The sequence below is a fragment of the Micromonospora sp. DT62 genome, from assembly GCF_049847285.1.
GTDB lineage: Bacteria > Actinomycetota > Actinomycetes > Mycobacteriales > Micromonosporaceae > Micromonospora > Micromonospora reichwaldensis.
The window spans coordinates 1-56,577 of sequence record NZ_JBNCOB010000004.1; the positions used below are offsets into that span (position 1 = coordinate 1).

The following is a 56,577-nucleotide window of genomic DNA, read 5'->3' on the forward strand; positions in this document are numbered from 1 at the left end:
CCGGGAGCCTCCTCCTATGTCGACAGACCCTTCCCCGCACCCACCGTGACCAGGCCCATCACGATGAAAAGGGCTCACTGTAAAGGAGTCTGAAGATGGACCCGATCAGCCTGGCGATCGCCACCGGCATCGCGTCGAAAGGCAGCGAGCTGGCCATCGACCATGGATCGCGCGCCTGGCGGCGTCTGACGCAGATCGTCAAGGAACGCCTCCGCCGCGATCACGACGGCTCGGAGTTGCTCCAGGGATCAGCACTGACCGAACTGGGCGCGAACCAGATCAACCACCTCAGCGAGATCCTCACTGCGCTGCGGCAGCGCGACCGAGGCTTCGACGAGCAGCTGCGGGGCGCATGGCAGGAGGTCATCGATCTCCGCCGTACCGATGGACAGGTCAACAACATGATGACCGGCACCGCGGGCGGCCACGTGATCCAGGCGGGTCACATCTCAGGCGGAGTCACGTTGGGCAAGGTTCATCCGCTCTCCTGAGCATGGCCCGGGTCTGACGTGGCGCACCATCTGCGAGTCCAGGACCACCGCTGACGGGCTCGCGTTGCTACCCCGGGCCGTGCGAACCCGTTCCCGCAGCAGATCGTGGATCCGCTGCGTGGTCCCGTCTGCTTCCCACTTCGCGTAGTAGGTCTGCCCCTCCTCGCCGGAAACGCGCACGCTGCGTTGCACGCGAAACTCATCGCCGCCGACAGCAGGGTCGCGCTGATCAGCAGCGCCAACCTCACCGACCGGGCACTGTCTCACAACATCGAGGTCGGCGTGGTGCTCCACGATCCGGAGGTGGCGCGAAAACTCGTCGCGCACTTCCAGGCCCTTACCGATTCCCGTACTGGCGTGTTGCAGCAGCTAAATAAGTAGCGAACACCCAGCGAAACACATCGGTCTACCGGAGCTGGCGAAGGCCGGCGGCGTCGGGTACGTGCCACGAGCCTGGACGCGCTACCGGATGAACGGTTGGGTGGGCCTGACCCGGGACACCTACACCAGCGTGTCTCCCGGCTCGCAGGCGCGGAGGCCGTAACGGGTCGCCCATGGCATCCCTCGCGCCGTCCAGGTGATACCGGAGGCGGCGACCGGGACGCTCGGTTCCCCTTAGGCCGAAACGAAGCTGCGCGCCCTTCCCTCAGGGAAGAACGCGCAGCTTGATGCTGGTGCGCCGCCAGGGACTCGAACCCCGAACCCGCGGATTAAGAGCATGATCTTGGCCGAGTCACCCGGTCCAACCGGGTCGCGTGAGTCCATCTGTTCGCTGTGATGGCCCAGTTCGATCGAGTCGGCATCCAGTCAGTCCACCCAACCATGGACCCGTCCACGGCGCCCGAGCACCCGCCGAGCACCCGGGTGAGACGGCGAACCAATCTTGCAGATTGGTAGGAACAATCAACCCTGCCTCATCACAGTCGGGAGCCGGTTAGACGCAAGACTCGGTTACGGAGGATAGCGCTTTCGAGTCGTCACATCAGATGATTGCGGTTCCAACGCAGCAGATCCGTGCACGCCGCGATGGCGGCGTACAGATCCTCGCGTAATCCAGCCATGGTGACTAGTCGGGATTCACGGGTTCGGCGGTCCACTAGTTGCCACTCAACTCGTCGGGTCTTACCTGGTCCGTCAGGGCGCGGATAAGCATCACCAATGACACGTATGATGCTTCCGTGTGCTAACTCGTTTCGACGCCTCACAGCAGCCCACAGCGACTCGCGCGGGAAGCTGCTGTTTGCTTCCAAGTAGCCACCACTCGACAGAAGCGACTCAACATGATTTAGTCGTTTGCCGATCATCCACCGGTCTATCTCACGTTGACGCCTTTCGGGATCACCCGGCCTCTCTAGCTGCAGGATAACGTCTCCGAGAAGATTTTCTAAGACGGTGCTCTGAGTTATAACGAGACCTCGCCGTTCATCAAGTGCGCTGCGTTCAGCAACCTCTTCCCAGTCAACGTCGGACGCATCGTGGAATGAGAGGAGAAGGTCGTAGTCGGAGAAGACGCTCAAAGGTTCGTGCGAGCCGTCGTCGAACGACACCTCCACGACCTCAACCGACATCTCCTCAAGGGCTCGGATGCTGTTCTCGTCCAGCATCCCGGAATAAACCCAGTCAACGGCGTACGAACAAGTAAGGTCGGGATAATCTGGCGTTCGAAAGTGGCAGCGCCAGCCATCAGCGCTGGGAACTAACTCCGAACTCCCGCGCTGCACGTCACCGTGCCGTGGGCACCGCATGTGTGCGACGGATGGAACCGCTTGCCAGCGACGAAGTAGCGCGACTTGCTCAGGAGCAAAGGGTCCGTGCACCTTTGGCGTGTGGGTCGGAAGTCCCAGAACGATTCGAAGGGCCACGAAATATCTCCACCATCTCGTACCGAAAGGCCAGCTCGGTGTGAATCTGCCGCTACTCCTACACTGCCGTAGCACCACCATCGTGTGTAGCTGGCTATGCCACTTGGACCTCGTTGATCTCGCAATATACCAGCTTGTCGAGGGCGTTCCGGGAGCCAGGAAAGTCAGGGATCGGTTCGGTGGGCTCGTCGTCAAGGGTGAAGTCGGGGCGTGCGCTGCGGATCTAGCTCCTCATATCCTCGGAGTCGATCGAATTGTCGAGCCGGGTCTCGATGGTCCTCGAGCAGTAGGAGGGCGGCATCGCGGCCTGCCCAGGTGGGGCGATCAAGCAAGAAGGAGCGCTTGAGCCACATGATCTTCGCGCTGGTTTTCTCAGCGGTGGCCTCCCGCAGTACGCCGCTGAATCTGCCGCGGTTCCTCAGAAGAGGAGACGGAAGTTGGCGTCCATGGTCTCCGTCGCTTGGCCCGAGGGCGTCCTTACAGCGAACGACGTCGAATACACTCCGGGCTAAGCCAACCTTGTCGAGGTGGAAGCCCTCGACCAGTCTTGCTGCCGCGCGTTCGAGCGCGCCGTGGGTGTCTGAGTAGTCGCCGAGTTGATGTCGGGCATGCGTCGGCGGCCGAGTTGAGCCTCCAGCGACTGCACCGGGCTTATCGTTGCTCATTTCGCAAGCCGCCTGATAGCGGCGATGGCTGCGCGACCGTGCTGGCGGTCATCGACAAGCGGATGTAGCAGGTCAGCGGATGCTGCCGTGCCGACCTCGCCCAGGACTTGAATGATGAAGTCTGTCCGGTCAAAGAAGGCGTGGGGGTGGGGGAGAAGCGAGATGAGCTGGTCATCATGCTGGAGGCTCCACTCGCAGATGAGCCGAACGTCGGTGCGACCTGTCTCGATCATCCTCTTTATGAGTGGCAGCTCTTCTGGCTCGCGATAGTGGTCCGATCCAGTGATCCAGAAAAGCGCATCTGCGGCTGCAGGTAGAGCTTCCGTGCGGAGCTTCGCCCAGCTCGCCGCGTAGTTTTTGGTCGGGTCGACTCGATGGGTCTCAGCGCGGTAGGTCCAGAACAGGATTTCGCCGAGAATCTCCCATGCGCGAGAGGCGTCATTCTTGGGTTCGGCAAGTTGCGGCGGCTCCGCTACGTGCTGAGCCCAGCCTTTGATGCCAACTCGATAGTTCGCGGCGGTCTCTTGCACCCCCGGCCCTACTATCAAGCGTGTCGCCCAACGCTCGAACGCCGGCAACGTCGAGGGGTCTTCAAGTTGGATCAGGTCTCTCAGTAGTGTGTCCATGAAGAATGTCGAAGTCTCGTCGGCGAATGCGGCAATCGTTAGCAGTTGCGCTTTGGCGGCGCTCTCCAGCTCCTCGATCGCCGCCCAATACGGGGCGGCGATTGGATCCTCGAACTGACTGCTGTAAATACCGTAAGCCGCATTGCTGCTTACTTTCGTTCTCGGCGATTGAATGATGGCTTGGATGGCTTCACTTACGAAACCGTGATCATTTTGGTCCTCTATAAGCCCAAAGGCGTACATCGTTTCCACTAGCTGACTGGAGATGAAGATGTGCTTGGGCTCAAATTCCAAAAGCTGACCGATGATGTCATCGCGTATCGGATCGCCCTCGACCGTCTGCGAGTACCGTCGGACGGTGTCGAGGCCGTCAAGTTGTATGTGGTAAGCCTCACTCGCCAGGCAAAGTCGGAGGAACTCTGGTAGGAGGGCACTGGCTGCTGGGTCGTTCGTTGACCGCAGGAGATGGCACAACAGGAGTAGGCGTCCGTAGGTCCGATCTGTAGTCGCAGCGAGGATCTCCGCTAGACTCTCTACCGCAACTTGGTCCTCGCCGCTCTCATGCCGGTACCAGTTATCCATGCCAGCTCGGTTGACGGCGTCGAGTACTACTGCCGCTGGCACTTTGGTGTGATTTCCGAATCCCCGCAGGGTACAACTCACGACTATGCTCGGCGGCGGTCGAGTTCCTTCACGCTGCTGCTGGACGGCGACGGACCGCCGACATGCGCGGTCGGTCGCGTCGATGACTTCAACGACGAGGCCCAACGAAAGGCCGCGCGGAGCGAGTGTGCCAAGCGCTCCGAGCACGGCAATGTCAGCTGGCGACAGCTCTGTGCCGTTGACTACCTCCAACTGGAGGCCCTCACCGAAGAATCTGTATTCAGTTCGGTCTAGGTCGTTGACGACCGTCCGAGTAACGCGTCGCGCCGCTGCCGCGCTAACCCTTGATGCCAGCTCGCCTGCGGCACCCATGAGCGCGGCTGCATAAAGACGCCGGTCATGCATCGCGTCCAGTAGCTGGGTCAGTCGAGGCAGATCGTCTTCCAGTTCGATCGCAAGCGCCGCCAGGTCGTGATTCCGTGGCAAGGTGAGCTGCGCGGCAAGCTCGGTTGCCGCCGCGGACGCGATTGACAATTCCTCGGCCACGAGGTACCGGCCGAGTAGTTCATGGCCGAATGCGACGCGGCCGTCACTGAGTTCCAGAACGGAACACCGCATCACATCGTCTAGGACGCCGATCGGTGCCCCAATGTCGTTCAAATAGCGCTCGATAACTCGTATGGCATCGTTGACGGGCAGTGAAACCACAAGGCGATGACCCATCGTGCTTGCGATGCGCCGAAGTGCCTGGCGGCAAATGGCAGGTGCGGAACGATCTTGCAGGCGGCGCCGCAGGAATGCGGCGAATAGTTTCGCCCGGGTCGGCGCGCCGTCGATTTCGAGGGCGCATTCTGCGGCGATAGCCAGTTCGTACGCGGTTGAAAATGGCTCGCATTTATCTTCGATGGCCGGCGCGCCGTATGAGGTGAGCAGAGCGACGCGCTGGTCTGATGACAAGACTGTCGTTTGCACCGTGATTGCCCCAGTTCTAAGCGGAGGTGACGGCACAGACTGGCTGGTTACCAACACGAGGGGATCGAGGCGAAGATCTAACGCCCTAACGTCTCCCACGAACTGTTCACGCATTGCTTCTGGGCATTCGTTCAGTCCATCCAAGACGATCAGAAGTCGGCGCCCAGTACGTCTGATGGCCTCCTCTAGCTGCGTGAACGTCTTCGTGCTGAATCGGGCTACGCTCCTGTTCAGCAAGGTCGACAGTCGGCCGTCGTAGCTTCTGACGGCCACCCAAACAGGTACCAGTTCGTCGGACATAGCCAGCGTGGAATGCCGGGCGAGGTGACTCTTCCCGCTGCCAGACTGCCCGACGAGCAGCACCATGCCCGCGTCGCGGGCGAGCCTCACAACCTCATCGTGCAGGATGTCGTTGCCGTCACCGACGAGCGACAACGGAACTAGCGGCGGCAGGCCGGCGCTATAGAACTCGCGGTATCGCCGGAGATAGTCCTCGACCTCCAATGCTCGATCCTCGGATGAGAGGCCGGCGTCGCCGATCGAGGATCTGGCGTTCGTCAACGATCGCGCCCTTATGAACTCGTCCCAGTGTCTCCGCGTCCACGGCGCTGGGTCGCCAGCGGACAGCAGCAGCTGCACGAAGGCCGGGTAGCCCATCGTGCTGACCCTGTAGTCAGATGGCACCTGCGATTTCGGGTCGAGCGTCGGGAAGACAACCACGACAGTGTCGATGTGCTTGTAGAACTTGTCTCGCACTGGTCCGGGAAGGCCTGCTGCCACGAGGTCGTGCATATCGTCACTGATCGCAAACGTGCAGGTAGCGGCCTGCGAATAGGGATTCTGCCGCTCGATCACACGCAGCGAGCCATCCTCGTCCTGAGTACTCCACGGCCCGTTCGTGCCGCCAACGAGGATCCCCCGGTAGCCCTTCAACTCAACGTGGCAGACACGAGCATCCGTCACGATGAGAAAGTCCACCTGCCGTGTCCCACGCCCGGTATAGAAGTTCGCCAGCACGAGCGCAGAGACACCTGCCCGGTCAAGATCTGCCTGCAGCGCTGCCAGAAATTGCAGCTCGGACCGTTCGAGAGGCTCGCCTCCCCAGAAGATGTCGATGCTCGCGGCCATCAGCTTCCACCATGCGTGAAAAGGACACGACGACAAGACGTCAGGGTGACTGAGAGTACGCTGCATCTATGACAGCCACCACTGCTGATGCGACTGTCCAGCATCAGCAGGGCAGACCGAGCTGCCCAGTCCGTCATGCTGGAGGCCCAAACGTCAACCGAATCAGCGCCAACGAAGGCGTGCCGCCGCTCGGCCAGGCTCAGCGCGACGGCGACACCTCCTCGGCGCCTGCGCCACGTGCCTTGCCTGAGCCTGACGGGTGGGCGCCTGAAGGGCTACGACTTGCGGGCCATGAGGGTTCCGGTATCGCGTGAGCCCCGGCGTTCGGGCATTCTGTGCTCATGCTCGTGGTTGTGGCCCCGCTATCGGGTTCCTCGGACTCTGGCTGGTTCCGGTGGATGCCCGTGGCGTCAGCCGTCGTCGCAGTGTTCGCGCTGCTGGTTGCGCTGTCAAACCGCAACACTTCACGGCGCGCGTTGGCCCTTTCCTTGCAGCAGGAAGAGCGGCGAGCGGCCCGGTTGAACGTCACCCTTGATGACTCCGCATCATGGCGTCGTAGGGACGCGCCACGGTGGGTCGGCATGAAGATCCTCGCGGTCAACCCCACTGACCGTGATGCCGCCATTGTCAGCGCTGATCTACACATCGCCTACATCCTGCAGTCCGGTCACGCGATGACGGTCAAGGTTCGCCACGAGACCACCGGCGATGCGTTTCCGACTGAGGTGGAGGCTCTGGACCTGCCTGCGCGGCTGCAGGCCAACGGCGCGGTCGCCGGTTGGCTGACGTTCCGGCTACCTGCCGACTTGTTCCCTGCGGGTTCGGGGATTCATCGTTATGACGCTGTTCTGCAGGACAGCCGGGGTATCGCCGCGACGGTCAGCGCGTCTGTTCTACGAGAGGCGGGTCATGATCAGAGGACGGAAGACCAAGAAACGTCCGACGAGACGGAGCGTTGATCCTGCCGACATCGTGCCCGTCGTCGCGGACGGATCGATTGCTGGCCCGATCGCTGACGGCCGACTGGTGCCGTTGGTCATCATCGATACCACCACCCGGCCTGACCTCGATGAACTGGTCCGGCTACACGATCACCTGTCACCTGGTGATGTCACATACAGGTGGGGCCAGGTAGAGCGTGACGACGATCAGGTGGCCCTCTCGCTACAGTTCATCCGTCCGATCGAGGTCCGCGCGACCCTGTTGTTCAGCATCGAGCGCGAGGGCATCATCGTCGACGCCGCTCTCAGTAGCCGGGCTATCTACCTTCAGCCGGGTCGGCCGGGCGACCGCCTGAAGCAGGACATGCACCGACCGAAGATCCTCATCGAGACGCCCGACGACGATTTCCGGGACCGATGGGAACGTGTCGTGACGCAGCGCTTGGCCAAGGTAATACGCCGCCGGGAGCGGATGCCGCGTGCAGAAGCGCGTCAACTGGCCACAGAGTGGCTTGACCAGTCGCGCAGCCTGAGCCGTTTTCGAATGCCAACGTAAGGCACTACCGCGTCAACGGGCGGGCGGCCAGGCCTCCTGGCCACAGGGCCTCCGCATCCCTCGGCGACGGCTCGAGTGATCCGCGGCTTCTCTTTATCGAGGTCAAGGTGCTGATACTGCGTAGGGCCAGCCGACGACTTCGCCGGCTGGCCCTACGCAGCGAATAGGCGGTGAACCTGCGAACTATGCCGGCCTTGCGGTTCCACCGCGTCTTGGGACGACGGCGGCGGTGGCTTCGGCGGCGGCGTGTGAGAGTTCGGGTAGGACGTCGCCGTAGAACTTGGCGGTGAAGTGGGGGCTTGAGTGGCGGAGTCGGTTGGAGATGACTTTCATCTGGACGCCGGCGGCGAGGCCCATGGTGGCGGCGCCGTGGCGGAGGTCGTGAAGCCGGATGGGTGGTAGCCCGGCTTGGGTGGCGAGGTGGTGAAAGTGGTCGGTGACGTCGGCAGGGTGAAGCCGCCCACCGGTCGGGGTGGTGAACACCAGGCCGGTCTTGGTCCAGGCGGCACCCGCCGCGAGGCGTTCGCGGTGTTGCCGGCTGCGGTGGGCGCGCAGCACCGCGATGGTCTCGGTGTCGATAGCGACCGCGGCTTCGCTGTCGGTGCTCTTGGGGGTGTCGATGGCGGTGGCCCAGCCGTGTTGGACGAGTTGCCAGCGGACGGTGAGGGTGGCGGCGTCGAGGTCGAGGTCGTCCCAGTGCAGGCCGCATGCTTCGCCTCGGCGTAGGCCGGTGAAGGTGATGAGGTGGTAGAGGGCGTAGAGGCGGTCGCCTGCGTCGTGGGTGTGGTCGAGAAACCGGCCAGTGTGTTCGGGGGTCCAGATCATGACGGGGCTGGGAGTCTTGCCGCTGTCGCGCCACGTCTTCACGCGTTGCTCGGTCCAGACGGTGGGCTTGGGTGGCCGGGCTCGGGGGAGCTCGACCATGAGGGCGGGGTTGGTGTCGATGTAGCGGTGGCGGCGCATTGCGTCGTTGAGGGCCTTGCGGAGGGTGGCGTGGATGAGGTGCAAGGTTCTCGGGCCGACGATCCGCTGGTTCTTGACCTGGTCGCGTTTGGCGGGGTCGCGACTGGCGCGCAGGGTGGTAATGGTGGTGTTGCGCTCGTCGATGGCGTCGTACATGGCGTCGATGTGGCCGGGGCGGAGTCGGTCGATGCGCAGGTGGCCGAGGTGCGGGATCAGGTACAGCCGGATGTGCCCTTCATAGGAGCGCAGGGTGCCTTTCTTGATGTTCTTGCGTCCGGCGAGCCAGTGGGTGAGGTAGTCGGCCACGGTCGGTAGCTCGGTTGGGGTGATGTCCAGGTGCAGCGCCCGCCGGACCTTGTCCGGGCTCGGGACGGGCGCGCCGGTTTTGACGGCAGTTTCGATCAGGTCACCGGTCTTGACGGTGGTATGCGGGTCGGTGGGGTCGGGGACAGCGAGCGCGGCGCGGATGCGGTCCAGGACAGCATCCGCATCGGCCTGGGTGTCGTAGGGGCCGTGGCGTAGCGGGCGGCGGGTGCCGTCGGCGCGGGCCGGGAGTTCGATCTGCCAGTGCCATTGGCCGTGGTTGCGGGACCAGCCGCCGCCGGATCGGCGAAGCTGAGGACAGGAGCGTCCCAGTCGCCGGCCCGTGGTGGTGTCGCGGCAGCCGCAGCGTTTGAAGGTGGATCCCTTCACTCATCGTCTCCTGGATGCTCGGTACGGTGCCGCCAGCGCTGGTGGGTGGAATCCGCTGGTGGCGGGGTCGTCGCATCCACGCTCACCTTCACGTCGGGATCAAGTCGCCGACTATCGGGGGTTGGGGCAGAGCTGTCGAGCAGGAGGAGTTGGAGGAGGCCGGCGACCGGGACGATGATGCGGCTGCCGGCGCGGATCAGCGGTGCGGGGAAGGTGTCGGTGGCGGCGAGCCGGTAGGCCTGGGATCGGCTGATCCCGAGGACCGACGCCGCGGTGGCGAGGGTGGTGGTCACGCCGAGGGCGCGGACACGATTGACGGTCCACACCTCGTGGGCGGCCGGCGCGACTGCGGTGGAAGTGATGTCTGTCGTGGTGTCGGAGGTCTGCTCAGCTGGATTCACGTAGGTGCTCATGATTCGGGGTTCTCCTGCCCGTTCGGTCTGGAATTCATGGGTTCGAGAGGCGCAGAGCTCGTGGGTCGGGGCAGCCCAGCGCTGTCTGGCGCGGTGACGCCCGCCGGTCGCTGCCGGCTTGACGGCGGTCGTGGCGTCAGGCTCACCGGTGGAGTCGGAGCATCTTGTGATGCGGGCGCCGGGGCCACCTCAGCTTTGAGGATCTTGAGGAGTTCGGATACCCGGGTGTTGGACACGGTGTAGCCCGTTGCACGGAGGGCTTCGGCGAGCGCCGCCCGGGTCAGCGCCTGCCCGTCCGCAGCGAGTCGGTCCCGGACGCGTCGCGCCGCCGGCAGCAGGTCGGCCACGTCGCCGGAGTGCTGCGCGGACCGTCCCCTGCCTGCTTTGCGGTGACGGCGGTCCCGTCCGAGAGGTTGGTGGGCGGCATCCGATAGACCGACCGTCCGCGCGGCGGACCGCTCCCCCGCCGTACCGCCGGACCGCGTCCGCTCGGCCGGTCCGCTAGAAGGCGTAGCCTGCGCGGTCCGGTCCGGCAGAGGGTCTGCGGTCCGGGCACTGTTGGTTGGGGTCGTGGTGCCGGCGTAGCCGAGGGCGACCTTGACCATGACGAGGAAACCGAGCGCCGGCACGGCCGCAGCGATCCAGCCGATCGGAGATGGTTCGGCCTCGACGACCTGCGCGGCGAGAGACAGTGTGACCGCGCAGGCCAGCACGGTCGCGGGGAAGACCGTCGAGGTGTGGGCGCGTTTGCGGCGGCGCAGTTCCAGGCCGGAGGCGATGGACATCAGCTCCAGCACGACCGCGTCGGCCCAGGCCAGCCACCCGGGTTGGCCGTGGGCGGCGGCGACGTTGTGGACGTGGGTGAAGCTGGCCGCCCCGGCCGCCCCACCGATGGCCAGCATGATCACGATCTGAACGCCGCCCTCGACTCGACTCGAGCGCGGACCAGGGGTCGGGTCAGATGCCGATGGTGTCGTGGCGGACCACCTCCCCGAACCGGACCGCGGCGACAGCTGGTCCACCAGTCGAGCCGGTCCCGGCAGCACCGAGGTCGGTCCGGGCATCCCCATCGCGGACCGCGGCGAAGGGGAACCAACCGCCGGTCGTGGACCAGCCGCAGACGGCCCGGGACCATACCTCCGTCCCACCGCAGACGGAACGGTCCGCCGCTCTTACCGCTCTGTCAGCCACAGCCGACCGGACACTGACAGAACAGTGAGAGTGGCCAGATATTGCTGTCCTACGCGCAGGCGAGGTACCGTCCGCGGCCGCTTGGCCGCTGCCGGCCCTCACGCCGCCTCGCCCGGGTGGTCCTGGCCACCGACGACATAAGCGGCCAGGTCGGCCAGACGCCACCGCTGCCCTCCCCCGCCGGACAGGACCCAGACCGCCTCAGCGGGGCACAGTCCCGCCGACGCGGCATGATCGCGGGCGCCGGTGGCTACGGGAATCCGCGGCGGCGTGTCGGCGAGCAGGCGGCGCAGATTGCGCTCGCGGGCAGCGGAGTGCAGCCAGAACAGCAGCGGCCACGCCCGCCCGATCGTGGCGAACAGCTCCCGGTAGCCGGCCAGCTTGCCGACCAAGACCGACAGCTGCTCGCCGCCGGTGTCGTACTCGACGAAGAACGGCACGGTAACGCCGTTCTCGGCCCACAGGCCGTAGCCGTCCGGGCGGACCCGCGGCTGGTAGCCACGCACCAGACCCGGATCATCCGGCCGGGTGAACGTGCCGGCCCGCTGGCACACCGCCTCCGGCCACCACTCGCTGAGTTCGGCATCGGGATGGGTGCGGGCATAGCCAGCGAGCTGTGTGAAGAAGCCGTTCACCCCGAGCCGGTGAGCCAGGGTGCGGCTGGATGTCCACCGCCGCCGCTCGATACGGGCGTGGTCGCGCCGAGGTGGGCGCTCGTCGCGGCCGGCGGCGACAACCTCGGCGCCGAGCTGGTCGATGACGTAGTGGTACGGGTACGAGCCGCCGTCGGCGCGCTGCGGCCGGAACCGGGCCACCAGCCGCAACCGGTACAACGTGCGCAGCCGGCGCTGGCAGAAGTCCAGCGACGGGAACAACGCGCGAGCGATCTGGAAGGACGTCAACACGCCATGGTCGTACAGCCAGCCCAGCAGCACCCGATCGCGGCCGGTCAGCTGCGACTGGACCCGCAGAACCGGATCTTCCACCAGCCACCACCTCCCTGCGAGCGGATGCCGCTGCCCAGGGGGAGAGACCCGAGACCAGGCAGGGGTCTGTCGCAGGACAAGCCGACGGCGCTGACAGACGCGCTGACCTGCGGTGTGAGAGGAAACAGGGGGTCGGTTCGGGGGTCCGGCTGAAGACTGACGTCAACGCTGACGCCAAGCCCGACCCCCGAACGGGGATCAAGCCGGAACTCGTCACCGCCAATGCCTACGGCAATAGGTGAAGGTGTCGACGAAAACACGTGAACTCCTTGGTTGAGGATGTGGAATGTGGTGCTGGCGGCCTGGTCCGGGCACGACAGCGCCGCCGAAGCGGACAGTGCCCGGTGAGATGCATCCGGCGCCGCCCCTGCCGTGGTCGCCGTCAGCGGCGCGTGAGTGCCGACCGCCGGGAGCACCGGCGCGACGAATGGCCTTGGGACAAGCGCACAGAGGTAGCCGTTGGCGGGGTGAGGGCTAGTCTCCGTCGCTGGTGAGGTCTCGCACCATGCCGCTGGCGTCGATCGCGGCCCGGGAATCGTGACGTGGTGCGGTCAGGATCCGACCTCGATGAGGCGACGCCTGCCACTCTCGCCCGGTACCTGCCATACCTGATCGTCCGGCCAGTGGCGATACAACAACTGCTGCGTGGTCGTGGCGGCAACGTTCCGCAGCGGCTCGCGGAGCAGGTCGGCCCGCAGTCGTTCCTCCCGCTCGGCGTCCTGAGCGATCACCAGAACCGCCCCGACCGGCACCAGCCGGCCCGCGCGCCGGTAGCCCGCCAGCAGACCACCCGGACCTGACGTCGACCGCTCGTGTTGAGCGACGACGCCGCCGCTCGGGCCACGGTCGACGTGGACCAGGAACCGCAGGCACCGCCCGTCCTGCAACCAGACGCCGTACCCGTCGGCCCGCACCTGCGCCAGGTCGTGCTGACGCAACCACGCCGAGGTGTCCATCATCGCCAGCCACTGGAACAACTCGCACCGCCCCGGGTTGCGCCGCGACACCTCCACCAACGGCAGGAACAGCAGGGCATCCGCCCGACCGGAGGAACGCTGCCCCAGCCGCAGCGGAACCGGTCGCCCCGACGCTGTCAGGGCTCGCCGGAGCACGTCGGTTCCCTCGGCAGTGACCTCGTACCACCAGGTGTGGGTCCGGTCCTCCGCCGAGCGATCGCGGCGCACCAGTCCCGCCTCTTGCAGCCCCACCAGGTCCCGGTGAGCCGTCAGCCGCGACACTCCGCAGACAAGCGCCACGTCCAGCGTCGTCGCGGCACCATGCTGCGCCAGGTACGACAGGATCCGCCACCGCCGCGGGGACAACCGCCCCGTGGCACCCTGGTCGCCCATTCCCCGATGATCCTCCTGGCGTCGACAGTCCGACATCCCGTCCCTGACAGCCGTAACAGAGAGTGGTCAATGCGCCGACGGGAACATCGGAAGCCGGGACCGCCGTGACCGCACACAGCGCTCGCCTTCGGCCGTCATACGAGGCGTCGGCGGGCCGTGCGAGCACCCGCATATCCAAACCGTGGTTTTGGGGCCGATTTTGGAGATCACTGTTCAGTGAATCAGCCGAAGAGCCGAGGACAGAAAACGCAGTACGGTCAATTCAGACCGCCGTTAGTTGATCTCCCCAATCGGCGCCGTACTGCGGCGCCGATCTGGCAGAGGCCCGAGGCAAAGCCAGGCAAACTCGACGATGCAGCGCCACGCGCCGCAGTGACGGTTACTCCGAGTAACAACGTCCGGGATAACGTTGCCGCGTCTTCCTTCAGAAACGGGCGATGCGCCGGGGCACGCCCGTAGGGTCGGTCGCGTGGCCGAGACGCAGACCAAAGCGGACCTGTACTACATCGCCAGCGTGACGCGGGTCCGCGCGGCGGCCGGCGTGATCCTCCGCGACCAGACCGGCCGGGTGCTGCTGGTCCACCCGGCCTACAAAGACGTGTGGGAAGTTCCCGGCGGAACCGTGGAGCCGGACGAGTCCCCGGCAGACGCCTGCACCCGCGAGATCCAGGAAGAGTTGGGTCTGTCGATACCCGCGGGAGCGCTGCTGTGCGTCGACTGGGTACCGGCGAGCCCGCCGTGGGACGGCGGACTCATGTTCGTCTTCGACGGCGGGGCGCTGACGGCGGATCAGATCGCGGCGATGCGACTGTGCCGGGACGAGTTGGACGGCTTCGAGTTCGTCGAGCCGGAACGCCTGGACGAGATGTTGATTCCCCGACTGGCTCGGCGGGTCACCGCGGTCTCGCCGCTATCGGCCATGGCGGTGTCTACCTCGAGGATGGAGTCGCGACCTCGACCAGTTAGTCGTCAACGCGGAGCCTCGCCGCAGCCCGGTACCGGGACATAGAGGTCCACCTGCACACGAAGCCGGAGATGTCTCCTTACGCCAGCGGCGTCGTCGCCGACGACCGGCTCCGAACCACTCACCGATCGACAAGATCTTCCCCGCCGTGCACGCTCCACCAACTCGGCGCGTGCCTGCGCAGCGTTCGCGAGAAGCGGGTCAGCAGCAACCAGTCGGCGTCGAGGATCAGCGCGGCGTCCTCCGACCGCTCGTCCAGCACCCGGGCCACGGACGCCAGCATCTCCCGCGTCGCCCGGTCGGAGGATTCGTCCTTCCCCAGCCGGAAGCCGATGGTGACGTACCGCTCCGGTTCCCACTCCCACATCGAGCCGTCACCATCCTCGGCCTCGAAATAGCCGTGGGAACCGGCGTAGATGCTCACCGTGTAACCACACCGATCGCTGAGGTCCGCACTCAACACCCGTGGCCTGCCATGTACCGCCGAATCCTCGGCACTGTCTGGGGCGACGACGCCGGCCAGCACATCGAGCGGAACGTCGCCGGCCAGCGTCAAGCGGTACTCGGTCGCCATGGGTAGCCCTTCAGTCTCGTCGCAGGATCTGGATTATCGCCCCGCTTCGCGTCACCGCCACCAGTTCCTTCAACCCTGCGATCGGCCAGTCGTCGAACTGCCTCTGCAACGCCGGGAGATCGCCGCGCCAGTCGTGGAGGTTGACCACCACCCGTTGGGTCTGCTCGCTGGTGATCTTGTCGGACACCCCGCTCCACACGCCTCGCACGCTCTTCGCCGGCGTCGGGGAGTAACAGTCGAAGACGTGGCCCTCGATCAGGTAGTCGGGATCCTTGCCCGGCTTGCCGGAATCACCGGTACCGAGACGGGCGTCAGCGACCTCCTGCCTGGTCGGGTTCTGGTGGAGTAGGTATCCCTCGGCGGCGACGGTATCGGCACACTGGTTCTCCAGTTCCAGGGAGCGCCGCACGCGCGCGTCTTCCCTTGGAGGAGTCCGGGTACGCCGGCCGGTAGGCGAACCGCCGCGCTCTCCGGTCGGCTTGCGCGTCCACGGCGTCGTCACGCCCCTGCCGGGGGATGATGTGTTAACCGAGGCAGGGCTGGTCGGTGCGGCACCGCCAGCCCCGCTCAGTTTCCCGAAGACCCCAGCTGTCGTGCCTCGGCGATCGCCGCATCAACGGCCTGGCGGGTGGTGGCGGTGCGCTGAACCAGCATGACAAGCACCTGTTTGATGCTCTCCAGGGCCTGCAGTAGCGGCCCTGGCTGTCCACCCTGCAGGACCCCGACGACAAGCTGCTGCGCCTCACCGACCTGGGTGATCGTGGCGGCCGTCTGGTCGCGGATGCCGTCGACCGCACTCTGCACCGGAGTCAGCCCGGTGATCGTCTCCCCCGGACTGGCCTGCTCCGGGACACCAGCAGCCACCTTCGCGGCATCACCGACAGCACCAGCTAGACCATCCAGTCCACCCTGGATGGTGGCGATGGCTCCGCGAACCCGCGCCACACCGGCAGCGACCGCCGCGAACCCGGCACCCGCCGCCCGCAGCGCGATCTCCTGCGCCTGCTGATCAGCAGCCGCAGCCAGGGCCTGCGCACGCTCGACCCCGGCGGCCAGCGTACGTAGCTCCGTAGTGATCTTCTCGACGTGCGACACGCTGCCGGATCCCTCCATCTGGCCACGAGAGCTCTCAGGAGGGTTGAACCTACCGGCACGGCACCGACGCCACCAGACGTCGCAGAGCAAGTAAGCGATCAGTGGTCGCGGCCGAGAAGCATGTGCGGGTACCCCTTGTTGATCTGCTCGCCGAGCTCGATGCCGAGGGCGACGATGAACGCGTCCAGGCGTTGGATGGCGTCGCTCACGTCCTCGGCGTCGCCCTTGAACTCGAACTCGACGAAGTCGCCCGCATCCACGACGTGGTCGAGGACGATCTCGACGTCCGGCAAGGTCCATGCCTGGCGGGTCTTGTCGACCGTCACCAAGGGCTGGAAATCGAGGGATTCCAGCAGGAGGCGGATGGCCTCGGCGTCCCCGACGGCGGTTTCATACTCGTCGGCGTGGGTCTTGACCACTGCATCAACGGGGTGCCAGCGCTTGAAGTTGATCGACGCTCCATGATCTTCCATACGGAGACGCAGCCAGTCGGAGATCACGTCGGAGGCGAGGAAGTCGCGGTGCGGGGCGTTGTAGTAGGCATCTACCTGCCGGGTGGGCTCGCCGGGTTTCGCGCCGAGTTCGGCGAGCCTGGCCTTGAGAACCTCGGCATCGGATAGGCGGTACTTCTTCTCGACCTCGATGTAGCGCACGGTGTTGTTCCTATCAGTCGGTGTATCGGTTGCCGTGGAGCACGGCGCGGATCTGCGTGATGTCGTCGGTTTGGAGAGGATCGTCGAGTGCCGCGATGATGGCGTCGATCTGGTTGGCGTTGCGAAAGCCGGCGAGGATCGCGGCGTCGGGTGCGTGGTGCAGGGCGTACTGCACGCAGAGGCGGACCATAGCGCTGGTGCCGTTCCCGTAACGGTCGCGCAGGGGCGCGAGTCGGGTGTGGACGTGGCGGCGGTGGTCCGGCGTGAAGGCCGGGTCGGTGCTGCGGTGGTCGGCGGCGCTGTACCGCCGCTGGTCGGGGCCGGATCCGGTTTGGAGCAGAATGCCCTTCCCAAGGACCTGCTTGATCAGAACACCGATGCCGTTGCGATGGGCGAAGCGGAAGATGTCGGTCTCGCGGTCGCCGTACGGCCGGCTGAGCAGGTTGTAGCGGGCGGTGAGCACGTCGGGGCGCACCTGGTCGAACAGGTACAGCCAGCGGCGTGTCTCAGTCGCCTCCGGTCCGTCCGCAGCGGCCCATTCCTCGGCGAACCGGTGTGGTGCCCGCATGCCGACCGCGCGAATGACCCCCTGGCCGCGCCACGTGTGCATGAGGTCGACCGCGTCGGGCAGGTACCGGTCGTCGGGGCCGAAGTCACTGCTGTGGAGGAAGTAGATGTCGAGGTGGTCGGTGCCGAGGTTGCCCAGGGTCGTGGCGAGTTGCGCGCGCATCTGTGCAGGGTGGTAGGGGTGAGGGGCGGTGCCGGCGAAGTAGCCGACCTTGCTGGAGATGGTCAGGCCCTGCCGTGGGGCGAGGCGGAGAAGCCGGCCGAGGAGGCGTTCGGAGTGGCCGAGGCCGTATACGTCGGCGGTGTCGTAGAGCGTGACGCCCCGTTCGAGGGCGCGTACGAGTCCGACGAAGGCTGTGTCGGGGTCGACGCCGTCCCAGCCGATCGGGGTGCCTCGGTTGGTGGTCGCACGGCCGCCGATGGTCCAGCAGCCGGCCCCGATGACGGAGACGTCGGCGTTGAGGCCGGCGAGGTGGCGGCGCGGCAGGGGGCTCATGGGGTCGGGTCCGTTCAGGTTCCGCACGGGTCCGCCGCATTGATCAACTGCCAGCCGTGGGCGGCGGCCCATCGTCTGTGCTCTTGCCGGAGGATGTCACGGCGGTCGGCCGGCAGGGCCGCGGTGACCGTAGCGACGACCGGTGCCAGGTCGCTGCGCAGCTGGATCAGAAGAATGTCGGCCGCGCCCTGGCATCGCGCGTCGAGATCACCGTCGTCCGCCGCGCTCGGATCGGTGCGGGAGAGTTCGTCGAGCATCGTGCCCAACAATTGGTAGGCGGCGTCCTTCAGCAGCCGACGCAGGTCGCGGACCATGGCGTACGGCCGGCCGGTGAGGATCTTCTCTAACGACTTGAGGGTGTAGTCCAGCGCGAAGTTCCGGTCGATCCACAGCTGGGAGCGGCGGGCGAGGACCCCGATGCGCCAGTCCGCGTAGCGGGCCTCGACCCTTCCCATCGACGGGTCGGCCCGCCCGGTGAGTCCGGCCGCTTCAGCGCGGCGGGTGTAGGCGGCACCGATCAGGCATTCCATGCCGACGAGCAGATAGCTGATGCCGGTGTAGAAGGGACGTCCTGCGGTGTGGGCGGCGACCCACCGCTCGTCGTGGACCCCATCGATGATTTCGGCGACACTCAGCTGGGGTTGCGGTTGCAGCAGCAGGTCGGTGCGGCCCTGGAAGGCGTACGTCTGGCGTAGCTCGGCGGCGGTCATCAACTGGTCGAAGGTGATGTAGGTGAATCGCGGTGGCACGCCCAGTGCGGTTAGGGTGCGGATGGCCAGGGCGTTCTGCTCACCGGTGGTCTCCTTGTTGAAGCGGTCCAGGATCGAGGTCACCCCCGATTCCACGCCGAACAGACAGCGCCGCAGCTTCCGCTCGACCAGGCCCCGCCAGAGGTGACCGCGGTCGAGGTGCCAGGCTCGGTCCCGGTCGGGACGGACGACCTGGTCGACCCGGCAGCTCGTCTCCCAGGTGAAGCCCGCCTGGGCGAGGGTGTCCGCGACCTGCAGGGCGCGGGTGGCAGCGTCATCGCCGCGTCCGATGAACTCCTCGTCGACCAGGTAGATCGTCCTGTTCAGATCCGGGTGCCGGTCAAACACCGCACCCATCTGACGCAGGAGCCAGGGCAACGCGTCGGGACGCGCCGCCGCCCATTGCCCCTTGTGCCCGCGGGGGCAGAACGAGCAGTAGTTGGTGCAGCCCCTCGACGACTCGAGTTGGGCGACCCCACGGTGCGCGAAGGTGCGGTCAAGCAGATCCAGTTCCGGCCACATGTCGGTCTGCGACCGGTTCGCCACGGTCGCGGTCCGGCGGGAAAGATTGATCGGCAGCACGGTGCGCGACCGAGCGGTGTCCCGGAAACCAAGGCCGCGGATCTGCCCGACGTCCAGGTCACCATGCCAGTAAGCCAGCACGTCGGCGATCGTGGGTTCTCCCGCTCCCCTGCAGATGAGCAGGTTCGGATAGCGGTCCAGCAGGATCCGCTCGTTGCGGACGGTCAGCGAACCGCCGGCGACCACCAGGGGCGGCCGGTCGAGGTCCGTGACCGCGTCCAACAGGCGGACGGCGAGGTCATGCTGGCCGAAGGTCACCGACACGCCCAGCACCTCCACCCCGTCACGGACCCGATCGACAATGTCGTCCAACCCGAAACCGAGCTGCATATCCATCAGTTCGACCTGCCCGAGCAGGGTCGACCGGGCCGCTCGGGCCAGGTCGGAGATCGCCAACGGAAACCGGGGAAGCGGGAAGTGCTCCGGGTGGTACAACGACGCCAGCAGCAGCCTCGGCCGCAGCAGCCGTCGCTGGCCCGCTGGCGTGAGTTGCGCGGTGGACAGCCAACTGTCCGGGTCGGTCACCGTCAGGTGGCCGACGGTCCACGCGGGCCATGCCCGGCTGCCGTGCGGCTGCCCGGAAAGATCGGCGGCTGTCCATTGTCCTGACGGTTGTTGGATGAGGACCAGCCTGCGGTCCAGGGTTCCGGTCACCACCACCGTCCGCTCCTCCCCCATTGTCGAACTCAGGGCGGCTCGTAGGGCGTTCGGATCCTCCAGCGGCACCGCCGCCAACGGCTCGCGACGGGGCGGGATGCAGCCGGCGGCGTGCGCGCAGGCGTACAACAACCGGTCGTGGACGGACGGGAGCAGGTCACGCATGGAACACCTCCGTGACGAACAGGGGTTGGGCATGGGCGTGCGTCGCCGCCCCTGCGGCAGCGGCAGAAGAAGAGAGCGGTGAAGGGGCAGCAGGGCCCGCTCAACGCGGCGTGGTAGTTCCAGCCCCGCCGTGGTGTCGGGCGGGCCAGCCGAGGAACCGGTCGAACAGGTCCTTGACGTTGCCGACCGCGCTCGGATTGAGGCGGTGCAGGTCGTCGATGGCCTCATAGAGCAGGCCGGCCAAGTAGAGGAAGAGACCAACCGCGTTGTCGCGGTACTCGGCGACCAATGTGAGCCGCGCCCGTCCGCAGGGCCAGGGCTGCCCGCAGCGGCGGCACAACCAGAGCGGACGCAGCGGCAGATGTTCTGCCGGCACGGGCCGCTCCTGCGCGGCAGCACCGGTTTCGTTCGTATTCATCGTCGGCGGTGCTTCCGCGCCTGGTGCTCGAACAAGACCCGCCAGACGTGTGTCAACAGCGGTAGGTCGGCCGAGCCCGGTTCCGCCGACGCCGGAACTGCTGCGCAATCTGTCGTCAGCTCGCCGGTCACGGCGTACCGCGATACGTACACCGTCATGGCCGATCCCCGGCCGGCGCTGGCCTCTGTGCGCGGTGGGCTTGCCGGCGTCCCGGCAAGCCCACCGCCTTCGGCCGGCGGCTGGGAGCAGACCGCCGGTCACCCGCCCACGCAGCCCTGCTGGCGGTACGCGAACGGGGAGTCACCCGTGCGGTCGACGGAGTACCCGGCGCGAGCACTTGCCGGTGCGTCGGGTCGCGTTCCGACCTGTCGCCGATCGGCACGTCCATCTGGATCTCCCTGCCATGAGGTTGCCGCTGGCCCACCGGCGCACCGCTGGGGATCGGCGCGTCGGCACATCCAGGCTGGCTCGGGCGGTGGACGGACGGAATGTCTCGCCGGTGCACCCGCAGTGCACCTGCCGTCACCCCATGTGCGGCTACCATCACCCCCACCGATGACTGTCCGTTTCGGAAGGACGTGCGATGGCTCCGGTGACGACCTGGACCGGCCAGGACGCGAACGCGCTCCGGAATGCGCTGCGGATGAGCGTGACCGCCTTCGCCGAGTACCTCGGCGCGGCGCGGCGGACCGTGGCCAAGTGGAGCAGCCAGGGTGAAAAGGTGCGCCCCCGCGCGGACATGCAAGCTGCTCTGGACACCGTGCTGTCCCGAGCCACACCTGAGGTACGGGAACGCTTCGAGGCGCTGCGTGCGGTTGGCACCAGCGGTGCAGCTGTGGGTGCCGCGTGGCCGGATGGCGGCGCGCATGCGGATACTGGCGATGACGGAGACGGCGACTCGGACTCGGATGGTGACGTGCGACGCAGAGATCTCCTACGCGGGGCGGCAATCAGCGTCGCCGCCGCACCCAACGTCGCGCCGCTGCTCGACGCGCTCTGCTCGCCCGCGTACTCGGAGGGTGCGCCGCTGTCTTTTCCGCAGTTCACCCGAGCCGTCGGCGCCGCCAAGATCGACTATCAGGCCTGCCGGTACGAGCGCGTACTCGACCGGCTTGTGACGCTGCTGCCGTCCCTCGAACCGGTGAAGTCCGGCGCGGATGGCGATCAGCGGCCACGGGTCGAGGTTCTGGCCGCCGACCTGTACCACGTCGTCGGCAGCGTCCTGCTGAAGGTGGGCGATCACGGGATGGCCCTGGTAGCAGCCGAGAGAAGCACCAGAGCCGCTGCCAGGAGCCAGGACCCGGTGGCGATCGCCGCGAGCGCCCGGATCATGACCCATGCGCTCATGGGCAACGGCCACGACGCCCAAGCGGTGGCCCTCGCTGGAAATGCTGCCGACTCGCTCGACCGGGACACCCGCCTCGCGTCAACCGATGCGGTGGCCGTCTACGGCGCCCTCGTTCTTCGAGGGGCCATCGCCGCCGCCCGCCGGGACGACCGAGACACCGCACACGCGATGCTCGACGAGGCAACCCGCGCTGCAACCCGCCTCGGCTACGACGGCAACGACCGGTGGACCGGTTTCGGCGCCACCAATGTCGTGCTGCACCGGATCAACATCGCGCTGACCCTCGGCGACGCCGGAACAGCCATCGCGATCGCCCGCACCGTTCCGCTGGACAAGGTGACCCTGGCCGAACGCCGGGCATCTCTGCATGTCGACGTGGCACGCGCCTACACGCAGTGGGGACGCTACGAGCACGGACTCAGCGCGCTGCGCACCGCGTACGAGGTGGCACCCGAGGAGATCCGCTGCCGACCGGCGGTCCAGCGCATCGCCGGCGACCTCGCCATGCTCGCCAACGGCTCCGTCCGCACCGCCGCTGTCGACTTCGCCCACGACGCCGGGATCCGGTTATGAACGCGGGGCACCTCCAGATCGTCGTCTGTGGCGCCGGGCCCGCCACCGACGTAAACCAGCTCGTCCGGGCAGCGCAGGAGCAAGCCTGGACAGCGGCGGTCACGGCCACACCGAGCGCGATGGACTTCATCGACCCGCAGCCGCTCGAAAGCCTCACCGGTCATCCGGTCCGGTCGGCCTACCAGTCGTCGCCCGGCACCCGCCGGTCGCTTCCCGCAACCGACGCCCTGGTCATCGCTCCCGCGACCTACAACTCGATCAACAAGGTCGCCCTCGGCTTGGCCGACAACTACGCGATGACCTCGGTCGCCGAACTGATCGGCAGGCAGGTGCCGACCGTCATCGTCCCGTTCGTCAACGCCGCCCTCGCCGCGCGGGCACCGTTCCGGCACGCCGTGGCCAGTCTCCGCGACGAAGGGGTATGCGTCCTGCTCGGCCCCGACGACCAATGGGAACCGCACCCGCCCGGCAGCGGCAACGAGCGGCAGAAAGCCTTCCCCTGGACGGTGGCGTTCGACACAGCCGCCCGGCTCGCCCACGAATATCGACCGGCCGCTTCCGGCCGCATCTGATTGCGAGCGCAGCCCATGGCCCGCTATGCGTCCTACGGGGCGACCGCACCGCGTCCACGTAGCCCGGCCCCGGTCCAACGGCTCCCGAGCACCCACCGAGCAACCACCCACCGCCCGCGTACGCGAAAAAGGCCCCGACCCGGTGTGAACCACCAGGTCAGGACCTTTATTGCTGGTGCGCCGCCAGGGACTCGAACCCCGAACCCGCGGATTAAGAGTCCGCTGCTCTGCCAGTTGAGCTAGCGGCGCTCGTTGGCAACGGGGAGAAGATTAGCATGCCTCCCGAGGGGGGTTCCAATCCGATCCCCGGCTCCCCCCTTCGGCCGAGCTTACCGGGCATTAATGGACGAAACGGCCGGACGGGCGAGGACAGGGGGCGGACAAGCGGCGACCATGCGGCACGATGTGCGCCAGGTACGCGAGAACAGAGGTGGGGATGGGCATGTTCGCGCGGGCCGGGGCGATGGTGGGCGCCCTCGGCCTGGTGGCGTCGCTGGCTCTGACGGGCTGCGGCGCGGAGCAGAAGAAGCAGGCGGAGTTCGTCGGCGGCACCGCGCCGGCCACGTCCGCGACACCGGGTGCGGCGGGCACGGTGGCCGAGCCGGGCACCCCGGCCGCGCCGAGCGGTCCGCCGCTGACGGTGAGCCCGGCCGACGGGGGGAAGAACCGGCCGGTCAGCTCCGAGATCAGCGCCGAGGTGCCCGGCGGCGGGAAGGTGTCCAGCGTCACGCTGGCCGCCGCCAACGGCGGCCAGGTCGAGGGGCGCCTGCGCGCCGACGGCTCGTCCTGGGTGCCGTCGAAGCCGCTGAAGTACGGCACCCGTTACACGGCCACGGTCACCGCCACCGGCTCCGATGGGACGACCAGCCAGGGCAAGAGCACCTTCACGACGATGGCGAAGCCCAAGTCGGTGATCAGCTCCGGCCTCTACCTCTTCGACGACAAGACCTACGGCGTGGCGATGCCGGTGGTCACCGAGTTCCACCCGGGGATCCCGAAGAAGGACCGGGCGGCGGTGCAGAAGCGCATGTTCGTGCAGACCGATCCGCCGCAGCCGGGCGCCTGGCACTGGGTGGAGAACGGCACCCAGGCCTACTACCGCGCGCCGGAGTACTGGAAGGCCGGCACCACGCTCACCGTCCGGATCGCGCTGGCCGGTATCCCGCTGAGCAACGGCCGCTACGGCAACGTCGACCGTACGGCGACCGCCAAGATCGGCCGGGCCTTCGAGATGCAGGTGGACAACGCCACCAAGAAGATGACGGTGTACGAGGACGGCCAGGTGGTCCGCACCCTGCCGGTGAGCCTGGGCAAGAAGAAGACCCCCTCCTCCAGCGGCACGATGGTCGTGATGGAGAAGAAGGAGTCCACGGTCTTCGACACCCGCGACGATCCGGACCCGGCGAACCGCTACGTGACGGAGATCGACTTCGCCCAGCGGCTCACCTGGGGCGGCGAGTACATCCACGCGGCGCCCTGGTCGGAGCACGTGCAGGGCCGGCAGAACGTCTCGCACGGCTGCGTCAACGTCTCCACGGCGAACGCCCGCTGGCTGTTCGGGAAGACCAAGGTGGGCGACCCGATCACCATCAAGGGCACCGAGCGCAAGCTGGCGCCGGGCAACGGCTGGACGGCGTGGAGCCAGAGCTGGTCCGAGTTCGTCAAGGGCAGCGCGGTGCCGGTGCCGGAGGCCGGCGAGGGGTCGGCCTTCTGAGGAACGCCCACCGACGATCCGGCGACCGGCCCGCACCCGCGGGCCGGTCGCCGTCTTCGTGGCCCTGCCGCGACGCCCGTCCGGGCCCGCGACGCCGGCGACGCCCCGAGAGCCCGCGCTGCGGCACGTGCGGCGGGTCGGGAGAGGCGAGCGAGCCTCGGCAAAGCCTCGGATCTTATCAACATCCGGACATCTCGTACGGCGTGTTCCGGTTCACCTTGCGGAACGGGTACCTGCCCTGGTGCGTCAGTGAGGGACGATGGGCTATCGGGGACCACGACTGTGAGGGAATCATGCGAGCTGTCCAGGACCAGCTGATCCGGCACGGGGACGACCGGCGGGGTGGCCGACGCCGTGGGTTCGCGGCGGCGGTGCTCGCCGTGACGCTCGTGCTGGCCTCCGCCTGCACCGACGGCGGCGGGGGCAAGCCCTCGGGCGGCTGGCAGAACGGCGACGACCAGCCCGCCGCGCCGAAGGCGGCGGCCACCATCGTCGAGCCCAAGGCCGACGCGAAGGACGTGCCCGCGTCCACCGGCATCACCTTCACGGCGACGGAGGCGGAGCAGACCAGCGTCGAGCTGAAGGACTCCGCCGGTGGGGCCGTCGAGGGCGAGCTGGCGGCCGACGGCAAGAGTTGGCTGCCCGCCGGCGCGCTGAAGTACGGCGAGACGTACACCGCGACGGTGACCGCGACCGGCGACGACGGCCGGCCGGCCATGGCGACCAGCACCTTCACCACCATGGCGAAGCCCGGCAAGCAGGTCCGGATCAGCAGCTTCCTGGGTGACGACCAGGTCGTCGGCGTCGGCATGCCGCTGATCGTCAAGTTCAGCCGGGCCGTCCCGGAGGACTACCGCGACGACGTGCAGAGCCGGATGGCGGTCACCTCCGTACCGGCGCAGGAGGGCATCTGGCACTGGGTCAGCCCGACCGAGATCCGCTACCGCCCGAAGGAGTTCTGGAAGGCGAACAGCACGGTCTCCTACCGGGTCCAGGCTGGGGGCCTGCCGCTGGGCGACGGCTGGTACGGCCGGGCGGACCTCAGCGTCGGCATCAAGGTCGGCCCGGCGGTGGTCATGACGGTGGACAACAAGACCAAGCGGATGACCGTCACGAAGGACGGCTCTGTGATCAAGACCATCCCGGTCAGCCTCGGCAAGAAGAGCACCCCGTCCTCCAGCGGCACGATGGTGGTCATCGAGAAGCTGCGCAAGACGGTCTTCGACACCTTCGAGGAGCTGGGCCCCGAGGAGGGCTACCGCACCAAGATCGACTACGCCCAGCGGCTGACCTGGGGCGGCGAGTTCATCCACGCCGCGCCCTGGTCGGAGGGGCAGCAGGGCCGGGTGAACGTCTCGCACGGCTGCGTGAACGTCTCGATGGCCAACGGCGCCTGGCTGTTCGCCAACACCCGCGTCGGCGACCCGATCACCGTCAAGGGCACGGAACGCAAGCTCCAGAACGGCAACGGCTGGACCGACTGGAACATGAGCTGGGAGCAGTACGTCAAGGGCAGCGCCCTGCCGTACGAGCCGCCGACCGAGGCCGCGCCGGAGGAGAGCGGCGAGCCCACGGTCACCCCGACCACCTGAGCCCGCAACGCCGAAGGCCCCCTCCGCGAGGAGGGGGCCTTCGGTCACCGGGTGACTGATGGGAATTGAACCCACGACAACCGGGACCACAACCCGGTGCTCTGCCAACTGAGCTACAGCCACCATGCCGTTCACACCCGATGGATCCACGCCCGGTCGATCGCCCCGGGCGGGGTGCGGACCAATAATAGCCCCACTCCCGCCCGCCGCGTCCAGCGGGTTCCGCCGGGTTGGATCAGAGCTCGGCGGCGATCGCCTTGGCGGTCTCCACGTCCGGCCCGGGCAGGGGCACGAAGAGGGTCCGCCGGTAGTACTCCAACTCCCGGATGCTCTCCCGGATGTCGGCCAGGGCCCGGTGCGCGAGCCCCTTCTGGGGCTGGCCGAAGTACACCCGCGGGTACCAGCGGCGGCACAGCTCCTTGATCGACGAGACGTCGATCATCCGGTAGTGCAGGTGCGCGTCGAGGCGGGGCATGTCCCGGGTGATGAAGCCCCGGTCGGTGGCGATCGAGTTGCCGCACAACGGGGCCGTACGCGGATCCTTCACGTGGCTGGCCACGTAGTCCAGGACCATGTCCTCGGCCTCGGCGAGGGTCACCGTCGAGCGCCGGACCTCCTCGGTCAGCCCCGACTTGGCGTGCATCGTCGTTACGATCTCGGGCATCGCCTCCAGCGCCGCCTCGTCGGCGTGGATCACCACGTCGACGCCGTCCCCGAGCACGTTGAGGTCGGGATCCGTGACGAGCGCGGCGACCTCGATCAGCTTGTCCCTGCCGAGGTCCAACCCGGTCATCTCACAGTCGATCCAGACGAGAAGATCAGCCACCGGGACAGCCTACGCGCAGCCCACCAGGCCGCGCGCCCGCGCACCGGGGCGCGCGGTGACCGCTAGGGTTTCCTCCGTGCCAGCCGAACCCGCCGCACCGCCCGCCGTCACCGACGACGATCCCGGTGGCCGTACGGTCCGTCGGCTCATCGCCCTGCTGGCGCTGGCCGCCGTGCTGCCGGCGCTCTACCTGCCCGGCATGGTGCACGACTTCTTCGACCTGAAGATCTACATGCGGGCGATGGACTGGTGGGCGGCCGGGAACCCGCTCTACGACTACGTGCAGCCCGACCGGGTGCAGGGCGAGCTCTACTTCACCTACCCGCCGTTCAGCGCGCTGCTGCTGCGCCCGTTCGCGCTGCTCCCGCTGGGCGCCACCGTGGCGATCTTCACGATCCTGACGGGCCTGGCGGTGATGGTCACGACCCGGTGGCTGCTCGCGCCGGTGATCGCCCGGCACGGACTGCCCCGTGTGTTCAGCCTCACCGTGGCGGTCCTGCTGGTGCTGGCCGTCGAGAGCACCCGCGAGACGATCACCTTCGGTCAGATCAACATGCTGCTGGTCGTGCTGATCCTGGCGGACCTGCTCTTCGCCGTACCCCGGGCGAGCCGGTGGGCCGGCGTGGGCGTCGGGCTGGCGACGGCGCTCAAGCTCTTCCCGGGCATCTTCATCGTCTACCTGCTGGCCACCCGCCGGTGGCGGGCGGCGGCGGTGGCGAGCGCGACGGCCGCCGCCGCGACCCTGCTCGCCGCCGCGGTCGCGCCGCGCGACTCGTGGCGGTTCTGGACCCACGAGCTGTGGGCGACCGACCGGGTCGGCCGCACCGACTACACCGGCAACCAGTCGCTGTTCGGCCTGCTCAGCCGCATCACCGCGCCCGAGAAGCCCCACCAGCTGCTCTGGCTGCTGCTGGTGACGGCCATCGCCGGGTACGGGCTGTGGCGCGCCGCGCGGGCCGCCCGCGCCGGGGACACGCTCACCGGCCTCGCCCTGACCGGACTGGTCGGCTCGCTGGTCAGCCCCATCACCTGGACCCACCACATCTACTGGTTCATCCCGGCGGTGGTGGTGCTGACGGACGCGGCGCTGAGCGCCGACGCCACGACCGGCGAGGGCGCCCGTCGGCGACGTCGGCTGGCGGCGCTCGCCGTCGGCACCTCCGCCCTCATCGTGTACGGGGTGGTGACCTTCCACGACTGGGGCATCGCCCCGGTGCGTACGGACTCGCCGGGCGAGTTCCTGGTGCGCAACACGTACGTGCTGCTGAGCCTGCTGCTGCTGGTGACCCTGCCGGTGCGGCGGGAGGGCCGCGGGTTGCGGGAAATGGACAGTCTTCCCAAGTAGCGCTGTTCATGGCTAATCTGGTGGTAACTACCTCAGACGTCTCTCGGGTAGCACCGATCCCCCGGTGAGGGCGGCCCTCCGCGTCGGCAGCGCGGAGGGCCGCTCGCCGTCCGGGCCTCCGCCCACGGTGGGATGCCGGCGCGGGGCGAAGGCCGGACGTGGGTCAGCGCGGATCGTCGGGCGACTGCCGGCCGGCCTCGGAAGCGCCAGCGTCAGGAGTGCCGGCGGCGACCGGGTCGGCCGTCTCCTCGGGGGCGGCGGGCGGCCAGGCCAGGGTGAGGTTCACCTCGGGCGGCCGGAGCGCCGGGTCGCCTCCCGCGAGGTCGGCGAGCGTCGCGGGGCGGCGGGCGGGCACCGGCCCGATCGCCGGCCGGGCCCCCGTGGCAGCGGCGCCGACCGAGGCGAGCTGGCGACCGGCGACGCGCGACCGGTCGCTGTCCCGGGTCGGCTGCGGGCCGAGGCCGGCGAGCGAGGTCACCCCGAGGCGGCCGGCGAGCACCGGCACCTGGTCCGGCTCGACCACGAAGACCACCTCGCGGGGCCGCACCGGGCGCAGCAGGAGCAGGGCCAGCGCCACCGCCAGCACCCCGCCGGCCAGCAGTCCGGCGGTAGCCGGGGCGGTCCAGCCGGCGCGCAGCCCCGCGCGCAGTTCCAGGCTCAGGTCGGCCCGCCCGTCGGGACGCATCACCACCAGGCTCAGCCGTCGGTCGGCCAGCTCCGCCGGGGTCCACTCCAGCGTGCCGATCCCCTCGCGTACCCAGAAGGGCTGGCCGATCGGCGCGACCGACGGCGCGGGACCGGCGGACGGCGCGGGACCGGCGGGCTGCAGCCGGACCGGCAGCGGCCCCCGGGCCAGCGCCACCCGGCGCACCTCGGCATGCGGAACCGGCTCGAGCCAGCGACGCACCTCGTCGGCGGGTGCCAGCCCGACGAAGGCCGGGCCGTCGGGCGTGCGCGCGTCCAGCCGGAGCCGGGCCTGCCCGGCGCGGGTGAACGGCGCCTCGGCCCGCAGCAGCTCGTCGACGTCCCGGACGACCATCGCGTGACCCGGGGTCTGCACGGTCTCGAACCGGGCGCTGAAGGCGCCACCCGGGTCGGCCTGCCGGGCGAGCAGCGTGAGCGCCCCACCGGCGAGCAGCGCCGTGATCCCGACCGTCAGCAGCAGCATGGCGGCGAGCACCCGCACGATCCGCATTCGCCTCGTCCCCCTCCGTAGCCAGATACCCGGCCGACCTTACCGACGTGGGGCGAACCGTCAGCGGATATCCACGGCACGGGGCCAGGAAAGCAGCCGGCCCGCCGGAGAATCCGACGGGCCGGCTAGCGGTGTGGCCGGGTCACTCCCGCGACGTCGGCGCCCGCCGCGTACGCGAGAACGCGAGCCCGCCGAGCAGCAGGCCACCCACGCCGGCGACCAGGCCGGCGACCGCGAGCCCGGTGGCCACGTCGTCGCTTCCGGCGTCATCGTCATCGTCGTCGTCGCCGGCGGCCTGCGGCGCGGCGGTGCCGGTGGGGGCGGTCGACGGCGCGGCCGCCGTGAGGGTGAGCACCGGGGCGGGGTTCTCCGGCTCCTCGCCGCCGGGGAGCGGCTCCTCGATCCACCGCTGCACGTTGCCGTCGGAGTAGGTCTGCAAGGTCTTGAAGACCATCGTCTCGACCTGCGGCAGCGGCCCCATCGACACCGGGAACTCCTGGAACTGGCCGGGCTTGACCGCGGCGCTCCCGGTGGCCGTCCAGGTGAGCTTGGAGACGACCTCGCTGAGCTGGCTGCCGTGCACCTCGACGGGCGGGTCCACCTTGCGCCTCTCCACCGCCACGGTCCAGCCGGGCACCGGCATGGTCGACACGGAGCCGACGGGCGCGTTCTCCGGCAGCACGACCTCCAGCTTCGTGGTGGAGGCCGTGTCGCTCTCGTTCGGCACCCGGAAGGCGAACCGGCTGTAGCCGCCCTGGGTCGCCTCCTGCGGGTTGACCGTGACGTGGGCCGAGGCGGGCGCCGCGAAGCCGAGGACGGCGGTGGCGACGGCGCCGAGCGCCAGGGCGGCGGCGGCGCTTGCGGTACGCCGGTGACGGATCATGGTGCGAGCCTTCCTGTTACCTGATCGGCACGGTGGTGGTCACCGTGGCCTGGTCGATGTCCGAGGTGCGGGCCGTGATGCGCAACTGCCACTCCCCCGCGGCCGGGAAGTTGATCTCGCCGGTGGCGTGGTTGTCGGTCAGCGGCAGCAGCGGCACCTGGATGGCTTCGATCCCCGCCGCCGGCAGGGCGACCGTGGCCCGCCACTCCACCACCGGCTGGGGACGGTTGTCCTTCGTGTACGCGTAGAAGTGCACGGTGTTGTTGCCCCGCTCGGCCGGGTCCAGCTCGATTTGGAGGTCGTAGTTCGGGCTGGACAGCGTCGTGGAGAAGAAGCGGCCCGGCGCGCCGGCCACGTCGGCGCCGGCGGTGCGGGCCGGGGTGGTCTGCACCAGGACGGCGGACAGGCCGAGGACCACCGCCGTGATCGCCAGCTCCGCCCAGACCGCCCGCCGCATCGGCGTCGGCCGGCCGGCCGCGGTGCGCCGGCGCACCAGCTGCCGGGAGTACGCGGCCACCGCGATCACCAGCGCGAAGAGCCCGATCTTGCCCAGCACCAGCCGGCCGTAGGTGGTGTCGACCAGCGCGCGGGGGGTGGCCACCTCGATCAGCGCCTGGACGGTGCCGGCGAGCAGCAGCGCCGAGACGGCCAGCGCCGCCCAGCGCGACCAGATCGGCAGGATCGCGCCCAGCTCCCGCTCGTCGGCCCGGGTCAGCAGGAAGACGGCGAGCATCACCAGCCCGCCCATCCAGACCGCCATGCCGCCCAGGTGGACGGCGTCGACGACCACGGAGACCGCCGGGGCGGGCGAGGCCGCCGGGTGCCCGGCCAACGGCCAGGTCACCAGCGCCGCCGCCCCGAGCACGCCGAGGATGACCAGATCGCTCCGCTCGACCGGCCCCGCCATCAGGGGTCGGAGCAGGAACGCCGCCGCGGCCAACAGGCCCAGCCGGACCAGGTGCGCGGCGCCGAAGGAGCTGCCCAGCACGTCGCTCAGCCCCTCGCCGGTGACGTCGAACACGCCGCCGCCGGCGGTGTAGGGCACCTGGAGCAGGAGGTTCGCCACCGTGGAGACCGCCAGCAGGCCGAGCCCGGCCCAGGCCAGGCGGGCCGGTCCGCGTCGGGGCAGCCGCCGGGGCCAGAGGGCGGCGAGCACCAGCGTCGGTCCGACGAGCAGCAGCAGGCCGGCGTAGCCGCCGTACTTGGCGACCTTGACCGCGTTGCCGACGACCGGGTCGGCCCGGCTGTCGTCCCCGCTGTCCACCGGGGGCGTCGAGGGCGCGCCGACGGAGTAGGTGAACGCGCCCGAGACGGGGTGGCTGTCGGAGGAGATCACCCGGTAGCTGACCAGGTAGGTGCCGCGCGCCCCGGCGGGGTCGACCGGCACGGTGACCACGGTGCCCTCGAAGGTCGGTTCGCCGCGGTCGGCGCGGGAGCCGTCCGGCGCGATCACCCGGATCTTGCCGGACACCTTGCGCACGGACTCGCTGAACGTGAGCACGACCTCCGCCGGCGCGTTCGACACCACGGCCGAGGCGATGGGACTGCTGCTCACCAGCACCGCGTGGGCGCTGGCGGGGCCGGCGGGGGCGATCAGCAGGGCGACGACGGTGACCAGCAGGCCGGCGACGGCGAGCAGCCGGGCGATCGGGCGGCGGTTGGCGACACTCATGCCGGCAATGCTCTCGAACCCGACCGGCCCGGCGCGACTCCGACCATGCCCCGCGCCACCGGAGCCCGCCTGTCCGGGACGACTCCGAGGACGCCCCGCGCCGCCGGAACCCGGCCGCCCGGGGCGACGTCAGCCATGACGGGCCAGGAGTGCGGTCGACGGCCGGCGGTCCGGCTCGTCACTGACCCGTCCCAGCGCCCACAGCAACCCCGCCTGCACCGCCGCGGCCAGGTGCCCGACCTCGTGCACCAGCGCGGTCGTCGAGTTGGCGATGTCCACCGCGCTGGTACCGGCCAGGCAGACCGCCAGCACCAGCGCCACCGGCACGAACGCCCGGGCGCGCTCGGGTCGCCACGCGGCCAGCGCGAACCCGACGGCCAGCGCCACGTCGAAGGAGGCCATCTCGCGGCTCGTGTGCGGGTCGAGGGTCACGCCCAGCCCGGCCAGCAGCATCGGCAGGGCGATCGCCAGCTGGGCGACCGCGGCCACCGCGACCGCCACCCGCAGCACCTGACGGCGGGCCGCCCTGGCCGCAGCCCGGGTGCGTCCGGCCGCCAACGAATCGGCGGCGACCGCCGCCAGCACCGACGCGGTCAGGTCGGGCACCGCCACCGCCTGCACCCGGACCAGCCGGGTGACCTGCTCGGCGCGGGTCAGCCAGGCCCGGCAGCCGGGGCAGCTCTCCGCGTGCGCGTCCAGCATCGCCGGCGCCGCCAGCGGGTCCTCGCCGTCCAGCCGCGCCGACAGCGCCGCGCGTACGTCGTCGCATGTCATGTGGGGATAGTCGTGCGACGCACCGGAATAGTTCCCGGCGTGGCGCAGGCCATGGAAGGGTCGAAGGACCCTCCCCGGCCCGGCCCCGCCGCGTAACCTGGACTGTCGTGATCCCCGCCCCGCGCGAGACCTCCGCCGCCAGTCCGACCGGTGACGCGGGCGTCGCTGCGCGGGAGTCGGCGACCGAGTGGGCGCTGGCCGCCCGCGACGGGGACCCCGTCGCCCAGGCCGCCTTCGTCCGGCTGACCCAGGCCGAGGTGTGGCGCTTCACCGCCGCGCTGGTCGATCCGGACAGCGCCGACGACCTGACCCAGGACACCTACCTGCGGGCGTTCCGGGCGCTGCCGGCGTTCGAGGGCCGCTCCAGCGCGCGCACCTGGCTGCTGGGCATCGCCCGCCGGGCCTGCGCCGACCACCTGCGCACGGTCGTGCGTCGCCGCCGGCTCGGCGAGCGGCTCGCCGCCGACGCCTGGACCGACCGGCCGCACCCGGACCCCGCCGGCCAGTTCGGCGCCGCCGACCTGGTCCGCCGGCTGCCCGCCGAGCGACGCGCGGCGTTCGTGCTCACCCAACTGCTCGGCCTGTCGTACGCCGAGGCCGCCGCCGTGGAGGGGGTGCCCGTGGGCACCATCCGCTCGCGGGTGGCCCGGGCCCGCAACGACCTCGTCGAGGCGGTCGGCGACGCCCTCGCCGGATGACCGGGAACTTCCGCCGGGGACGGGACGACCAATGATCGTGACCGCACCGCACACCCGGGTCGCCCGCTGGCCCGCCGTCCGCCCCTGGATCGGGGTCGCCGTCCGGCTGGGCCTGGCCGCCGTGTGGCTCGTCGCCGGCGGCAGCAAGGTCGGTGACCTGGCTGCCTCCGGCCGCGCCGTCAACGCGTACCAGGTCATGCCGTACGACCTCGCCACGGTGATCGGCGCGGCGCTGCCCTTCGTCGAGCTGGCGCTGGGCCTGCTGCTGCTCCTCGGCCTGGCCACCCGCCTCTCCGCCGGGGTGTCCGCGGCGCTGCTGGTGGTCTTCATCGTCGGCATCGTCTCGGCCTGGAGCCGGGGCCTCGCCATCGACTGCGGCTGCTTCGGCGCCGGCGGGGAGCTCGCCGAGGGCCAGACCCCGAGCTACCTCCCGGAGATCCTCCGGGACCTGGGATTCCTGGCGCTGGCCGGGTTCCTGCTGATCTGGCCCCGCACCCCCGTCTCGGTGGACGGCTGGCTGGCGGGGGACGCATCCGTGGAGGACGAGGATGAGTAGTCGCAAGGGGCAGAAGGGCTCCGCCCGGGTGGTACGCGAGCAGCTGGCCCGGGAGCGGCGGCGCAAGCGGACGCTCTGGGTCTCCGTGGCCGCCGTGACCGTCCTGGTCGTCGCCGGCCTGATCGGCTGGAGCGTCTACTCCAGCCAGCGCTCCGACGACTTCACCGCACCGACCGGCTCGAACGAGGCCGGCACCGGGGTCGTTGCCGGCTCGGGCCCGGTCACCATCGACATCTACGAGGACTTCCTCTGCCCGGCCTGCAAGCAGTTCGAGCAGGCCAGCGGCCCTACCCTCGACCAGCTGATCAGCGAGGGCAAGGTCCGGGTCGTCTACCACCCGGTGGCGTACCTGAACCGCTTCTCCAGCACCCAGTACTCGACCCGCTCCTCGGCCGCCTCCGGCTGCGCGGCGGAGGGCGGCCGCTACCGCGAGTACGCCAAGGCGCTGTTCGACCGGCAGCCGCCGGAGGGCGGCGCGGGGCTCAGCGACGGGGAGCTGGCCGACATCGCGGCGGGCACCGGCATCGACCGGGACGGCTTCGCCTCCTGCCTACGGGAGGGCACCTTCAAGCCGTGGACCGAGCACGTGACGCAGGAGGCCAGCAAGGCCAACATCACCAGCACCCCGACGATCCTGGTCGACGGCGAGCAGATCGCCGACCGCAGCCCGGAGGGGATCAAGTCGGCGGTGGAGGCGGCCGGCAGGTGATCCGCAACCTGGTGACCCGCGCCGGCCTGGTGCTCGCCGGCACGCTGACGGCGACGGTCGCGTTCGCCGCCCCGGCCGCCGCGCACGGCGCGGACGCTCCCGACGGCACCGACTACCGCACCGAGGTGACGGCCGTCGCCCCGGCCCGCCCCGGGCTGAGCGTACGGGTGATCGAGGCGGGCGCGCGGCTGGAGCTGACCAACACCGGCGACCGCGCCGTCGAGGTGCTCGGCTACTCCGGCGAGCCCTACCTACGGGTCGGCCCCGACGGCGTGTACGAGAACGTCCGCTCCCCCGCGACGTATCTGAACCGGACCATCGCCGGGGACACGCGGCTGCCGGCCGAGGCGAACCCCGCCGCCGCACCGGACTGGCGACGCGTCGACGACTCCGCCACGGTGCGCTGGCACGACCAGCGGGCACTCTGGCGGGAGTCGGCACCGCCGCCGCAGGTGCGCGCCGCCCCGGACCGGGAGCACCGGGTGCGGGACTGGGCGGTGCCGCTGCGCACCGGCACGGAGACGGGGGAGATCCGCGGCACCCTCGACTGGGTGCCGCCGCCGGACGCGTACGTCTGGTGGGTGGTCGCCACGGTCGGGCTGCTGGCCGTGGGGGTCCTCGGGCTGTTGCCGGCGCGCTCCGGGCCGGGCGCGCGGGCGCTGGCCGGGCTCGGCGGGCTGCTGGTCGTCGGCGGGGTGGCCGCGGTGGTGTTCACCGTGGGCCGGGAGGTGGACGCCGGCGCGCGGGGCGTGGGCGGGGTGCTGACCGGCCTGCTCGGCGGGCAGGTCTGGGCGCTGCTGACCGGGCTCGGCGCCGTCGCCGCTGGGGTCTTCGCGCTGGCCCGCCGGCCGGCCGCCGATTTCGCGCTGGCGCTGGCCGGGGCCTGCCTGGCGCTCTTCGCCGGGGTGGCCAACGCCGCCGTCTTCGCCCGCGCCGTCGCCCCCGTGCCCTGGTCGGCGACGACGGCCCGGATCCTGGTCGCCCTGATTCTCGTCGCCGGCGCCGGCGCCACGGCGGCCGGCGCCCTCCGCCTCCACGCCGCCCGCCCCACCCCCACTCCCACCCCGCCCCCCACCCCCGCCCCGCGGGTCGATCATGGAGTTGTGGCGGGGGACGAACCGGAGCAGAAGAGGTCGGACCGGGCGCCATGAGTGCATGATCGACGCCTCGGGGTGGGGAGCGGGGGCGTCAGTGGGGGGTGGGGGTGGGGGTGAAGCCTCGGGGGAGTTCGAGACGGTGACGGGCGAGGCGGTCGGCGTCCGCCAGGAGGTCGGCCGTGGGGGCGTCGGCGACGATGCGGCCGGCGTCCAGGATGACCGAGCGGTCGCAGAGTTCCAGGGCGTACGGCAGGTCGTGGGTGACCATCAGCAGCGTCACCGGCAGGGCGCGCAGGATCCCGGCCAGCTCGCGGCGGGCCGCCGGATCGAGGTTGGACGACGGTTCGTCGAGGACGAGGATCTCCGGATGCATGGCGAGCACGGTGGCCACCGCCACGCGGCGCCGCTGCCCGAAGGAGAGGTGGTGCGGCGCGCGGTCCCGGTGCTCGCCCATCCCGACCGCGGCGAGGGCCTCGTCCACCCGGGCGGACAGCTCCGCCCCGCGCAGGCCCAGGTTGGCCGGCCCGAACGCCACGTCCTCGGCGACGGTGGGCAGGAAGAGCTGGTCGTCCGGGTCCTGGAAGACGATGCCCACCCGGCGGCGTACCTCGGCGAGCGTGGCCCGGTCCTGGCTGACGGTCAGCCCGCCGACGCTCACGCTCCCCTCGGCCGGGGTGAGGATGCCGTTGAGGTGCAGCACCAGCGTGGTCTTCCCGGCGCCGTTGGGGCCGAGCAGCGCCACCCGTTCGCCGCGCGGCACGGTCAGGTCCACCCCGTGCAGGGCGACGTGCCCGTCCGGGTACGCGTAGCGGACACCACGAACGTCCAGCGAGAGGGCGGTCTGCACGGCACCGATCATGTCAGCACGACGGCCGTGGCGGCGATGCCGGCCGCCAGGACCGGCACGGTGGCCGCGACCAGCCACTGCCCGGCGGTCGCCGCGCCCGCGCCCTGCCACACCGCCGGCATCCGCCCGGTGTAGCCGCGCGACAGCATCGCCAGGTAGACCCGCTCGCCGCGTTCGAACGCGCGCAGGAAGAGCGCGCCGACGCCGGTCGCGAAGCCGCGCAACTGCCACAGGAAGCGCGGGTCGTCGCCCCGGGACATCCGCGCCACCCGCATCCGGCGGGCCTCGCCGACCAGCACGTCCAGGTAGCGCAGCATGAACGTGGCGATCTGGGTGAGGATCTGCGGGCAGCGCAGCCGGTCCAGGCCGACGATCAGGTCCCGGGTCGTGGTCGTCGCCGCGAGCAGCAGTGAGGCGAGCACGCCGAGGGTGCCCTTGGCGACGATGTTCCACGCCCCGAGCAGCCCGTCGGACGACAGGCTCAGGCCGAGCACGTCGACCCGCTCACCGGCGCCGAGGAACGGCAGCGCCACCGCGAACAGCACGAACGGCAGCTCGATCAGCGACCGGCGGAGCAGCCAGCCGGGCCCCACCCGGGCCAGCGCCGCCACCACCGCGACCAGCAGGGCGTACGCGCCGAAGGCCCAGAAGGCCTCGCGCGGGGTGCCGACCACGGCGAGGGTGAACGCCACCATCGCCGCGATCTTGACCTCGGGCGGGAGCCGGTGCACCGGTGACGCCGCGTCCCGGTACAGCACGTGCGCGTGCCCGGCGCCCATCCGGTCGCTACTCCCGACCCGACGCCCCGACGGGGGTGCGGGCGTCCCCGACCGCGTCCTCGTCCCGGGGGCCGCGGCGGCGGACCAGCCAGAACGCCCCGCCGGCCACGGCGAAGGTGAGCAGCACGCCGAGGACGCCGGACAGGCCGGTGGAGAGGAACTCGTTGTCGATCCCCGCCACCCCGTAGTCGGCCAGCGGCCCGCCGACCTCGTGTTCGCGCTCCCGCTGGGCAGGGCAGCTGCCGCCGGTGATGTTGTCGTCGGCGTCGACGGTGCAGCCCTCGCGCAGCGACGAGTCCAGCCCGTCGGGGTGGGACGAGGCGAAGTTGCTGACCACCCCGGCGAGGAGCAGGGCCACCAGCAGCCCGCCGACGACGAATCCCCAGGAACGCTTCCTCACCGGACACCTCCGACGGCCGGGACGGCGGGCGTGGACGCCGCACGCAGCCCGCGCAGCGCGTAGACGAGATCGGGCCGTACCTTCGCGACGGTGACCACCGTGGTCGCGGTGATCAGGCCCTCGCCGATGCCGATCAGCAGGTGCACGCCGGCCATCGTGCCGGCCAGACCGCCCAGGTTGCCGCCGAGGTCGGTGGTGCCGCCGAGCTGGTACTGGAGCACGAAGCCCATCGACGCGACCACCACGCTGACCAGCGCGGAGACGAAGGCGGTCACCCCCAGGCCGGCCGGGCTGCGCGGCAGCACCCGCAGCAGCAACGCGATCAGCAGGTACGCCGCGGCGGTGCCGAGCACGGCCATGTTGGTGATGTTGAGCCCGAGCATGGCCACGCCGCCGTCGCCGAAGACGAGCGCCTGCACGACCAGCACCACGGCCACGCAGAGCGCGCCGACCCACGGGCCGACCAGCATCGCGGCGAGCGCCCCGCCGAGCAGGTGACCGCTGACGCCCGCGGTGAAGATCGGGAAGTTGAGCATCTGCACGGCGAAGATGAAGGCCGCGACGAGCCCGGCCATCGGGGCCAACCGGTCGTCCAGGTCGCGCCTGCCGCGCAGGACGCAGAACGTCATCGCGAGCAGCGCCACCGCCGCGAACACCGCCGCGACGGGACCGTCGACGATCCCGTTCGAGATGTGCATCGCCAGGTTCTCCACGCGGCCTCCCACGCGTCGCCCGGCCAGGCCTGGCCGTTGACGTCAGCCTATTTCCCAAGCTTGGCTGTTGCCAAGAGTTGGCAACTGGCGTGCGCCCGATTGCGCGTCCGCCGCCGACCCGACGTGCCGGCCGGGGCGGCGTTCCGGCCAGGCCGGCGCGCCACCCGGAGGCGGCCGGGACGCGCTCCGGTCGGGGTCGGCGTGCCGTCCGGGGACGGCCGGGGCCGGCGGTAGGGTCGTGCCATGACCGCGCCCGACCGCCTCTCCCCCGGTGACCCCGCGCCCGAGTTCAGCCTCCCCACCGACACCGGCGAGACGCTCTCGCTGACCGACCTGCGCGGCCGCAAGGTCGTGCTGTACGCCTACCCGGCGGCCATGACACCCGGCTGCACCAAGCAGGCCTGCGACTTCCGCGACTCGCTCGCCTCGCTCCAGGCCGCCGGCTACGAGGTCGTCGGGATCTCGCCCGACAAGCCGGAGAAGCTGGCGAAGTTCCGCGAGCGCGACGCCATCACCTTCCCGCTGGTCGCCGACACCGACAGGTCCGTGCTGACCGCCTACGGCGCGTACGGCGAGAAGCAGTCGTACGGCAGGACGGTGACCGGCGTGATCCGCTCGACCTTCGTCATCGACGCGGACGGCAAGATCGAGCGCGCGCTCTACAACGTGAAGGCCACCGGCCACGTCGCCAAGCTGCGCCGGGATCTCGGGCTGGACTGAGGTCGCCGCCCGCGCCGGGACCGAGCCCACCACCGGTGCGGCGCGACACTCTAGACTCAGCGGGTCGGCGGGAGTGGCGTAACGGCAGCCGCGGTAGGTTTAGGTCCTATTGTCCGAAAGGACGTGGGGGTTCGAATCCCCCCTCCCGCACCGAGCGCCCTGTCACGCGCGTCACGATCGCGGGTCGGCGCGAGGCCCGCGCGGTCAGGATTACCGGGTGAGCCTGCGCTTCGTCCTCGATCCCGAGCTGACCCCCGAGTTGCGGGAACGGATCGTCGCCCTCTGGGTCGACGTCACCAACGCTGGCGGGGCGGTCGGTTTCGTGCCACCGGTCACCGTCGCCGACGTCCAGCACACGGCGGACCCCACCTTCGCCGGCGTCGCGGAGGGCCCGGACCGCCTCCTCGTGGGATATTCGGGCGAGCGGCCCGTCGCCGCGCTGATCTTCTGCGACAACCGGTTCGACCTGAAGGCCCACTGGTGCGTACTGAAGCGGGTGATGGTCCACCCGGACACCCAGGGCAACGGGTACGGCGCCGCGCTGATGCGCGAGGCCGAGCGCCTCGGCCGTGGGATGGGGTGGGAGGCGCTGCATGTGACCGTCCGGGACGGGCTGGGGCTGGACCGGTTCTACCGGGGCCTCGGTTACCGGGAGATCGGTCGGCTGCCCGGGGCGCTGCGGGTCGCCCCCGGCGACGACCGCGACGAGATCCTCATGTGGCTGGACCTGACCGCCCCGCCGGCAGCCGCGCGCTGAGCCGAGCCCGCCCTCAGTCCCCGCAGCCGCGCGGCGACGTGGACCCGAGCGCGGAAGGCTCGACCGCAGCCTCCGCCACCGGCCGGCCGGAGGACCGCACCGCCGACGGGGTCGCCGGGGTCGTGCCGGTCGGATCGGGCCGGGCCGAGGGGGACCGCGTGGGCGACGGTGGGCGGGTCGCGGCGGCGCCGCCCCGGCCGTACATCCGGACCGTGCCGCGTTGGACCTGCCCCGGCGCCATCCGGACGCCGGTGGCGGTGACCCGGTGACCCCGGGTGTCGGTGACCCGGATCTCGTACGGGCCGGGCCCGGCGCCGGACGGGACAAGCCAGTAGTTGTAGTCCTCCCGGGCCGCCGAGCGCCAGCCACCGGCGCCGGCCGGCCGCACCTCGACGGCGCGCAGCGGGTTGCCGTGGCCGGCGACCAGGACGGCGAACCACCACCGCGACGAGCCCTCCTTCATCCGGAAGGTGAGCGGGCCGGTCAGCGGCGGGTCGACCACCGCGCGGTAGCTGACCCGCACGACGCCCTGCACGGGGTCGGCGATCCGGGCGAACGCCTCCCGGGAGAGATCGAGGTGCCCGTCGGCGCACTCCGGACACTGGTCCATGACGAGGACCCGCACGGTGCCCCTCGGGCCGGTCACGTCGAGGTACCCGCCGCAGGCCGCGCCGGCCGCGTACTCGCCGGGGCCCAACGCGACGTAGAGCCGGTTCGCGGGCGCGGCCGGGTAGGAGCAGTTCCCGCCGGCGCCCTTCGAGTCGTAGAAGGTGGCTTGTCCCTTGTGGACGATGCCGGCGGCGGGCGGCGCGGCGAGGGCGGGCGGCGCGGCGCAGGCGGGGGTGGGCCCGGAGCGCAGGGCCAGGATGAGGCCGAGCACTGCCGCGAGCACCGCGACACCGCTGACGGCGAGCAGGCGGGGGCCCCGGGAGCGTGGCGCGCGGCGGCGTCCGGGGGTGCGCACTTCTGCGGTGGGAGCGGTACCGTCGGTCACGCCGGTCGATGCTGCCGTACCGCCGCCGCGGCGGACAAGTCCGCCGGACCGACGCGCCGCGACGAGGCCCGCCACGCGCGAGGGTCCACCCGTCGGCATGCGAAGCGGCCCGTCGGGTCGCCGGTCAGTCCTCCACCACCACCTCGTCGCCGAGCGCGACGCTGCCCGTGGCCGCGGGAACGAGGTGGAGTCCGAAGAGGAGCTTCTGCCGCACCTTGCGGTGCCGGGCGAGGGTGCGCAGCGGTTCCTTCCCGCGTACGCCCGTCTCCTGGTCGGTGGTGGTGACCACGCAGCGGTCGCACGGCCCGGCGGCGCGGAAGCGGAGGGCGCCGATGCGCAGCCGGCGGCCGACCCAGTCGTCCTCGGCCCAGGCCGGCGCGCCCTCCACCACCAGGTTGGGGCGGAACCGCGCCATCGGCACGGGCTCCTCGCCGGCCTCGGCGAGCCACCCGTTGAGCGCGTCGAGCGAGGCGGCGGTGGCCAGCAGCAGCGGGTAGGCGTCGGCGAAGCTGACCTGCTCACCGGTGTCGTGCTCCCGGTCCCCCGACGGGATGTGCCGGGTCGGTCGGGCGAGCCAGACCAGCCGGACGGCGCGGCCCAGGAGCGCGCCGATCCAGGCGTCGGCCGCCGGTCCGGCGGCGAGCGCGGGGACGGGCAGCTTGCGGTTGCGGAAGGTCCGCACCGCGACGGGTTCACCGCCGACCGGCTCGGGCACGGCCAGGTCGTCGTGCCCCTCGGCGCGCAGCAGCAGGCCGCCGTCGTGGGGCGTGGCGTGCAGGCCGACCAGGCGCGTGGTCTCCCGCTGGGTGACGCCGACGCCGTCCGCGTCGACGATCATCCAGCGCCGGTCGCCGGCCAGGCCCCACGGCTCGACGCCCGCGACGTCGTGGTCGAGCCGGCGACAACCCTTGACGGGGTACGTGTGGATGGCGCTCAACCGCATCCGGCAACCCTGTCATGACGATGGATTCCCGACCAGCCAGTTGCCGAACGGCCAGGGACGATCGCGGGCACCCACCCGGGGTGGGTGCCCGCGAAGGTTCATCGTGCCGTCATGCCCAACAGGGGCGGGTAGTCGTCGGTGTCGTACAGCGCATCGACGTGCGACGCCGCAACGGTCATCGCCTCGTCGAAGCCCAGTCCTTCCGATCTTCGCTCGTACAGCACGTGCGAACCCGGCCCGAACCTGCCCAACTGGTCCTCCAGGTGAGCCTCGACGAAGGACTCGACCCGCGCCTCGTCCGCTTCGAACGTCAGCACGAGACGGACGACGAAGACGTTGGGAAGATCCGCATTCGCCGCCGAGGACGCCTGGAGATAGCTGCGGATGTCCACCGACGATCTCTCGGTCTCCACCTCCGTCGTCAGATAGGGCAGGTGCTCGGCGTTGGCTCCGAAGTCGTACTTGAGCCAGATGTGGCGCCCGTACTCAGCGATCGAAAGCTGGCACTGGTGCACGACGGCTATGAGCGTCATGGCCAGTCGGTGGTCTGATACCACGCCAATCTCCGATCAGTCACGAGCCAGACGATGTGAGCTACTCAGACACCTTGATGGTGAACAGTACCCATGGGCCGCCCTTGTGCTTGCCGGGAACCTTCTTGATGACGAGCTTGACCGCGTAGGCGTCTTTTACCCGGTAGCCGTTCGGCGCGCTCGCATCCTTGTACGCGATACGCCCGACCGGAGTGGGGAACCGCTTGGTGATCTCCCGCTCCGCCCCCGGATGAACGCCAGGCTTACCGGCCCAGGCGGTGAGCGCCTCGCGCTGCGGATCGATCATCGCGTCGATGGTGTCCTGGGCGTTGTGGCCGAAGAGGCTGGACGCCTTGTCGGGCGCCTTCGGATCATCCTTTGCCCGTTTGCCGAGGTCCTCGTCCGACTTGCCGATGTGGTCCTTCGGATGGGCCCCGTAGACGTTGTTGTCGAGGTCCACCTTGCCGCAGTTGTGCACGAGCAATGGGGTGTCCCCGGCCAGGACGTAGTACGTGCGCAACTCGGAGACGCTCAAGTTGTACACACGGGTCTGTTCCCGGCGCGGCGTCACCTTCTCGATCTCGACCTCGCGACCCCCGGACGTCAGGAGACGCTCCCCCGGCCGGAGGTCTTCCGCCTCGACCCAGGCATCGGCAGCCGGCACCCAGAAGCGGTGTTTCTCGGTTGCGGTGACCTTCGCCGTAGCCGATCCGGCATCTCCGTCGGTGTCGACGGTCAGATCGATGAGGACCTTGGCGCCCGAGCTGGTCAGCGTGGCGATCACCTTCCGAGCCCCGGTGACGCCTCCGACAGGGTCGGTGGCCATCACCCGATCGCCCACCCGCAACTTCTCGATCGGCTTCCGAGCACCATTGGCAAGCAGCACGCGAGTCCCCGCCGTGAAGCTGCTACCCGGAACCCGGCATTTCTTCTCCAGTTCCTCGAACACCCTGACGGCGTCTCGGAACTTGTCACCGAGCCTGCCCAGGTTGACACCGGCGGGTATCCATCCGATGAAGGGAATGGTGCTGAGGGCCGACAGAGCGCCCCCCACGTAGTCCCCTCGGGCAAATGAGATTCCCGCGTCCACCGCGTCGCAAGGCTCTCCGTAGGCCGGCGCCAGCCCGCAGAGGATGAGAACGAACTGGACGATGTCGAGCATCAGCTCGGCGTTGTCCCCGACGAACTCATGGACATCCTTGAGCATCGCGCACCCCGGACCGACGTTCAGCGCAGGATTGCTGCACTTCGCAGGACGCACCAACGCGTCACCGAAGTCCACGTACACCTTGAGGCATTCGGGCGTCATCTGGGGCTTGGAGACGAAGCAGCCCCAGGTCATGTGCTCTTCCAGCGCGGTGCTGTCTCCGTTGCTGCCGCTGCCCGGAGCGTTGCTCCGTTGCGCCGCCTCCCACTCCTTGAGCTTCGTGTTGTAGATGAGCTCGGCTTCCTTCGCCGCCAGATCGGCAGCGGCCGCGTCGGCCCCTGCCTGTTTCGCGGCCTTCCGGGCATCCCGAGCCGCCTGCGCGGCCCCTTGGGCCTCCCTCCGAGCCCGCTGCGACGCTGCCGTCGCGGTTGCTGCGGACTGCGCGGCCTCGTTGGCGCTGGCCTGGGCGCTGTTGGCGGCGTTCCGGGCGGTGGCTGCGGATTGTGCTGCCTGGTCCGCCGATGCCTTGGCCGCGGTCGCGGAGTTGGCCGCGTTGTCGGAATGCTGTTGTGCCAGATTGGCTGAATTGATCGCGTCCTGTGCGTACCGTTGCGCGTCCGCAGCATTACCTGCCGCGATCGCGGCGACGCGCCGAGCCTCGGCCGCGTCGGCCATCGCGGTCTGGGCGTACTGCTGTGCCTCGGCGATGAGCGTCTGCACCGCCTTGACGTGTGCAGCCTGTTCGAAGTCCCGCTGCGCCGCCTGGTAGCGCGAGGCCCTCAAGAAGTAGGAGATGTAGGACGGCGGTCCGGCCAGAGCCACCTGCCCGGCGGCCTTCACCTGTGGTCCACCGGCGTCCATCGCCCGGTAGACCTCGAGCCGCTCATCGGCGGTCCGGGCCGGGTACTGCCCCTCCCGCAGGAACTTGTGCATGTCCGCACCCGTCCCGGTGAGGGCCCTCTCCGCCGCGGCCCGCACCGACGGGCCGGCCGTTTCCAAGATCCTGTAGATGGCCAGCCGGTCGGCGGAGTACTTACCCGAGTAGTTGCGCGTACGAAGGAACTGCTGTACCGCTGCGTCATCGCCGGCCAACGCCTGCTGCGCTGCGGTCTGTTCATTCCCGTCGGGCAACTTGTCGATCAGATGCCACACCCGGGCCCGGTCGTCCTGGCCCGCGGCGATCCGACGCCCCTCGGCCAGCCACGAGCGCAACTCCACCTCGCCGCCGGTCAGGGCTTCCCCCGCCGACTTCTTCGTCCGCTCTCCCCCAACGGTCATCAGGGCGATGGCGGCACGACGCCCACGGTCGAGCACGACCTCGGCCGGCGCCCCTGGCGCACCGGCCTCGGTGAGCAGTTGGCGGGTCGCCGGATCGACCCGGTCCTCCTCAGCGGTGTCCCACGACAATTTCCGATTCCATGCGACGACGTCACCCACGGCACGGTTCTCGGCCTGCTCAGCCGCGAGCGCCTCCTGCGCCGCCAGGACCCCCTGCTCGGTCGCCTCGGCGAGCCGCGCATCATCCTCTTGGCGGGCCAACTCCTCCAGATCGACGGCCTTGTTCGCCGCCTCCACCGCGGTGTTCGCCGCCGTCACCGCCGCCGCCGCGTGCTTCGCCGACTCCGCGGCCGCCACCGCAGCCACACCCGCGGCCGCAGCCGCCTCCTCCGCCGCGGCCGCAGCCGCCTCCGCGTGATCCGCAGCCCGCGCAGCGAACGCGAACGCCTCGTCCGACGCCTTCGCCGCCGACACCGCGAACGCGTACGCCCGGTCGGCCGCCCTGGCCGCAGCGGCAGCCAACCGCTGCGCCCGCGCCGCCGCATCCCGCGCCCGCTTCGCCTCAGCCTCTGAGACTCCCGCCTGGTTACTGGCATTCGCGGCAGCAGCGGCCGCCTGATCCGCGTTCGCGCTCGCGCTCTTGGCCGCCGTCGCCGCTGCCTTCGCCTGCGCCAACGCCCGGTCACGCTCGGCCTTGACCGCGCTCAGCTCCCTCGCCTTACGAGCCGCGTCCCGAGCAGCCTGTGCCGCCTGCCGCGCCGCAGCAGCCTTCCCCGCATCCGTCCGCGCGTCCGCTGCCGCCCGCTGCGCCCGCGACGCCGCCTGCGCCGTCAACGACGCTGCCGTCGTCGCCTTCCGCGCCGCGTCCGCAGCCACCCGAGCCGCCCGCATCGCCGCGTTCGACGCACCGACCGCGTCACGCGCCGCCTCCGCCGCGCCCTCCGCCGCATCCGCAGCACGGCCCGCCGCCGCCGACGCCTTTGCCGCCGCGCCACCAGCCGCAGCCGTCTCCGCCGCAGCCTTCTGCGCCGCCTTCTTCGCCTCTTCAGCCGCGGCCGCCGCCCGATTCGACGCCTCCGTAGCCGCCAACGCCTCCCGGGACGTCGTCTCGCTCGCCTCCTTCGCCTGCTCCGTCAGGCTTCGGATCGACGCCAGCTCCTTGTCCCGCGCCCGTGCCACGAACTGCCCCGAGACGATGAACTCCCGAAGTTCCTCCGCCGAACCCGCCAACGCCTGCGACGCCGCCGTGTCCAGCACCGGACCGCTGTTGTTCACCCCACCCGACAGCATGCGCGTCGCCGCCAGACGATCATCCGCGTACGCCGCCGCATCCCGGCCCTCCGCCAGGAACCGGGTCAACTCCTCGGGTGTGCCCGCCAGCGCCTGCGTCGCGGCAGCCTTCGTCGTGGGGCCGCCCGACTCCACCAACCGGTACGCCCGCACCCGCTCGTCAGAGGCCCACGACGACCGCCAACCGCCCTCGACGAAGGTGCGCACCTCGTCCTGAGATCCGGCCAGCGCCTGCAACGCTGCCGCACGCATCGACGGGCCATCCATCGCCGCCAACGCCTGGGCCGCCGCACGCTCGTCCGCGTTGCGTGCCTCGACGACGCCTGTGTCGAGGAACGCCTTGATCTCATCGTCGTTGCCGAGAAGCGCCTCGGCGGCCGCACGTCGGACTGAAGGAGTTCCTTCAGTCATGTAATAGACGACGCCTTCGCGCGCGAGAGCCGGATCCCATGGGGGAATCTCGAAATCCTCCGCCAGCGCGGGCGCGCCCGGCTGCAGTAAGGAGCAGACAAGAACCGCCGCCATCAGGACAGCGACGCGCCTCACCCAACCTGAGACAAGGCGATATTTTCGGACATGGTCAGCATGCATCGACCGTGCGGTCACAGCAACCCCCGTGGATGCGAGACAGGACGGCTAGACGCTATAGACAGGCGTGATCTTCCACAAGGGGCGATCGTCGCGTTACTCAATGCCAGTCAGAGTCGCCCGCCGGCTGTGATCCTCGCCATGGACGGCAGCGATTCGATGCTTACCAGGCGATGCCGATGCCGTCTCCCGGGTACCAGTGGTTGGCGGGGGTCTCCCGGTAGGCGAGGAAGCGCCGCCCGGTGCGCTCGGCGTGCTCGGCGAGGACGTTGGTGGCGGTGACGTTGTCGGTGAGCAGGATCGCGCCCGGGGCCAGTCTCCCCTCGACCGCCTCGAACTCGCGCTTCTCGTGGGCCCGGCTGTGGTCGCTGTCGTGCAGGAAGAGGTCGACCGGCCGGTCCAGCGCGGCGATGGAGGCGATGGAGTCGCCGATGACCAGGTCGACCACCTCCGACCAGGGCGCGGTGCGGGCGAGGTAGCCGGCCTCCGGGTTGATGTCCAGCGAGGTGACCCGGCCGGGCTGCCCGTCGGCGGCGTTGCGCAGCAGCGCGGCGGCGAGCACGCAACTGCCGAGCCCCTTGTCGACGCCGGTCTCGACCACGTGCGTCGGCTTCGTGGCGCGCACGATGGCGTACCAGCCGATGCGGCGGGCGTAGCGGACCTGCCGGTCGGCCAGGCCCCGGCGGGCGGCGCCGGCGGTGGCGGACTCGATGTGCCGGCGCAGCACGTCGTCCGACTCGATCTCGGCGAAGTACGCGCGGACCTGCTTGACGGGCACGTCGCAGACCACGCTGACGAACCAGGCGAGGTGGTGGCGGCTCAGCTTGGTCAGCTCGTACGTGTAGTTGTGGTGCTCCCGCGAGGTGACCAGCCAGCGGGCCGAGGTGCGCAGCACCTTGGCGTCGTGGCGGACGACGCGGGCCAGGCGCTTGGGGAAGGCCGCGACGGGGGCGAGAGGGGTGCGGGCGATGGCCCGTCGGAGCTTCGTTGCGTCCACGGAAGGGTTCTACCAGCCGGGAGAAGGCTTTGGGAGGGGAAGTTTTCAGACGACGAGGGAGAGCGTCACAGCGGCTGCCGCAGCGCCCTCCCTCGGGCTGGCTTCGTCAGGCGGCGGCTCCGGTGAGGCGCAGCTCGACCAGGATCGCCTGCGGGAGGTCGTTACCCGTGCCGGGGCTGATCGCCACCGGCCTGTTCGGCTCGATCTGGAAGGTCTTCTGCCCCTCCGGCAGGTTCGCGGTCGCCTGCAACGGCCCACTGCCGCCACGCACGCCGAACGTTCCGGGCACCTCCAGCGTGAGGTAACCCTGGGTGCCCTTCGTCTTGAAGCAGTACCACACGCCGTACGGCGCCACGTCGAGCTGCTTCTCGACCTGGATCTGGCCGACGGGACACTGCTCACCCGTCTCGAAGGAGCGGGAGGTGTCGAACCAGATGTGACCGTCCCCCTTGAAGACCTTCAATCCGTGGTCGAGCAGGATGCGCTCGGCTGCCGGATGGTTGAAGTCCTCCTCGATGGATGGCGGCGTGTCGGATGCGAACGAACCGGAGTGCGCCACGAACACGGTGGCGCCGGTCAACACGACGGCCGCACCGATCCCTGCCCAGACCTTCATCTGCTCTCCTGCCTCACACCGGACGGCTCCCCGCCCGGACCAAACAAGCAGGACGACTGGCCTGCCCAGCCGTCCCCCCGCGGCCGGGTCGGCGACCCGGCTCCTGCCGTCATCTGTCCCAGACGGGACCGAGCGACGCCACATCGATCGGCATGCTCGCTCCTCCGGCGCGTACACCGTAGCGAAGCCGCGTTCGTCGCACTGCCCCATCGTCAGCTGACAATCGGTGGGGGTGACGCGAGCAACTCGAGCAGCCAACTGGCCGGGGCCGCGTCCGGCAGGCATGCGACACGTGCGCGCGGCGCTGCCTCCAGCCTCGACCGCGGTACCGGCACCTGCGGCCATCGGCGGCAGGCACCAGCCGACCCGGACCGGCACGGACGGGGGCTGTCACCAGCCGGATGAGGGTACGCGAACTCCCTTACGGATAAGTAGCATCGCCGCCATGCCAGTTCCACAACAGTCCGTCGAGCCGGACCCGGTCGCTGACCAGGCGGGACCCCAGCCGGGGGAGCGCACGAAGCCCCGTCGCCGCTGGCGGCGCATCGTCCTGGTGAGCCTGCTGGTGGTGGCGCTGCTCGGGGTGGGTGGCGTGGTGGCCGGTGGGCTCTACCTGCGCTCCGTGGAGTCGGACATCGAGCGGGTCGACGCCTTCACCGGCGTGCCGGAGGAGTCCCGCCCGCAGGCGGTGACCAGGGGCGCGATGAACATCCTGATCCTGGGCAGCGACACCCGCGACCCGGAGAGCACGTCGGGGTCGCGCACCGACACGATCATCCTGGCCCACCTGCCGAAGGACCGGTCGAGCGCCCAGCTCATCTCGATCCCCCGGGACACCTGGGTCCCCGTGCCCCGGTCCCGGGACGGCGGCCACGGCGGCCGGGACGCCAAGGTCAACGCGGCCTACGCGTGGGGCGGCGTGCCGCTGATGGTGCAGACCGTCGAGAAGTTCACCGGGGTCCGCGTCGACCACGTGGCGATGGTCGACTTCGCCGGGTTCAAGGAGATCATCGACGCGCTGGGCGGGGTCCGGATCACCTCGGAGAAGACCTTCACCTCGATCCACCCGCCGTTCCGGACCTTCGCGCAGGGCCCGCAGGAGATGGACGGCGAGGCCGCGCTCGACTACGCCCGGCAGCGCAAGCAGTTCGCGGACGGGGACTTCGCCCGGATCCGCCACCAGCAGCAGGTGATCAAGGCGATCCTGGACAAGGTTTCGTCGGGCGGTGTCCTGACCAACCCGGGGAAGTTGAACTCCTTCCTCCAGGCCACCTCGGACTCCGTCTCGGTGGACAAGGACCTGTCCCTGTTGGACATGGCCACCGAGCTGCGCGGCCTGCGCAGCGGGAACCTGTTCTTCCTGACCAGCCCGACGAAGGGCACCGGGCGGGTAGGCACCGAGAGCGTCGTCTTCGCCGACGTGGATCGGGTGAAGTCGTTCTACGACTCGGTCCGCCGGGACGCGGTGAAGGAGATCATCAGCGGGGGCAAGCGATAGTGGGCGGGCCGCCACCCGCCCGGTGCGTGGCCCGAACTCAGTAGGCGCCGCGCCGCGCGAGCACCACGCTGACCGTCTTCCACAGGATGCCCAGGTCGTAGACGAGCGACCAGTTGTCGACGTAGTGCAGGTCGAGCCGGACCGCGTCCTCCCACGTCAGGTCGGAGCGGCCGGAGATCTGCCAGAGCCCGGTGATGCCGGGCCGGACGAGCAGGCGCCGCCGGACGTCGCCACGGTAGTCGTCGTCCTCGGTGGGCAGCGGGCGCGGGCCGACCAGCGACATCTGCCCCATCAGCACGTTCGCCAGTTGGGGCAGCTCGTCCAGCGACAGCCCGCGCAGGTGCCGGCCGACAGGCGTGACACGGGGATCATCCTTGATCTTGAAGAGCAGCCCGTCGCTCTCGTTCCGGTCGCGCAACGCCTCCAGCCGCTGCTCGGCGTCGGTGTACATGGTGCGGAACTTCCAGACCTTGAAGGCCCGCCCCTCCTGACCGATCCGCGTCTGCCGGAACAGCACCGGTCCGCGGTCGGTCAGCTTGATGGCCAGTGCGATCCCGGCCAGCAGCGGGCTCAGCAGCAGCAGCCCGACCAACGCGGCGGCCCGGTCGAGCATGCTCTTGACCAGCAGCGAGAGGCCCGAGATGGTCGGCTCCTCGACGTTGAGCAGGGGCAGGCCCTCGATCGGACGGACGTGGATGCGCGGGCCGGTGACGTCGGTGACCTGCGGCACCACCACGAGGTCGAGCCCCGTTCCCTCCAACTGCCAGGCCAGCTTGCGCAGCTCGTACGACTCGAGGCTGGCCGGACCGCAGACGGCGATGGTGTCCGCGCCCAACTGCTGCACCAGCGGCACCAGGTCCCAACCGACGTAGACCGGCACCGGCGCCGTGACGCGCTCCCCCGGCCGCGGATGGTGCGGCAGGTGGATGGCGATCGGGCGCAGCCCGGCACCCGGGTTGCGGGTCACCACCTCGTGCACGGCCAGGGCGTCGGAGAGCCGCCCGACCAGCAGCACCCGCTGTGACGCCCGCTGGCTGACCCGGCGGATCCGCCGGAGCACGACGCGGGCGCCCGCCCGGGACACCAGGGCGTAGAAGAGCAGGCAGAGGATGATGGCGGCGACCGTCGCCCGGGACAGGTCCTTCTTGAAGCCGAGCGCCAGGAACGACACGGTGGCGGCCATCGCGACGTTGGCCCGCACCACCCGCTTGAGTTCCTCGGTGCCGCGCCCCAGCGCCCGCCGGTCGTACGCGCCGGCGGCGGCCAGGATGGTCATCCACATCAACGGCACGCCGAGGTTGGCCACCAGGGCGAACGCGCTGACCGTACCGCCGAACACCCGCTGGTCCCAGAAGCCGGCGTCGGCCTCGTCGAGCAGAGCCACCACGGTCCGGCTCGCCGCCAGGGCGGCGACGAAGTCGATCAGGACGAGGCAGGCCACGTACCGCCGGCGCCACCTGACCCGTGGGGCGACCGGTCGGCCGAAGGCCGTCCGCGGCATGCCGTTGGAAGGGGGTGTGATCACCCCGAGATCGGGATCGAACCTCGGTGCCTGCTGCGGCGCCACAGTCGAGAGGAACTGAGTCTGCCCGGACACGACCTTCCTTTCCACATCGCCCCGTCGGGAGATCGCGACGTGCACCTTATGCCTCGGACTGTGCCCTGCCTAGTACCGATCCGGTCCCGGGACGGAACAGATCAACTCGGGGAGGGTGCGACCCGGCTACGCAACTCGTGCAGCAGCGCGTCACGGGCCGGTTTGGGTTTCATGCCGCTGTCGTAGAGGCAGGCGGCGCCGTATCCCGGGTAGTGCGACGAGATCCAGCTGCTGGCGTCGGTGAAGCCCCACACCGTGAAGGACTCGCAGGTCGGTACGGCGAGACAGGCCCTGAGCATGTGCTGGTAGAGCAGCGCCTGGTCGAGGAGCTTCTCCGTGGTGGCGGGCAGGGCGATCCGGACGTCGAGCTCGGTGACCGCCACCGACACGCCCAGCGCGGCGAAACGGCGCAGGTTGCCGGTCGGATCGTTCGGCGCGTTGTCCGAGCGCAGGTGGGCCTGGAACCCGACACCGTGTACGGGGACACCTCGTGCCCGCAACTCGCGGACCAGCTTGAAAAGCCCATCGGCCTTCCGGGTGCGCCCCTCGGTGCCGTAGTCGTTGATGAAGAGCCGGGCGTCGGGATCGGCCTCGTGCGCCCACCGGAACGCATCGGTGAGGTACCCGGGCCCGAGCTTGCGCAGCCAGATCGAGTCGCGCAGCTTCCCGTCCTCGGCCAGGACCTCGTTCACCACGTCCCACGCCCAGACCTTGCCCCGGTAGCGCGAGACCGTGGTCGTCACATGCTGGCGCAGCACGGACCGCAGTCGCTCCCGGGACCAGGATTCGGACACCCAGGACGGCACGCTGCTGTGCCAGACCAATGTGTGCCCGTACACCGCCTGCCCGTGGGCCTGCGCGAGCGCGACCACCTGATCGCTCGCGGTCCAGTCGTACCTGCCCGGCTCCGGCTGGAGGTTCGCCCACTTCATGGCGTTCTCGGCAGTGACCGCGTTGAAGTCCGAGGTAAGCGCGGCCCGGTACCGGTCGTCGGAGGCGTACAGCCGGTTGTCGACGGCCGCTCCGATCCGGACGTTGGCCGGCATCAGATCACGCAGGGTGGGGTCGGCGGTGGCCTGCCCGGACCCGACGACGCCGGGTTCGGCCTGCCCCACGCCACCATCCCCGCTCACGTATGCTGCGCAGACGGCGAGGACCACCGCCGCGACCGACAGCAGTACCGTTCCCACCCGCCCCACGCGAACGGCCCGGCGACGCGGCTGCCCGGCCCCGCTTTCCCCGGTCGGCGGTGGGGGAACCGGCCCACCATACGGGCGGGCGGCGGCGCAGACGGCACCGACGTGGACCTCTTCGGCCATTACCACCTCAGATGAAAGTAGCGACGCCAGCGTGACGAGGTCCAACTGATGCGCCTGAAGGATCCTACGGCGTCCGACGACGGGACCCCACCCACGCCGGCACCGCCGGCAAGCTCCGCCGCGGGCGCGCCGCGAGGCGGCACCTCCGTCGTCCGGGCCGGAGCGCTGTCGATGCTCGCGCTGGCGGCGGTCGGCGGCACCCGGCTCGTGCACGGATCGCTCACCAGCCACGCCACCGATCGCGCCACCTACGGTCTGATCGGCATCATGCTGGCGGCGAGCATGGTGGCCAGCCTGCTGCTGCCCGGCGGCGTGTCCAGCGGCCTCGCCAAGTTCGTCGCCTTCCACCGGGGGGCCGGTGACCCGGGCGGAGCCTGGGCGGTGCACCGGTTCCTGTCCCGGCTGGGTCTGGTGGCGTCGCTCGTGCTCGGCGCCGGCACCGCGCTCCTGGTGCAGCGGGTGTACGCCCTCGGGCCGTTGGACACCGCGTCGCTCGCCCTGCTCACCACCACGTACTCGCTGTACACGACTGACAAGGCGGCGATGTACGGGCACGGGCTGGTCCCGCAGTACGCCCGCATCGAACTCGGCACGTCGCTGCTGGCCGTCACCACCACGGTCGCCGTCATCGTCACCGGCGAGACCGGCTACCTGCTCCCGCTCTGCCTGGGATACGGGCTGTTCGTGCTGCTGAGCCGGCGTCGGCTGTGGCTGCATCGTCGCGCGGAGGGGGCACCCGCCGGGGGGCGGTTCCACCGGCGTGAGGTGGTCGCGTTCATCTTGCTCGGCAGCGTCGGCACGCTGGCCAGCGCCGGGTTCCTCCAGGGAACCCAACTGCTCGCCGGGCAGTTCGCCGATCCGGCCGAGGTGGCGTACCTGGTCGCCGCCGTCGCGCTGATCGCACCGTTGTACTTCCTGCCCAGGGCCCTGGCCCTCGCGCTCTTCCCCGCCATGGCGGGTGCGCACGGCGCCGGGGATGCCGGGTCCGTACGCCGACAGGTGGACGCCGCCACACGCGCCCTGGCGGTGACGATGACCCCGGTGTTCCTGCTGGGCCTGCTGGTCGCCCCGGTCGTCCTCGTCCTCTTCGGCGGCGGCCCGTACGCCGAGGGGGCACCGGTGCTCCGCCTCATGCTGTTCGCCTCGTTCTTCGGCATCCTCCAGGTCCCGTCGGTGAACGCACTCGCCAGCGGATCCCACGCGCAGGCCCGCATACCGGTCGTCTCCGCGGTGCTGGGCTGTCTGGTCGGCCTCACGCTGGTGTGGCTGACGGCACGACCGATGGGGGCGACCGGAGTGGCTCTCGGCTATCTGGTCGGCACGGCGGTCACCGCGACGATCCCGGTCGTCGCGGTCGCGCGGATCCACAGGCTGGACTGGGCGCCAGCCCTGCTGCGCTGCGTCGTGCTGCTGGCTCTCGGCGGGCTGGTGGCGTACCTCGAGATCATGCAGAGTTGGTCGATGGCCGCCGGCGCGCTCGGCGCGGGCCTGCTGTGCGTCGCCGTGGTGGTGCTGTACAACGATCTCCGCCGGTTGCTCACACTCGTCCGTGCCCGTTCCGGGCAGCACCCGGTCCGGTAGACCAGCGGAGACGATCGCGTGTCACGAAAGGATGCCGTGAAGGCAACGCCTGCACCCGGGCCGTCGGCTGGCAGCCTACGGATCCTGGCCGTCACCAATCTCTGGCCCGAGAACGGCAGCTACCGGGGGATCTTCGTATACCGCCAGGTGGCAGCGCTGCGGGCCCAGGGCCACCACGTGGACGTGGAGGTCGTCGCCCAGTCGCGGGGCAAGCTGGACTACTTCGCCGCGGCCCCCCGCATCCGCCGGCGCGTCCGTTCCGGCAACTACGACGTCGTACATGTGCACTACGGCATGACCGCACCCGCCGCCCGGTTCGCGGGTCACCCGGTCCGGGTGCTGTCGCTCTACGGCAGTGACGTCAACGCCCCGCGCCAACGGCTGATGACCCGAATGGGCTGGGGCGGGACCCGGGCGCGGATCTATGTCTCACAGCGGCTCGCCGCGACGGCCGGGGACGCCGCCGGTCACGTGGTCGCGAACGGCGTGGACTTCCGGCTGTTCCGACCCGGTGACCGGCTCGCCGCCCGGCAGGGACTCGGCATCCCGCCCACGGCCAGGGTGGTCCTGTTCGGCGCTGATCCGGCCCGACCGGTCAAGGGCTACGACGTGTTCCGCGACGTGCTGGCCGAACTGTCGCGGCGCGATCCCTCCGTGCGGGAACTCGTCCTGTCGGCGCCCGGGCAGCCGGAGGCCGACCTGGTGCGCAAGTACGACGCCGCGGACGTGCTGCTGTTCACCTCCCGCCCGGGCAGCGAGGGCTCCCCCACCGTGGTCAAGGAGGCCACGGCGATGGGACTGCCCGTCGTGTCCGTCGACGTCGGCGATGTCACGGAGATCCTCGACGGCGTACAGCCGGGCTCGGTCGTCCGGTTTCCACCCGGCCCGGTCGACGGCCCCGCCCGCGCCGACCTGGTGCGCGAACTCGCCGACCGGGTGAGCGAGGTGCTGGCCACCGGGCAGCGGGCCGACGGCCGGGAGAAGAGCGCCTGGCTCGACGAGCATCTCGTGGCGGACCGGATCGCCGAGATCTACCGATCGGTCCTGAACCCGTGACGACCGCCCTGGTCACCGGGTCGCACGGCTGGGTCGGCAGCCACCTGCGCCGCCTGTTGAGGTCGCGCGGTCACCACGTGGTCGGGGCCGGTCGACGGCCGCGTACGGCCGCCGACGGCGAGCGCTACCTACAGGTCGACCTCCGCGACGCGGAGGCGACCTCGGCCCTGGTCGGGGCTGTCCGGCCCGAGGTCGTGTTCCACCTGGCCGCCACGGTGCCCCAGCGCGGGCCGGAGATCGACGACCTCGTCGCGGACACCGTCCAGACGACGTACAACCTGTGTCGGGCATTGCGGGCGACCGCCGGGTCCGGGCCGCCGCGACTGGTCCTGGTCGGCTCGTCGGCGCAGTACGGCGCCGTGCCGCCGGAGCAGAATCCGATCACTGAGCAGACCCTGCTCCGGCCCCTCGGGGCCTACGGCCACGCGAAGGCGGCGGCGGAGTCGCTGGCGCTGGCCATGGCGACCGACGGCCGGATCCGGGTGACGGCGACCCGCCCCTTCAACCACATCGGCCCGGGCGCCGACGCCACCACCGTGGCGGGTGCCCTGGCCGTGCGGGTGGCCGACGTGCTCGCCGGCCGTCGGGACCGGCTGCGGGTGGCCGACCTCGACGCGGTGCGGGACTTCACCGACGTCCGGGATGTCGCCCGGGCGTACGTGGAACTGGCGGAGGCCGACACAGCCGGTGGTATCTACAATGTCTGCTCGGGATCCGGCGTAGCGGTGCGGACGATTCTCGAAACCCTGCTCGACCTGGCCGGGCTGGATGATTCCGCGGTCGAGGTGGGCGACGGCGGAAGCGGCCTCCGGCTCCAGGTGGGCTCCGCCGGCAGGCTGGCCGCTGAGGTCGGCTGGAAGGCGGAGATCCCCCTCCGGGACAGCCTCCGCGACCTGTTGGCCGAGCTGACGGACGGCCACCGGCCACAGACTGACGAGGAAGGCGCGGCATGACCGGCTTGACGACACACGAGGAATGGTCGGGGCGTCGGGTCCTCGTCACGGGAGCGGG

The 56,577-nt window shown here is 70.1% G+C and carries 53 protein-coding genes and 3 tRNA genes (1 of these 56 only partly in view); 22 read left to right on the top strand and 34 right to left on the bottom strand.

Annotated features, from left to right (window positions below):
- The first annotated feature begins 95 nt into the window (after positions 1-95).
- Together ACPXCB_RS07470 and ACPXCB_RS07475 are read left to right on the top strand one after the other, a co-directional pair.
- On the top strand, positions 96-491 hold the full coding sequence (locus ACPXCB_RS07470) for a hypothetical protein (protein WP_393172297.1): 396 nt from the start codon (positions 96-98) through the stop codon (positions 489-491).
- A gap of 105 nt (positions 492-596) precedes the next feature.
- Positions 597-872, top strand: coding sequence for a phospholipase D-like domain-containing protein (locus tag ACPXCB_RS07475; RefSeq protein WP_425873431.1), 276 nt, complete (start codon positions 597-599; stop codon positions 870-872).
- Between the two features lie 596 nt (positions 873-1,468).
- Here ACPXCB_RS07475 and ACPXCB_RS07480 read toward each other — a convergent pair.
- Both ACPXCB_RS07480 and ACPXCB_RS07485 read right to left on the bottom strand, forming a co-directional pair.
- Positions 1,469-2,095 (bottom strand): hypothetical protein, encoded by a 627-nt coding sequence (locus ACPXCB_RS07480; RefSeq protein WP_425873433.1) that lies wholly within the window; start codon positions 2,093-2,095, stop codon positions 1,469-1,471.
- Positions 2,096-3,014: 919 nt separating this feature from the next.
- The gene (locus tag ACPXCB_RS07485) at positions 3,015-6,347 is read right to left on the bottom strand and encodes an NERD domain-containing protein (protein WP_425873435.1); all 3,333 of its coding nucleotides are present in this window, start codon (positions 6,345-6,347) and stop codon (positions 3,015-3,017) included.
- Between the two features lie 581 nt (positions 6,348-6,928).
- Between ACPXCB_RS07485 and ACPXCB_RS07490 the strand changes: the two genes are divergently transcribed.
- Complete coding sequence (locus tag ACPXCB_RS07490) at positions 6,929-7,306, top strand: hypothetical protein (RefSeq protein ID WP_425873437.1); 378 nt, start codon at positions 6,929-6,931, stop codon at positions 7,304-7,306.
- Positions 7,307-7,319: 13 nt separating this feature from the next.
- Positions 7,320-7,844: a hypothetical protein gene (locus ACPXCB_RS07495; protein ID WP_425873438.1), complete on the top strand. Its 525-nt coding sequence runs from the start codon at positions 7,320-7,322 to the stop codon at positions 7,842-7,844.
- 183 nt (positions 7,845-8,027) lie between these two features.
- On the opposite strand, the gene ACPXCB_RS07500 is transcribed toward ACPXCB_RS07495, so the two are convergent.
- The 5 genes from ACPXCB_RS07500 to ACPXCB_RS07520 form a co-directional block, all read right to left on the bottom strand.
- Positions 8,028-9,500 (bottom strand): tyrosine-type recombinase/integrase, encoded by a 1,473-nt coding sequence (locus ACPXCB_RS07500; RefSeq protein WP_425873440.1) that lies wholly within the window; start codon positions 9,498-9,500, stop codon positions 8,028-8,030.
- Positions 9,497-9,913, bottom strand: coding sequence for a helix-turn-helix transcriptional regulator (locus tag ACPXCB_RS07505; RefSeq protein WP_425873442.1), 417 nt, complete (start codon positions 9,911-9,913; stop codon positions 9,497-9,499). The genes ACPXCB_RS07500 and ACPXCB_RS07505 overlap by 4 nt, the downstream gene beginning before the upstream one ends.
- Positions 9,910-10,815 carry a DUF2637 domain-containing protein gene (locus ACPXCB_RS07510; protein WP_425873967.1) on the bottom strand — a complete coding sequence of 302 codons (906 nt, stop codon included), beginning with the start codon at positions 10,813-10,815 and terminating at the stop codon, positions 9,910-9,912. The genes ACPXCB_RS07505 and ACPXCB_RS07510 overlap by 4 nt, the downstream gene beginning before the upstream one ends.
- Before the next feature lie 387 nt (positions 10,816-11,202).
- On the bottom strand, positions 11,203-12,090 hold the full coding sequence (locus ACPXCB_RS07515) for a replication-relaxation family protein (RefSeq protein ID WP_425873444.1): 888 nt from the start codon (positions 12,088-12,090) through the stop codon (positions 11,203-11,205).
- A 551-nt stretch (positions 12,091-12,641) separates the two neighbouring features.
- Positions 12,642-13,439 carry a DeoR family transcriptional regulator gene (locus ACPXCB_RS07520; RefSeq protein WP_425873446.1) on the bottom strand — a complete coding sequence of 266 codons (798 nt, stop codon included), beginning with the start codon at positions 13,437-13,439 and terminating at the stop codon, positions 12,642-12,644.
- A 469-nt stretch (positions 13,440-13,908) separates the two neighbouring features.
- On the opposite strand from ACPXCB_RS07520, the gene ACPXCB_RS07525 reads away from it, so the two are divergent.
- Entirely contained in the window at positions 13,909-14,448 is a 540-nt protein-coding gene (locus ACPXCB_RS07525; RefSeq protein WP_425873448.1) for an NUDIX domain-containing protein, read from the top strand.
- A gap of 76 nt (positions 14,449-14,524) precedes the next feature.
- Here the strand turns inward: ACPXCB_RS07525 and ACPXCB_RS07530 are convergent, their stop codons facing one another.
- The 8 genes from ACPXCB_RS07530 to amcA form a co-directional block, all read right to left on the bottom strand.
- Positions 14,525-14,977, bottom strand: a complete 453-nt coding sequence (locus ACPXCB_RS07530) for a SitI3 family protein (RefSeq protein WP_425873450.1) — start codon at positions 14,975-14,977, stop codon at positions 14,525-14,527.
- A gap of 10 nt (positions 14,978-14,987) precedes the next feature.
- Positions 14,988-15,386, bottom strand: a complete 399-nt coding sequence (locus ACPXCB_RS07535) for a hypothetical protein (RefSeq protein ID WP_425873452.1) — start codon at positions 15,384-15,386, stop codon at positions 14,988-14,990.
- Positions 15,387-15,544: 158 nt separating this feature from the next.
- Positions 15,545-16,072, bottom strand: a complete 528-nt coding sequence (locus ACPXCB_RS07540; protein WP_425873454.1) for a DUF6244 family protein — start codon at positions 16,070-16,072, stop codon at positions 15,545-15,547.
- A 98-nt stretch (positions 16,073-16,170) separates the two neighbouring features.
- Positions 16,171-16,725, bottom strand: a complete 555-nt coding sequence (gene cyaB / locus ACPXCB_RS07545; RefSeq protein WP_425873456.1) for a class IV adenylate cyclase — start codon at positions 16,723-16,725, stop codon at positions 16,171-16,173.
- Between the two features lie 13 nt (positions 16,726-16,738).
- Positions 16,739-17,788: an aldo/keto reductase gene (locus ACPXCB_RS07550; RefSeq protein ID WP_425873458.1), complete on the bottom strand. Its 1,050-nt coding sequence runs from the start codon at positions 17,786-17,788 to the stop codon at positions 16,739-16,741.
- Positions 17,789-17,802: 14 nt separating this feature from the next.
- Entirely contained in the window at positions 17,803-19,449 is a 1,647-nt protein-coding gene (locus ACPXCB_RS07555; protein ID WP_425873969.1) for a B12-binding domain-containing radical SAM protein, read from the bottom strand.
- Between the two features lie 592 nt (positions 19,450-20,041).
- Complete coding sequence (locus tag ACPXCB_RS07560) at positions 20,042-20,359, bottom strand: hypothetical protein (protein WP_358168310.1); 318 nt, start codon at positions 20,357-20,359, stop codon at positions 20,042-20,044.
- Positions 20,356-20,517: a multiple cyclophane-containing RiPP AmcA gene (gene amcA, locus ACPXCB_RS07565; protein ID WP_358168309.1), complete on the bottom strand. Its 162-nt coding sequence runs from the start codon at positions 20,515-20,517 to the stop codon at positions 20,356-20,358. Before amcA ends, ACPXCB_RS07560 begins: the two co-directional genes overlap by 4 nt.
- A gap of 425 nt (positions 20,518-20,942) precedes the next feature.
- On the opposite strand from amcA, the gene ACPXCB_RS07570 reads away from it, so the two are divergent.
- Together ACPXCB_RS07570 and ACPXCB_RS07575 are read left to right on the top strand one after the other, a co-directional pair.
- Entirely contained in the window at positions 20,943-22,280 is a 1,338-nt protein-coding gene (locus ACPXCB_RS07570; protein WP_425873461.1) for a hypothetical protein, read from the top strand.
- Positions 22,277-22,852, top strand: a complete 576-nt coding sequence (locus ACPXCB_RS07575) for a flavoprotein (protein WP_425873462.1) — start codon at positions 22,277-22,279, stop codon at positions 22,850-22,852. The genes ACPXCB_RS07570 and ACPXCB_RS07575 overlap by 4 nt, the downstream gene beginning before the upstream one ends.
- 173 nt (positions 22,853-23,025) lie before the next feature.
- Here ACPXCB_RS07575 and ACPXCB_RS07580 read toward each other — a convergent pair.
- Positions 23,026-23,101, bottom strand: a tRNA-Lys gene (locus ACPXCB_RS07580).
- A 187-nt stretch (positions 23,102-23,288) separates the two neighbouring features.
- On the opposite strand from ACPXCB_RS07580, the gene ACPXCB_RS07585 reads away from it, so the two are divergent.
- The gene (locus ACPXCB_RS07585) at positions 23,289-24,566 is read left to right on the top strand and encodes an Ig-like domain-containing protein (RefSeq protein ID WP_425873464.1); all 1,278 of its coding nucleotides are present in this window, start codon (positions 23,289-23,291) and stop codon (positions 24,564-24,566) included.
- A gap of 293 nt (positions 24,567-24,859) precedes the next feature.
- Positions 24,860-26,158 carry an Ig-like domain-containing protein gene (locus ACPXCB_RS07590; RefSeq protein ID WP_425873466.1) on the top strand — a complete coding sequence of 433 codons (1,299 nt, stop codon included), beginning with the start codon at positions 24,860-24,862 and terminating at the stop codon, positions 26,156-26,158.
- A gap of 50 nt (positions 26,159-26,208) precedes the next feature.
- On the opposite strand, the gene ACPXCB_RS07595 is transcribed toward ACPXCB_RS07590, so the two are convergent.
- Both ACPXCB_RS07595 and orn read right to left on the bottom strand, forming a co-directional pair.
- A tRNA-His gene (locus tag ACPXCB_RS07595) sits at positions 26,209-26,281 on the bottom strand.
- 112 nt (positions 26,282-26,393) lie between these two features.
- Entirely contained in the window at positions 26,394-26,984 is a 591-nt protein-coding gene (gene orn / locus ACPXCB_RS07600; protein WP_357578262.1) for an oligoribonuclease, read from the bottom strand.
- Positions 26,985-27,060: 76 nt separating this feature from the next.
- Here orn and ACPXCB_RS07605 point away from each other — a divergent pair, with 76 nt between their 5' ends.
- Positions 27,061-28,329, top strand: a complete 1,269-nt coding sequence (locus ACPXCB_RS07605) for a glycosyltransferase family 87 protein (protein WP_425873472.1) — start codon at positions 27,061-27,063, stop codon at positions 28,327-28,329.
- Between the two features lie 163 nt (positions 28,330-28,492).
- Here the strand turns inward: ACPXCB_RS07605 and ACPXCB_RS07610 are convergent, their stop codons facing one another.
- From ACPXCB_RS07610 to ACPXCB_RS07625, 4 genes are all read right to left on the bottom strand, one after another.
- Positions 28,493-29,524 carry a hypothetical protein gene (locus ACPXCB_RS07610; protein ID WP_425873474.1) on the bottom strand — a complete coding sequence of 344 codons (1,032 nt, stop codon included), beginning with the start codon at positions 29,522-29,524 and terminating at the stop codon, positions 28,493-28,495.
- Positions 29,525-29,666: 142 nt separating this feature from the next.
- On the bottom strand, positions 29,667-30,407 hold the full coding sequence (locus ACPXCB_RS07615; RefSeq protein WP_425873475.1) for a YcnI family protein: 741 nt from the start codon (positions 30,405-30,407) through the stop codon (positions 29,667-29,669).
- 16 nt (positions 30,408-30,423) lie between these two features.
- A complete protein-coding gene (locus ACPXCB_RS07620; protein ID WP_425873971.1) occupies positions 30,424-32,088 on the bottom strand; it encodes a copper resistance CopC/CopD family protein in 1,665 nt (554 codons plus the stop codon).
- Positions 32,089-32,208: 120 nt separating this feature from the next.
- Positions 32,209-32,853, bottom strand: coding sequence for a zf-HC2 domain-containing protein (locus ACPXCB_RS07625; RefSeq protein ID WP_425873477.1), 645 nt, complete (start codon positions 32,851-32,853; stop codon positions 32,209-32,211).
- A 107-nt stretch (positions 32,854-32,960) separates the two neighbouring features.
- Between ACPXCB_RS07625 and ACPXCB_RS07630 the strand changes: the two genes are divergently transcribed.
- The 4 genes from ACPXCB_RS07630 to ACPXCB_RS07645 are packed head-to-tail and all read left to right on the top strand — an operon-like array spanning position 32,961 to position 35,967.
- The gene (locus tag ACPXCB_RS07630) at positions 32,961-33,551 is read left to right on the top strand and encodes a sigma-70 family RNA polymerase sigma factor (protein ID WP_311414818.1); all 591 of its coding nucleotides are present in this window, start codon (positions 32,961-32,963) and stop codon (positions 33,549-33,551) included.
- A 31-nt stretch (positions 33,552-33,582) separates the two neighbouring features.
- Entirely contained in the window at positions 33,583-34,107 is a 525-nt protein-coding gene (locus ACPXCB_RS07635) for a MauE/DoxX family redox-associated membrane protein (protein ID WP_132233914.1), read from the top strand.
- On the top strand, positions 34,100-34,816 hold the full coding sequence (locus tag ACPXCB_RS07640; protein WP_425873480.1) for a DsbA family protein: 717 nt from the start codon (positions 34,100-34,102) through the stop codon (positions 34,814-34,816). Before ACPXCB_RS07635 ends, ACPXCB_RS07640 begins: the two co-directional genes overlap by 8 nt.
- Positions 34,813-35,967, top strand: coding sequence for a hypothetical protein (locus ACPXCB_RS07645; protein WP_425873481.1), 1,155 nt, complete (start codon positions 34,813-34,815; stop codon positions 35,965-35,967). The genes ACPXCB_RS07640 and ACPXCB_RS07645 overlap by 4 nt, the downstream gene beginning before the upstream one ends.
- 37 nt (positions 35,968-36,004) lie before the next feature.
- Here ACPXCB_RS07645 and ACPXCB_RS07650 read toward each other — a convergent pair whose 3' ends face one another.
- Genes ACPXCB_RS07650 through ACPXCB_RS07665 form a run of 4 tightly spaced genes read right to left on the bottom strand, consistent with a single transcriptional unit; the run spans position 36,005 to position 38,652 of the window.
- Positions 36,005-36,772 (bottom strand): energy-coupling factor ABC transporter ATP-binding protein, encoded by a 768-nt coding sequence (locus ACPXCB_RS07650; RefSeq protein WP_425873482.1) that lies wholly within the window; start codon positions 36,770-36,772, stop codon positions 36,005-36,007.
- Positions 36,769-37,539, bottom strand: coding sequence for a cobalt ECF transporter T component CbiQ (cbiQ, locus tag ACPXCB_RS07655; RefSeq protein ID WP_151456736.1), 771 nt, complete (start codon positions 37,537-37,539; stop codon positions 36,769-36,771). The genes ACPXCB_RS07650 and cbiQ overlap by 4 nt, the downstream gene beginning before the upstream one ends.
- Before the next feature lie 7 nt (positions 37,540-37,546).
- On the bottom strand, positions 37,547-37,939 hold the full coding sequence (locus ACPXCB_RS07660) for a PDGLE domain-containing protein (protein WP_425873484.1): 393 nt from the start codon (positions 37,937-37,939) through the stop codon (positions 37,547-37,549).
- On the bottom strand, positions 37,936-38,652 hold the full coding sequence (locus ACPXCB_RS07665) for an energy-coupling factor ABC transporter permease (protein ID WP_425873486.1): 717 nt from the start codon (positions 38,650-38,652) through the stop codon (positions 37,936-37,938). Before ACPXCB_RS07665 ends, ACPXCB_RS07660 begins: the two co-directional genes overlap by 4 nt.
- Positions 38,653-38,895: 243 nt before the next feature.
- On the opposite strand from ACPXCB_RS07665, the gene bcp reads away from it, so the two are divergent.
- The 3 genes from bcp to ACPXCB_RS07680 all read left to right on the top strand — a co-directional run bounded on the left by bcp (position 38,896) and on the right by ACPXCB_RS07680 (position 40,129).
- Complete coding sequence (gene bcp, locus ACPXCB_RS07670) at positions 38,896-39,372, top strand: thioredoxin-dependent thiol peroxidase (RefSeq protein WP_151456739.1); 477 nt, start codon at positions 38,896-38,898, stop codon at positions 39,370-39,372.
- Positions 39,373-39,439: 67 nt separating this feature from the next.
- Positions 39,440-39,522, top strand: a tRNA-Leu gene (locus ACPXCB_RS07675).
- 67 nt (positions 39,523-39,589) lie between these two features.
- Positions 39,590-40,129 carry a GNAT family N-acetyltransferase gene (locus ACPXCB_RS07680; RefSeq protein ID WP_425873488.1) on the top strand — a complete coding sequence of 180 codons (540 nt, stop codon included), beginning with the start codon at positions 39,590-39,592 and terminating at the stop codon, positions 40,127-40,129.
- A gap of 13 nt (positions 40,130-40,142) precedes the next feature.
- Here ACPXCB_RS07680 and ACPXCB_RS07685 read toward each other — a convergent pair whose 3' ends face one another.
- From ACPXCB_RS07685 to ACPXCB_RS07710, 6 genes are all read right to left on the bottom strand, one after another.
- Positions 40,143-41,123: an expansin EXLX1 family cellulose-binding protein gene (locus ACPXCB_RS07685; protein WP_425873490.1), complete on the bottom strand. Its 981-nt coding sequence runs from the start codon at positions 41,121-41,123 to the stop codon at positions 40,143-40,145.
- 124 nt (positions 41,124-41,247) lie between these two features.
- Positions 41,248-42,066, bottom strand: a complete 819-nt coding sequence (locus tag ACPXCB_RS07690; RefSeq protein ID WP_425873492.1) for an MOSC domain-containing protein — start codon at positions 42,064-42,066, stop codon at positions 41,248-41,250.
- A gap of 98 nt (positions 42,067-42,164) precedes the next feature.
- Positions 42,165-42,599 (bottom strand): hypothetical protein, encoded by a 435-nt coding sequence (locus ACPXCB_RS07695; RefSeq protein WP_425873493.1) that lies wholly within the window; start codon positions 42,597-42,599, stop codon positions 42,165-42,167.
- A gap of 61 nt (positions 42,600-42,660) precedes the next feature.
- Complete coding sequence (locus ACPXCB_RS07700) at positions 42,661-46,839, bottom strand: polymorphic toxin-type HINT domain-containing protein (RefSeq protein WP_425873495.1); 4,179 nt, start codon at positions 46,837-46,839, stop codon at positions 42,661-42,663.
- Positions 46,840-47,065: 226 nt separating this feature from the next.
- Positions 47,066-47,899, bottom strand: a complete 834-nt coding sequence (locus ACPXCB_RS07705; protein WP_425873497.1) for a class I SAM-dependent methyltransferase — start codon at positions 47,897-47,899, stop codon at positions 47,066-47,068.
- A gap of 106 nt (positions 47,900-48,005) precedes the next feature.
- Complete coding sequence (locus ACPXCB_RS07710) at positions 48,006-48,515, bottom strand: hypothetical protein (protein ID WP_425873498.1); 510 nt, start codon at positions 48,513-48,515, stop codon at positions 48,006-48,008.
- Positions 48,516-48,960: 445 nt separating this feature from the next.
- On the opposite strand from ACPXCB_RS07710, the gene ACPXCB_RS07715 reads away from it, so the two are divergent.
- On the top strand, positions 48,961-50,013 hold the full coding sequence (locus tag ACPXCB_RS07715; protein WP_425873500.1) for an LCP family protein: 1,053 nt from the start codon (positions 48,961-48,963) through the stop codon (positions 50,011-50,013).
- Positions 50,014-50,050: 37 nt separating this feature from the next.
- On the opposite strand, the gene ACPXCB_RS07720 is transcribed toward ACPXCB_RS07715, so the two are convergent.
- Both ACPXCB_RS07720 and ACPXCB_RS07725 read right to left on the bottom strand, forming a co-directional pair.
- Positions 50,051-51,514, bottom strand: coding sequence for a sugar transferase (locus ACPXCB_RS07720; protein WP_425873973.1), 1,464 nt, complete (start codon positions 51,512-51,514; stop codon positions 50,051-50,053).
- Positions 51,515-51,711: 197 nt separating this feature from the next.
- Positions 51,712-52,800, bottom strand: coding sequence for an endo-1,4-beta-xylanase (locus ACPXCB_RS07725; protein WP_425873502.1), 1,089 nt, complete (start codon positions 52,798-52,800; stop codon positions 51,712-51,714).
- A gap of 177 nt (positions 52,801-52,977) precedes the next feature.
- Here ACPXCB_RS07725 and ACPXCB_RS07730 point away from each other — a divergent pair, with 177 nt between their 5' ends.
- The 4 genes in view from ACPXCB_RS07730 to ACPXCB_RS07745 are tightly spaced (at most 36 nt apart) and all read left to right on the top strand, a layout consistent with a single transcriptional unit that may run on beyond the window.
- On the top strand, positions 52,978-54,510 hold the full coding sequence (locus tag ACPXCB_RS07730; RefSeq protein WP_425873504.1) for a lipopolysaccharide biosynthesis protein: 1,533 nt from the start codon (positions 52,978-52,980) through the stop codon (positions 54,508-54,510).
- Between the two features lie 36 nt (positions 54,511-54,546).
- Positions 54,547-55,566 (top strand): glycosyltransferase family 4 protein, encoded by a 1,020-nt coding sequence (locus ACPXCB_RS07735; RefSeq protein WP_425873506.1) that lies wholly within the window; start codon positions 54,547-54,549, stop codon positions 55,564-55,566.
- Positions 55,563-56,519 (top strand): NAD-dependent epimerase/dehydratase family protein, encoded by a 957-nt coding sequence (locus ACPXCB_RS07740; RefSeq protein WP_425873508.1) that lies wholly within the window; start codon positions 55,563-55,565, stop codon positions 56,517-56,519. Before ACPXCB_RS07735 ends, ACPXCB_RS07740 begins: the two co-directional genes overlap by 4 nt.
- Positions 56,516-56,577, top strand: partial view of a GDP-mannose 4,6-dehydratase gene (locus ACPXCB_RS07745; RefSeq protein ID WP_425873510.1) — the 5' end (the start) only. It continues 955 nt past the right edge of the window; 62 of the gene's 1,017 nt are visible here — the first part of the coding sequence; the start codon lies at positions 56,516-56,518; its stop codon lies off the right edge, out of view. Before ACPXCB_RS07740 ends, ACPXCB_RS07745 begins: the two co-directional genes overlap by 4 nt.

Bases quoted from the DNA above. Each gene is read 5' to 3' on its own strand.
- ACPXCB_RS07470 (WP_393172297.1), top strand. From the start codon at position 96: ATGGACCCGATCAGCCTGGCGATCGCCACCGGCATCGCGTCGAAAGGC.
- ACPXCB_RS07480 (WP_425873433.1), bottom strand. From the start codon at position 2,095: ATGCTGGACGAGAACAGCATCCGAGCCCTTGAGGAGATGTCGGTTGAG.
- ACPXCB_RS07485 (WP_425873435.1), bottom strand. From the start codon at position 6,347: ATGGCCGCGAGCATCGACATCTTCTGGGGAGGCGAGCCTCTCGAACGG.
- ACPXCB_RS07490 (WP_425873437.1), top strand. From the start codon at position 6,929: ATGAAGATCCTCGCGGTCAACCCCACTGACCGTGATGCCGCCATTGTC.
- ACPXCB_RS07505 (WP_425873442.1), bottom strand. From the start codon at position 9,913: ATGAGCACCTACGTGAATCCAGCTGAGCAGACCTCCGACACCACGACA.
- ACPXCB_RS07510 (WP_425873967.1), bottom strand. From the start codon at position 10,815: ATGCTGGCCATCGGTGGGGCGGCCGGGGCGGCCAGCTTCACCCACGTC.
- ACPXCB_RS07520 (WP_425873446.1), bottom strand. From the start codon at position 13,439: ATGGGCGACCAGGGTGCCACGGGGCGGTTGTCCCCGCGGCGGTGGCGG.
- ACPXCB_RS07530 (WP_425873450.1), bottom strand. From the start codon at position 14,977: ATGGCGACCGAGTACCGCTTGACGCTGGCCGGCGACGTTCCGCTCGAT.
- ACPXCB_RS07550 (WP_425873458.1), bottom strand. From the start codon at position 17,788: ATGAGCCCCCTGCCGCGCCGCCACCTCGCCGGCCTCAACGCCGACGTC.
- ACPXCB_RS07555 (WP_425873969.1), bottom strand. From the start codon at position 19,449: ATGCAGCTCGGTTTCGGGTTGGACGACATTGTCGATCGGGTCCGTGAC.
- ACPXCB_RS07560 (WP_358168310.1), bottom strand. From the start codon at position 20,359: ATGAATACGAACGAAACCGGTGCTGCCGCGCAGGAGCGGCCCGTGCCG.
- amcA (WP_358168309.1), bottom strand. From the start codon at position 20,517: ATGACGGTGTACGTATCGCGGTACGCCGTGACCGGCGAGCTGACGACA.
- ACPXCB_RS07570 (WP_425873461.1), top strand. From the start codon at position 20,943: ATGGCTCCGGTGACGACCTGGACCGGCCAGGACGCGAACGCGCTCCGG.
- ACPXCB_RS07575 (WP_425873462.1), top strand. From the start codon at position 22,277: ATGAACGCGGGGCACCTCCAGATCGTCGTCTGTGGCGCCGGGCCCGCC.
- ACPXCB_RS07585 (WP_425873464.1), top strand. From the start codon at position 23,289: ATGGGCATGTTCGCGCGGGCCGGGGCGATGGTGGGCGCCCTCGGCCTG.
- ACPXCB_RS07590 (WP_425873466.1), top strand. From the start codon at position 24,860: ATGCGAGCTGTCCAGGACCAGCTGATCCGGCACGGGGACGACCGGCGG.
- ACPXCB_RS07610 (WP_425873474.1), bottom strand. From the start codon at position 29,524: ATGCGGATCGTGCGGGTGCTCGCCGCCATGCTGCTGCTGACGGTCGGG.
- ACPXCB_RS07615 (WP_425873475.1), bottom strand. From the start codon at position 30,407: ATGATCCGTCACCGGCGTACCGCAAGCGCCGCCGCCGCCCTGGCGCTC.
- ACPXCB_RS07625 (WP_425873477.1), bottom strand. From the start codon at position 32,853: ATGACATGCGACGACGTACGCGCGGCGCTGTCGGCGCGGCTGGACGGC.
- ACPXCB_RS07635 (WP_132233914.1), top strand. From the start codon at position 33,583: ATGATCGTGACCGCACCGCACACCCGGGTCGCCCGCTGGCCCGCCGTC.
- ACPXCB_RS07640 (WP_425873480.1), top strand. From the start codon at position 34,100: ATGAGTAGTCGCAAGGGGCAGAAGGGCTCCGCCCGGGTGGTACGCGAG.
- ACPXCB_RS07650 (WP_425873482.1), bottom strand. From the start codon at position 36,772: ATGATCGGTGCCGTGCAGACCGCCCTCTCGCTGGACGTTCGTGGTGTC.
- cbiQ (WP_151456736.1), bottom strand. From the start codon at position 37,539: ATGGGCGCCGGGCACGCGCACGTGCTGTACCGGGACGCGGCGTCACCG.
- bcp (WP_151456739.1), top strand. From the start codon at position 38,896: ATGACCGCGCCCGACCGCCTCTCCCCCGGTGACCCCGCGCCCGAGTTC.
- ACPXCB_RS07690 (WP_425873492.1), bottom strand. From the start codon at position 42,066: ATGCGGTTGAGCGCCATCCACACGTACCCCGTCAAGGGTTGTCGCCGG.
- ACPXCB_RS07695 (WP_425873493.1), bottom strand. From the start codon at position 42,599: ATGACGCTCATAGCCGTCGTGCACCAGTGCCAGCTTTCGATCGCTGAG.
- ACPXCB_RS07700 (WP_425873495.1), bottom strand. From the start codon at position 46,839: ATGGCGGCGGTTCTTGTCTGCTCCTTACTGCAGCCGGGCGCGCCCGCG.
- ACPXCB_RS07710 (WP_425873498.1), bottom strand. From the start codon at position 48,515: ATGAAGGTCTGGGCAGGGATCGGTGCGGCCGTCGTGTTGACCGGCGCC.
- ACPXCB_RS07715 (WP_425873500.1), top strand. From the start codon at position 48,961: ATGCCAGTTCCACAACAGTCCGTCGAGCCGGACCCGGTCGCTGACCAG.
- ACPXCB_RS07720 (WP_425873973.1), bottom strand. From the start codon at position 51,514: ATGCCGCGGACGGCCTTCGGCCGACCGGTCGCCCCACGGGTCAGGTGG.
- ACPXCB_RS07730 (WP_425873504.1), top strand. From the start codon at position 52,978: ATGCGCCTGAAGGATCCTACGGCGTCCGACGACGGGACCCCACCCACG.